Below are 57,671 nucleotides of genomic sequence, written 5' to 3'. Positions count from 1 at the left end.
TCGCCAGTGCCGCGGGCATCGTCCGCTATTTCGCCGCGGTTTGTGAAACCCTGACCGAAGATATTGCGCCGGCCCGCGGCTCCTATTTGACAGCCACGATGCATGAGCCGTACGGCGTTGTTGCGGCCATCACCCCGTGGAATTCGCCGCTGACCATGGCGGCGCAAAAAATCGCGCCGGCCCTTGCGGCCGGTAATGCGGTGATTTTGAAACCCTCGGAACTGACTTCCATTGTCTCTATTGAACTGGTCCGTTGTTTTATCGATGCAGGACTTCCAGAGGGATTATTGAGTGTGCTGCCCGGCGGCCCCGATGTGGGCAATGCCATCACCAACCATCCGGATATCCATATGATATCCTTCACCGGCGGCACGGAAACCGGTCGCCGCATTGCCGAAGCCGTGGCCCCGCGTTTCATCCCGACCATTTTCGAGCTGGGGGGCAAGTCCCCCAATATCGTATTTGCCGACGCCAATCTGGACGCCGCCGCCAAAGGCGTAACCTCGGCGATATTTGGCTCGGGCGGCCAGTCCTGCGTCGCCGGATCGCGGCTGTTTGTGGAAGCCCCTATCTACGACGATTTCATGGAACGGGTCAAAACGGAAACCGCAAAAATCAAGGTCGGCGACCCCATGGACGGCAGCAGCAATATCGGCCCCATGGCGTCTTTCTCCCAACGGGAGCGGGTTGAAAATTACGTCCAGATCGGCCGCGACGATGGCGGCAAAGTGACCATCGGCGGCACCCGACCCAGCGGTGCGGACTATGAGCAAGGGGCGTATTACCTGCCGACCATTATCGAAAACCTGTCCCATAGCTCCCGCGTTTGTCAGGAAGAAATATTCGGCAGCGTTCTCTGTGCCCTGCCGTTTGATAATCTGGATCATGTGGCCGAGATGGCCGATGACACAGCCTTTGGGCTGGCCTGCGGTATCTGGTCAAAGGATGTAACCCGGGCTTGGAATCTCGGCAGGCGGTTGCAAGCCGGCAGCGTCTGGATCAATACCTATAAACAACTCAGCATCGCGGCCCCGTTCGGCGGTTATAAAGACAGCGGCCTCGGCCGGGAAAAAGGTCTGCAGGGCCTGCGCGCCTACCAACAATCAAAAAGTATCTATCTCGGTGGGTTTACAAGCTAACGGGATCAAGGAGAAACGACCAAATGGCAACAATCACCATGGGCTTTATCGGCCTCGGCGTTATGGGAGAACCCATCTGCGCCAATATAACAAAAGCAGGCTTCGGCGACATGCAGGTTTTGGATCTTAATCTCGAACCGGTTGCCCGGCTAGTGGCGCTTGGCGCCCATGAAGCGCAAAGCCTTGCTGATCTGGCCAGCGCCTGCGATATCATTTTCCTGTCTTTACCCGGCGGGCCGGAAGTCGAAAAAATTGTCCTCGGCAACGGCGGGTTGCTGGAAGCCGGGCATGCCGGACAAATTATTGTCGATCTCAGCACCTGCCCCGTCACCTTGACCCGCGAGATCCATAAAGCCGCGCAGGAAAAGGGCGTTGAATTTGCCGATGCCCCCGTCGCCCGCACCCGGCAAGCCGCCATTGATGGCACTCTTAGCATTATGGTCGGCGGCACGCCTCAATTGTTCAAACGACTGCAACCCTATCTGGACGCCGCAGCTGAGGAAATCACCCATTGCGGCGATATCGGCACCGGTCAGGTGATGAAACTGATGAATAATATGGTGTTGATCCAGTCTGTTGTGGCCCTGTCGGAAGCCTTCGTCACGGCGGAACGCGCCGGAGTTGAACGCAGCGCCCTCGTCGATGTGCTGTCTTTGGGGTCTGCCGATAGTTTTGCCCTGCGCAACCACGGGAAAAAGGCAATGGTGCCCAATGTTTTCCCGGTCAGCGCATTTGCCACGGACTATGCCATCAAGGATATTACCTACGCCTTGGAGCTGGCGGCAGATATGGGCGTCGATGCTCGATCCGCGACTTTGGCCAAAGGCCGACTGGAACAATCAAGCCAGAACGGTTTTGGCCAGGAATATTTCCCGGCCGTTATCAATACCGTTTCGGGGACCAGCAAACAGGCCTATCAAGAACAGTTGGAAAAAGAAAATGACTGACACAGATTACGACATCATCGTCGTTGGCGCCGGCAATGCGGCCTTTTGCGCGGCCCTGAGCGCCGAAGAAAAAGGCTGCCGCGTGCTGGTGCTGGAATGCGCCCCCAAAGAGCTAAATGGCGGCAATTCACGCTTTACGGCGGGTGCTATCCGCTTTGCCTATAATGGCGTCGAGGATTTGCAAAAAGTCATGCCAGACCTGTCCCCGTCAGAAATCGAGAACACGGATTTCGGCACCTATACGGAAGATGAATTTTTCGACGACATGTTTCGGGTCACCCAGTATCGCAGCGATCCGGATTTGTGCGAAATTCTGGTCCGGCGCAGTTTCGAGACCATTAACTGGATGCGAGAAAAGGGTGTTCGTTTCGTGCCCATCTATGGCCGGCAAGCCTTCAAGGTTGATGGCAAGTTCAAGTTTTGGGGCGGCCTGACCGTTGAATCTGCGGGCGGCGGACCCGGTCTGGTGGATAGCCTGACGGAGATCGCTACAAGCAAAGGCATTGATGTCTGGTACAAGGCGCGGGCTTTGGAGCTGATGTTTGACGGCAACAAGATCACCGGTGTGAAAATTCGCAAAAATGGTGAGCTGATGGATATCACCGCAAAATCTGTCGTCCTTGCCAGTGGCGGCTTTCAATCGAGTCCGGAAAAACGCACCCGCTATCTGGGCCCCACATGGGATCTGGCGAAAGTCCGCGGCACCGCCTTCAACACTGGTGATGGCGCCGAAATGGCGATCAATATTGGCGCCAGCACGGCCGGAAACTGGTCGGGTTGCCATGCTGTTGGCTGGGATCGAAATGCCCCGGAATTTGGCGACCTCGATGTCGGCGACGGCTTCCAGAAACATTCCTATCCATTTGGAATTCTGGTCAATGCGGAAGGCAATCGTTTTGTCGATGAAGGCGCGGATTTCCGTAACTATACCTATGCCAAATATGGCCGGGAAATTCTTGCGCAAACCGGGAATTTCGCCTGGCAGATTTTCGATTCCAAAGTCACTCATCTGCTGCGCGACGAATATCGCATCAAGCAGGTCACCAAGGTGTCGGCGAATACGTTGGAAGAGCTCGCCCAGAAACTGGAAGGCGTTAATCCCGATCAATTCCTGAACACTGTGTCCGATTACAATAAATCGGTTCAATCCAATATGCCGTTCAATCCCAATATCAAGGATGGGCGCGGCACCACTGGCTTACCGGTGCCCAAATCCAACTGGGCTAATCTTCTCGATGAAGGGCCGTACGAAGCCTATGCGGTGACCTGCGGCATCACGTTTACCTTTGGCGGATTGCGCATCGATACGTCGGCCGCTGTTCAAGGCAAGGACTTGGCAGCCATCCCCGGATTGTTCGCAGCCGGAGAGATTGTCGGCGGCATTTTTTATCACAACTATCCGGGCGGAACTGGATTGATCAATGGCGCCGTCTTTGGCAAGGTTGCCGGGGCATCGGCGGCCGACTATTGCGCCTCATGACATAAAAATATCAAGGAAAAAAATCATGGCCTTTCGCTCCTTCACCGACCAGAGCAAATTCTATTTTGACCGGCCCCATACAGTTATTGCCGATCAAAAGATCGATAACGCCGCCAATTGGCGCGGCCCTGATTTACGGGGCAAGCCAGACAGCTGGACTGTCACCCTGACGCCGTCTGATATAGCGGAACTTGAACAGGCGATTGAACAGGTTACCGCATCAGGTCAGGATATGTCCGATGTCAGCCGCGACAGCTTTGTGCTCCCGGAATTGTCCGCAAAAATACGAAGTTGGAAAACCCAAATTGCCGTCGGCTTGGGGTTTATTCTGGTAAAAGGTCTGCCCGTAGAGGAATGGGGCCTTGAGAAAAGTACGCTCGCCTATTGGGGGCTAGGCCATCACCTTGGCCATCCGGGCGCCCAGAATCCCGACAATGAACTGCTTGGTCATGTCATTGATTATTCGGAAGAGAGGACCAACCCGCTTGTCCGGCGCTATCGGACCAGCGGCAATATCGATTTTCATTGTGATGCGGCCGATGTGGTTGGCCTGCTCTGTATCAATGCCGCCCGTGACGGCGGCCAGAGTCGTATTACCAGTTCCATCGCCATCTTCAACGCCCTGTTCGATCAGTCACCAGAGCTGATCCCGCGCTTGTTCGAGCCCTTCGCCGTCGATCGCCGGGGAGAAGAAAATCCGGGGCAAAAAGGATATTTCCAGCGCCCGGCTTGCTGCTTTGCCGATCACCAGCTCCGCACTTTTTATCACAGTGAATATATGCGTTCCGCCGCACGGTTTATGGACGGTGGGACGCTGGATACGGCGACGGAACAGGTTCTGGATTTCTATGATACTGCGGCGGCCTCGAAAGATTTTCATCTGGATATGTATCTGGAGCCGGGCGATATGCAGTTTATCTCCAACCACAGCATCATCCATGCCCGCACGGAATATCAAGACTTCGAGGAGGTGGATCGCAAGCGACATCTCTTGCGGCTGTGGCTCTCACTTCGATAAGCCGCCGCAGATCCGCTACTCAGCGTCCTGTTTTTCTTTGCGGAAAAACGCGGTGATGCGCTCCCGCGTGACGGGCCCGTCAACCAGGGCCAGGCAAATAACCACGCCGATGGCGCCCAAAACCGCATCCATGATAAAGGCCCGACTGATGCCTTCTATCAAGGTGGGGGCTGTGACAACGACGGCCGTATTCAGGCCCAAGCCTATGGCGCCGCCAGCATCCTGGAACATTAAAATAATCGCCCCGGCGAGGCTCGCCTTCGCAGGATCAATCAGAGTGATGCCAGCAGTCGTGGTTGCCGCATAGAAGAATCCCAGCCCGGCCCCGAGGATGATCATACCTGGAACCAAACCGCTATAGGGGGTCGTGGCCTCGAGAAAAGACAGGAGCAGCATACTCAAGGTTAAACAGAAGGCCCCGATGGTGACCATCAATTTAGGTCCAAGGCGAATATACAGTGGGCCCGCAATAAAGGAGGTCCCGGCGAACACTAATAATATCGGCAGCAAGCCGGCCCCTGCTTGTGCCGCCGAATACCCCAGTTCCTTGACCATAAATTGCGGCAAAAAGAAAAGCGCTGCAAAATAAACGGCATTGAGGGTCAGAATAACCAGAATCACGGTTGAAAACGCCTTATTCATCAAAATTTCCCGGGGCACCAGTACCCCCGGACCGCCCCGTCTTTCCATCATGGCGAACACACAAAATGCGGCGACGGACAGGCCCAACAGGCCGAGAATTACAGGGCTGAACCAACCCAGTTCCGTTCCGATATCAAGCACCAGCAGCAAGGCGAGCAGACCGAGGGACAGGCTTATAATTCCCAGATAATCAACGGTCTTTTCGATATCGTCCACTCGATCCTTCGGGACTACCCATAACGTCACTAATATGGCAATAGCCGCAACCGGCACATTGATATAGAAGATCCAGCGCCAGCTCAAATATTCAGTGAAGGCGCCGCCCAGCATCGGTCCCATGGCATTGCCGATACCCGTAAACCCCATGAACAAGCCACCTGCGAGCGCCACCTTTTCTACCGGCAACAGGTTATACGTGATGCCGAGCATGGCCGGCCAGACCATGGCACCACCAATGCCCATGATCACCCGCGCTATGAGCAACATCCAGATGTCCGTCGCCAGCGCACCGATCAGGGAGAACAGGGCGAATATTGTCATGCCGATAAAAAAAATCCGGCGTCGGCCGAACATATCCGCCAACCGACCCGCAGTGACAATGGACACACCAAATACCAGCGCATATCCGGTGATCACCCATTGCGCGGTGGTCACATCGGTATCAAAGGTTTTCTCGATTGCCGGCAGAGCGACATTCAGCGCGGTGAAATCATTGGCGATAACCAACGTGCCCAGCATCATGGCGGCAAGGCCACTTAACTGGGCTGGTGTCATCTTTTGCCGAACGCTTACCATGCAATCTCCTCTCTTAACTGGTTTGTGGCAGCCTTAGTTAAGCGCTGCCAGGTTGTGGATTATCTTTCCCTTTTTTACCAAAAAAATCCAGAACCAATTTCAATCAGATGCCGGGCGCTTTGTCGGGACCAGGGCGACCACGCCGACTTTTCCTGATGCTCTGAAACGCTAGGTCTCGCTGTCTTATTCTTTGCGGAAAAACGCGGCAATCCGTTCACGGGTAACCGGCCCGTCGACCAGGGTTACGCAGATGATAACCCCGACGGCGCCCAAAGCCGCATCCACGGCGAAGGCCCAGCGGATGCCCTCAAGCAAAGTCGGGGCGCTGACGACAATTGCGGTATTCAAGCCCAGACCGATGGCGCCACCGGCATTCTGGAACATATAGAGGATGGCACCGGCGAGGCTGGACTGCGAGGGATCTACGGCGGTGATGCCAACCGTTGTAATTGACGAAAAGAAAAAGCCCAAACCGATCCCGAGGATCATCATTCCCGGAACCAATCCGGCATAGGTGGTTGAGACATCGAGAAAGGACAGGATCAGGATACCGAGTGACAGGCAACCGGAACCGATCGTGACCATCAGTTTCGGGCCAAGTTGGTTAAATAACGAACCGGCGACGAACGAGGTTACAGCAAACATCGCCAGTATCGGGAGCAACCCGACCCCCGCCTGCGCTGCCGAAAACTTCAGTTCCTTGACCATGAATTGTGGCAGATAGAACAGCGACGCAAAGTAAATGACATTGATGGTCAGGATAACGGCAATGGCGGATTTGAACGCAGAATTATCCATGATTTCCTTGGGCACCAGCGCTTTCGGTCCCGCCCGCCTCTCGACCATGAAGAATAGGCAAAGGGCGGCGACTGCCAGCCCCAGAAGACCAAAGACAACCGGGCTCAACCAACCAAGATCTGCCCCAATATCCAGCAGCAGCAACAGCGCAAACAAGCCGAGTGACAGGGTCATAATCCCCGGATAGTCGACAGTTTTCTCGATATTTTCCATCCGGTCTTTCGGCACCACCGACAGCGTGACCATTATCGCGATTATCGCCACCGGTACATTGATGTAAAAAATCCAGCGCCAGCTTAAATATTCAGTGAAAGCGCCGCCCAGCATCGGTCCCATGGCATTGCCAATGCCGGCAAATCCCAAGATCAGGCCACCGGCCAGCGCCGCCTTGTCCTCCGGGACCAGTGAAAAGGTTATGCCCAGCATTGCCGGCCAGACCATGGAGCCGCCGATGCCCATGATCGCCCGGGATATAAGCAACATCCAGACATCCGTCGCCATCGCGCCAATCAGGGAGAACAGCGCGAATATGGTCATGCCAATAAAGAAAATCCGGCGCCGGCCGAACATGTCCGCCAACCGGCCTGCGGTGACAATGAACACACCGAATACCAGCACATATCCGGTAATCACCCATTGCGCCGTGGTCACATCGACTTGAAAGGCCTTCTCGATTGCTGGCAGGGCGACATTCAGCGCGGTGAAATCATTGGCAATGACCAACGTCCCCAGCATCATGGCGGCAACACCACTAATCTGGGCCGCCGTCATTTTCTGTGGAGCGCTGTCCATGTGATCCCCCTGCGGGCCCGTAACGGGCCACGTCATTTACCTGTCGCCTGGCTGCAGGGTATCATTCCCTTTTCTAGGAGATAAATCCAGTTTGAAATTCAAACTGGATTAGCTGTTTCAAGGGCTATCGCGGCAGGCCACCATGCGCAGCGGCGTATATTCAGCAACAACCTCGCCTTTCTGATTGGTGATTTTATTGCGCGTTCGGACCAGCCCGCGGGTCTTTTTTGACGTCAGGCGGGATTCAATCACTTCGCATTCCACATGAATGGTGTCGCCGGCAAAAACCGGGCCCTTGATATCCAATTCCATATTCAAAAAGGCAAGGCCTGTATGCTGCATGGTCGACTGGATCAACAGCCCTTCGGCAAAGGTATACGCAAGGGCGCCGGGCGCGACACGCCCCTTGATATCCGAATGATGCTTCACATATTCCTGATCCGTGAACATGACTTCTGTCATGCCCGTGCAATTGATGAAATTGACGATATCCGGTTCCGTCACTGTTCGGCCGATGGTCTGAAAAGTCCGCCCCAGCGGTAAATCCTCGTAATAGAACCCTAACCCGATCACTTCCATGCTGTATCCTTTTTATTGTTGTTTCCGTTCACCTTAACGCATGTGTAAAAGGTTGTACAACAGGATCAAATCGGCTTATCCTGTTGAAAAGTTTCGGAAGAAAACTGGAGGCAAAATATGCCCATAACAACCCGTCCGCTGCATCCCGTTTTTGCGGGAGAAGCCACCGGCATCGATCTCACCGCACCGATCCTTGATGAGGATATCGCAGCGATCGATGCCGAAATTAACAAGTTTGCCGTTTTAGTTCTCCCCGGCCAGAACATTAACGACGAGCAACAACTCGCTTTTAGCCGCCATTTTGGAGATCTCGAAATTCCGGGTGCCAACAGCAATATTGGGCAGCGCACGGGCCGAGAAATGGGACGCGGCGTCGCCGATTTGTCTAATCTCGATCGCGATAGTAATTTATATCAACGAGATGACCGCCAACGGATGTTTAATCTTGGTAACCAGCTTTGGCATTCCGATAGCTCTTTTAAAATTATACCGGCGAAATATTCCATGCTGTCCGGCCGGGTTGTCCCACCGCATGGCGGGGATACGGAGTTCGCCAATATGCGCGCCGCCTATGAAGCCCTTGATGAGCAAACGAAATCGGATATTGAGGATCTTGTTTGCGAGCATTCCTTGCTCCATTCCCGCGGTGTTCTGGGTTTCACCAACATCAGTGAAGACGAGACAAAGAACTTCAAGCCCGTCTTACAACGATTGGTGCGAACGCATCCCGATACCGGGCAAAAATCGCTATACCTCTCTGCGCATGCCGGTGGCATTGTCGGTATGCCGGTGCCGGAAGCCCGGGCGCTTCTGCGGGAACTTACCGAGCATGCGACGCAACGGGAATTTGTCTATCGCCATAAATGGCAGCCGCATGATCTGGTAATTTGGGACAACCGGCAAACGATGCATCGCGCCACGCGGTTTCGGGATACCGAAGTAGTGCGCGATATGCATCGGACAACGGTGGCCGGTACTGCGCCAACTGTTGACGGACAGATATCGACGTAGCTTATTTTCCTGAACTTTCCACTGCGGGTACTTTTGCCGCCAACAACATCACACCGCTCGCTGTCGCGATTAAGGCAAGGATGCCATACGCCAGCCAATAATGATCCAGATAGCCGACGAGCAGGCCAAAACTTGTTGGCAAGATGAGCACGCCAGAAAACATGGCGCTTGAGCCCAGCGCTGTTGCCTCGGTTCGATATTTTCCGCCATAGAACGCATACGCGCCGTAGGCAATTCCCGTAAACCCGCTTGCTGTCGCCCCGGCTATCATACTGACCAGCAAAAGTCCCCAAATCGGCCAGCTTTCGGAAAATTGTCCGGCGGCCAAGGCAGCCGCGGCCATGACTAACCCTAGAATACCCAAGAGCTTTATTGGTGATATATATTTGTCTGCAAGCCAGCCCCAGAGGGGTCGGCTGGTAACACCTGCGATCTGATACAGAGCGAGTACTTGTCCAGCAGCAACAAGATCAAGTCCGGTTTCGTCCGTTAAATGCAATGCCATAAAGCCGATAAAACATAACTGAATACCCGCATAGCAAAAGCTGGCGATGGCAAGCAACCTGATCACAGGATTATCCCGCAATAGATAAAGCGGCCTCAATCCTTCTGCCTTGAAAAGTTTATGTGTCGGCGTGCGGTCAGCATCCCAAGCTGTACGATAATATTGGAAGTACAGTATTAGGATAATTGATGGAATAATTTGTACATAAAACGCCATGCGCCAACCAAAGGACACGGCAAGCACAGGTAACAACAGCGCCCCCAGCACGCCGCCCAACGGGACGCCGATCTGCCGAATGGAAAACACCAGATTCAAGACGCGCGGATTGGTGCGGGGAATTAGCAGATGTGTTGAGACTGGCGCCGTTGCACCATAGCCGGACCCTAAGACAAACGCACATAGTGCCAACGCCGCCACACCGCCAGACCCGGCAATGAGAAGCATGGCAACCACACCCAACATCACGAACTGACCGACGCGCACCGCCCCAAATTTGACAATAAAATCAGGGGAAAGAACAGCTGAAAAAATACCGATGCCATAGACAGTGGAAACAAAAAATCCAATGAGATTTCCGTCAACTTGTAAATCTCGGGCAATTTCTGGCGCCAGTGTCGGAGCGGAAAAGGCCGCCATCGTCGCCAAAGTTTGCATCAGCAACGTAATGATCAACGGCCTGTATGGTATTTTTGCAGGCGGCGTAATTTCCTGCGAATTTTGAGGATCAGGTAAGGTCATATGAAGACTTACTTAAGTCGATTTCATCCAGGCCCCTTTTTCGTGAGCTAGAAAATCAACGGTTTCCGGTTGCGCCTCCAGTAACCGCCCCCATTTCGCGCAAACTTTCGCGAGTCGTTCCGGCTGGACGCCAAGCTGCGCCATGGCCACACCGCCATTGACGCTTTCGCGGTAATCTTTGATCAACCCATCTTCCAAAATGAACTTGCTCATCCCGTCAATAGTTACTCGTTGGCCGGTAAATTCGGGCACGATCGACGTAAAAGTAGAGAGAGACCAAGCATAAGCCAAGTTGCCTTCACACATGGGATCAAACATTTCCCAACGATAGTCTTTTCCGGCATCACGGTGAAACTGATGTGACATCATGTGTGCGATTTCGGCGCGGCCGTGATGATCACCATAGACATAATCGCGATAAATACCGTCTTCCGTAAAGCAGGCAGCAAACGCATCACCATCCCCCGCCTCAGCGGCACTGGAAAACTTTTTGAGAAATTCGGCAAAGTCACGAGTATTCATTTTTATATCCTTTTTTATTGTGCTCGGCTTGCGTCAAATAAACAGAGGTATCTGAGTCAACATGCGTTATGATTTCACAGCGAATGCACGCATATGTCAAAATAATAAAAGCGAACAAACGAATGACCACAGAAAATTTCTCTCTGCTTCAGTATCACGTCAAAGATGGTATCGCCGAAATCATCCTTGATAATCCGCCCGCAAATGTCATTAACCCGCAAATGACTGATGAATATTTTCAGGCACTTGATGCGGCGAATGGTGATCCGGACGTACGTATAATCCTGTTATCAGGCAAGGGTAAGGGACTCTCTGGTGGTGTTGATCTCAAACTCCTCGATACTTATGGCCCGTCGGAAATGAAAGCGTTTCTGGCGAGATTCTATGTAGAGATGATTGATAAAGTCCGCTCCTTGAATAAACCGATTATGGCCGCCGTGCATGGATATGCCATGGAAGGCGCCTGCACGCTTGCTTTCGCCTGCGATATGATCATCGCCTCCTCGGACGCAAAATTCGGATATCCCGGCGTTCCTAATCTTGCCGCGCCTCCCGGCATGCATGTTTGGCATCTACAACGCCTGATCGGGCGCATGAAGGCGGCGGAACTGATTTATACCGGGAAAACAATTTCGGCCATCGACGCTGATCGGCTCGGGATGATCACCCGTGTTGTACCACCGAAAGACTTGATGTCCGCGAGCCGGGAGTTGGCTCAAGAAGTGGCTGCCATGTCACCTGTCGGCTTGAAAGCCGCGCGCGAACTTATCTACCGAATGGAAAATATGGATTTTAAAACCGTGCCGGGAACCGCCCTTGACGCAGTTGCGCTGGCTTTCGCCTCCGATGACAGTAAGGAAGCGCGCCGCGCTTTTGTCGAGAAACGAAAACCGGTCTGGACAGGAAAATAGGCCGAAAACATAGTCTCCGGCCTATCATCAATTATCCTAGTTTCGCGAAAAACCTAAGAGGCGAGAAGCATCTTCAAACGACCTTTGATGATGTCTTCGGCTTCGTTCATGATCCGGTCAATGAGTTCCTGACAGGTCGGATTATCGTCGATAAGTCCCGCAACCATGCCGCAGCTCCAGACACCGGCTTCCATATCGCCATCCGTCATCACTTTCGGGTAAACGCCGCCAACAAGATCCATGATATCGTCGATCGTGGTATTTGCGCCTTTTTCTTTTTCGATCGCCAGTACTTTTTCCGTGGCACTGTTTTTCAGGACCCGTTCGGTGTTGCGCAGTGGACGCATGACCAAAGCTGTATCCAACTCTGTTGCGGCAATGATCGCATCTTTTACATTTTGATGCACCGGCGCTTCCTGCGTGGCGATAAACCGAGTTCCCATATTAATACCGTCCGCGCCAAGTGCCAGTGACGCGACCAGCTGCTGGGCATTTCCAATACCACCGGACGCGACAAAAGGCACCGTCAATTCCTGGGCGGCCCGTGGAAGCAGAATCATATTTGGAATATCATCTTCGCCCGGATGACCGCCGCATTCAAAACCGTCGACGCTTACGGCATCACAGCCAATTCTCTCAGCTTTTAAAGAATGCCGTACAGACGTGCATTTATGGATGATTTTGATACCAGCCTCTTTCATCTGCGGCAGGTATTTTTCCGGACTACGACCCGCTGTTTCGACAATTTTTACACCGCCTTGAATAATTGCATCGATATATTCAGGATACGGAGGTGAAGTAAAACTCGGTAGAAATGTCAGATTGACGCCAAAAGGCTTATCCGTCATGTCATTACATTTCGCAATTTCCTTGGCCAGGTCCTCCGGAGTTTTCTGTGTAAGACCTGTGATAATGCCAAGGCCGCCTGCATTGGAAACCGCCGCTGCCAGTTCCGCAAATCCCACATAGTGCATGCCGCCTTGAATGATGGGATGCTGGATACCAAATAATTTTGTTATTCTTGTTTGCATAGATGCCTCCAATTAGCTACAGTAACCGTAGTTATATGATGTGTTCCTTTGCCCCGCAACCAATATTTTGAGAAATGCATCCTAAACACTAATTTTATGGTTTGAAATGAGTAGAACTGATTTAACAAAATTTGATTGCAGTGTAGCCCAGACTCTTGATCAGATTGGGGAATGGTGGACCTTGCTCATTCTGCGGGATGCTTTTCATGGCATCAAGCGGTTTGACGATTTCCAGACACAGCTTGAAATATCGCCAACGGTTCTCAGCGCGCGCCTTCAATCCCTCACTAAAAACGGGATCTTGGAAAAGCGAAAAAGCCAAACGGATGGTCGAGCATTCGAATATGTCCTGACGGCAAAGGGGCTGGACCTCTATCCGGTACTACTTTCCCTGATGGCCTGGGGCGACAAATATGCACCCAATGATGAAGGCCCGCGCATGGAATTACTGGACAAAAAGAACCTGCGCCCCATCCAACCGGTTGGCGTCCACGCCGAAGATGGCCGCGCGCTTAGCGCCAAAGATGTCATTGTCAGACCCGCACAAGGATCGGATGAGCGCATGACCTCTTTGATCAATTACCGGAAAAAGGCCTGAATTCTAGGCGATACCCTGAGCCCTGTTGAGAATGGTTTCGAAATCGGTATTACTTGATAACGATCCATAGGCTCCGGACCAGTGATTTCCGAGCCGGGATTCACAAAAGGCATCAGATACCGCAGTTGGGCTAAACTGAACCAGCAAGGCGGCCTGCCAGGCGAGTGCCATCATTTCTGTCACGCGTCGGGCCCTAATTTCCATATATTCCAAATCCTCAAATTCGGATTTCAAATCGAGAATAAACGCATCCAGAAGGGAATTACGGCCTTTAGCCTGTTCAATTTCCCCTATAAATGCCGGCATCGCGTTGGGATCACGGTGCATGGCGCGCAGGACGTCCAAACAAATAACATTGCCCGAACCTTCCCAGATACTGTTGAGCGGCGCTTCACGATAGAGGCGTGGGAGAATGCTCTCCTCCACATAACCGGGCCCGCCCAAACATTCCAGTGCTTCACCAACTAATCCCGGCGCGCGTTTGCAAATCCAGTATTTCCCCACCGCCGTTCCAATACGGGCAAGCGCTGCTTCTGTCTCATCTTGCTCACCTTCCCCAATGGCGTACCCCAATCGCAAAAACATGGCTGTAGCCGCTTCGGATTCGATGGCCAGGTCTGATAAAACATTCCGCATTAATGGCTGTTGGATAAGTTTCTTCTGAAAAGCCGTCCGATGGTTGGCATGATGCAATGCCTGCACCAGCGCTTGTCGCATCAATCCTGCAGATCCAACAGCGCAGTAATACCGATTGCCATTGACCATTTCGATAATCGTGCGAACGCCGCGACCTTCTTCGCCGAGCATAACGCCATGAGCTTCCACCAGTTCCATTTCACAGGAGGCATTTGACTTGTTGCCCATTTTGTCTTTCAGTCGCTGGATAAAGAGCCCGTTCCTGGTACCGTCTGGACGCCACCTCGGCATAACAAAGCAGCTTAATCCATTGTCCGTATAAGCCAGGGTCAAAAATGCGTCTGACATCGGGGCAGAGCAGAAAAATTTATGTCCTGACAGTATATACGCTGCACCAGCACCTTCCGTTGCGCCTTCTGGGCGGGCCTGGGTAGAGTTTGCCCGAACATCGGACCCGCCTTGCTTTTCCGTCATGAACATTCCCATGGTCACACTGGTTTTTTCCTCTACCGGAATATCTCTTTTGTCATATTCTTTACCCAGAACCCGCGGAAGCCATTCAGCTTCAATAGATGGCGTAACTTTCAGGGCCGGGATAACAGAATAGGTCATTGCCATTGGGCAGAGGACCCCGCCCTCCACTTGATTTAACAAATAATTAAATGCGCCATGGGCCACATGGTTGCCTTCGCGGATATTATTCCAGGCAAATGTTGGCACATCATTGCGGATCGCAAGGTCCATGAGGTCATGATAAGCCGGGTGAAAGTCCACTTGATTTATGCGCATGCCATTGCGATCAAAAGCGCGCAGAACAGGCGGGTTTTGATTGGCCTGATTTGCCAGTTCGACTGTTGCCTCCAACCCGGCTTCCTTGCCAAATTCCGAAATTTTTTGCTCAGCCCAGCCAGCACCATTCCGGGCAATGCCTTCTTGCAACGCCAAATCAGTCGCATATAAATCCTGGTCGCCAATTGCAGGTGGCATATTGGTGACCTCATGGGTCGGTAGGCTGGAAATTGGGCTACGCGCACTCATGGCAAACTCCTTGATTATGAGTGTTTTCCTTGATTATATAGCTTCCGAACAGATGACGACAAGCAACTATTGTGGCACCGCGTCGGGTTTGCCTTTATGATGCGCCTCAATCCAAGAAACGTAAATACTGTAATTCAGAGTCAGGGAAATCGAACAAAATGAGCAATCCAGCAATTGAAGGCGTCATTGCCGCCGTGCCAACTCCCTTTCTAGATGATGGCACACCAGATCTTGAAAGATTTGTCGACCATTGTCGCTGGTCTCTCGCCAATGGCGCGGATGGCCTAAATGTCTTAGGCACGACTGGCGAAGCAAATTCACAAAATACGGACGCCCGCAAACAGATCATGAAGGCAGCGGCTGACAATCTGGATCCAGCGAAGCTTATGGTCGGCACGGCTACTCCGGACTTGGAAACCACCGCCGAACTCACGCAATATGCCAGTGAACTAGGATACCCGGTCGCACTCGTCCTTCCGCCTTATTACTACAAGCCGGTTACCAACAATGGCTTGTTCGGCTGGTTTGAAGATCTGGACCGCCGATTGGGATCATCACCCATTCAACTGTATCTCTATAATTTTCCGGCATTGACTGGCATCGGCTTCCCGGTCGATTTAATTGTCCGACTGGCTAAAGAATTAAACGGCCGCGTGACCGGAGTAAAGGATTCAAGCGCAGACCTACCTTATTGCCGCGGCATCGTTAAGAGTGTTCCAGGCTTCAAGGTATTCCCCAGTAGCGAAACCTGTTTAGGGGCGGCGCGAGGTGACGGGTTCGCCGGATGTATTTCGGCATCCGTCAATGTCACCGCCCCCCTCGCCCAAAAACTTTGGCAAGCAAGCGCAGGGGCGGCAGATACCGAAACGCTGGAGACAATAGTCAAGCTACGCACTCAAATCGCCAGCGTCCCGCTTATCGCCGCCGTGAAATACTTGATTTCACAACGCGAACAATCACCGCAATGGGAAGCCGTCCGACTGCCTCAGGAAACATTGAACGAAGACCAGAAAGAAGCGCTCTTTGAAGCCGCTTCTACTCTTGGATATGTTTGATCTAAGCGCTCCAGACAACGTCATGCTTGACCGTATAAGAGCCCAGTTTATCCTTGATTTCTGACCTAAGTGACACCTCATCGCCACCTTTGACGGAGATGGTGGCCAAAGTTCCGTGAAGGTTGCTGTTCGATACCGAAACGGAAATGTCCGCCTTGGATCGTAACGGCTCCATCTCCGCATTAAAGACGGCCTCGACGGCTTGCTGACGTAAAGCAGGTTTGAATATTTTACCAACGCCGGTCAAAGGCATAACATCGATGATGTGAAGATCAGCCGGGTTCGCCGCCCGTTCAGGAATACGCTCCCGCGCGAAATCCTGCAACTCCTCCGCTGTCGCGGTCATGTCGGGCTTAAGCTGCACGTAGGCAATGGGCATTTCACCCGTATAACTGTCCGGCCGGCCAATGGCCGCCGCTAGTTCTACAGCGGGATGTTCATGCAAAGCTTCCTCGATGATTGACGGATCAATATTATGGCCGCTTCGAATAATAAGATCTTTCGCCCGTCCCGTCAGCCAAATATAACCCTCAGCATCGATCCGACCTAAATCTCCTGAAATCAACCAGCCTTCATTGGTAAAGGCATTCGCATTATATTCATCCTGAACATATCCCGGCATAACGCAAACGCCCTTCATGACGATGATACCAATTTCGTCGACACCAACATCTCGTGTCACAGTGTTATTTTCATCCAGCATAACGGCTTTAATATTAACGAAAGGTAATCTCATACCAACCGATCCAAATCGAGGCTCGCTATGGGGCGGCTGCATGGTCGTAAAAGACGTCACTTCTGTCATGCCATAGCCTTCGAGCATGCTGACGCCGGATTGATCCGAAATCGCCTTAAGCACTTCGACCGGCGCAGCTGATCCACCTGTAAGTCCAACGCGGAGAGAACTAATATCCGCCTCGCCGACCGGAATATTGAGCAAAGCGGAAAGCATTGTTGGCACGCCTCCCAAAATGGTAATTCCGTATTTTTCTACTAACCGCCAATGATTTCCAATCACCAGCGGATCACGAAACCCCATGGGACTTGACAATATGAGCGTTCCGCCATTCAAAAGCGGCACCAAACCAACGACGATCGATCCGCTAATATGAAACATCGGCAGGCCTGCGAGTAGGGTATCATCTGTCGAATAAGTCATGCCGAAGCCCGTTGAGGCAATTTGGGAAAGTTGCATTCGATTGGTATGGGGGGCAAGTTTCGGAACTCCCGTAGTTCCGCCCGTATGATAATATCCGACCAAATCGTCGAGGCCGCGATCAAGCGCACTAGCAGGCGTCGTCGCTTCTTGCGCGGCCATGGACTGATCAAAGGGCTTGATCTTATCGCCATCGCATTCGTCGCCACCACCAAGAACAAACACTGCTTTCAAATTTGGCATGCGCTCAATTACATATTCGGCTTTTTCCCAAAGTTCAGGACTCAATGCGCGGCCAGTGGCAATTAATACGGTAGCATTTGCCGCCTTGGCAATTCCCAGTATATGCTCAGGTTCCAGCAGGGGATTTACTGAATTGACAATACCCACAGCCTCTGCGCCCAACATCGTAAAATAAGCCTGCGGACAAAGCGGCAACATATAAGTAACTGTTTCGTCTGGCTGAAGACCTACCGACAAAAACAAGTTTGCGGTCTGATTGACCCTGCTCAATAGTTGGCCATACGTAATTGTCACGCCATCTGCCATAGGATCCCCGGGAGGAAGCGCAATTATTGCTGGCTTATCAGAAACCGCAGCGACAGTGTCACAAAAGGCTTCATAAATATTCTGATAAGGCATCCAGTCTTCAATGGCCGTTGCTTCAAATTTTTCAACATCGGACAAGCTGGCAAAAGGCGCCGTAAATTTATTAAGCGTTGCAGTCATGAATTCCTCCCAAAGACGCATAATTCTTTTTGATTATGTCCGCCTATAATTTTTCCCTGTAAAACATGATGTCAGAATAACGTCGACGCACAACCAAAATTTTGAATAAAATTATTGTGTGAAAAGATCGCGATACCACTCTTCATGGCGTCCTTCGTGGTTATCCATACCCGGCTTTGTCAGACATCCGCGCGGTGCAATGTAACTATCTATTCGGCGTTGCGGTTTTTCGTGCCAGCCAATATTAAAAGCCGACATTTTCGGATGGAAATAAAGACTGCCATAAGGAAGATGATCATGTATCCACCAGGCAAGAGAGCGCCAATCTGCCCCTTCGGCGTAACGATCAGCAAACCCCGGAATGACGATACAGGCCATTGCGCCGATATTACCGTTTTTATCGGGACGGTCCCAGACATGACGTGATCCCGCCCGTCTGTTATGGGCGCAATTCAGGCCATTCTCATTTCCAAAAGCATTCAGTTTTGCGCAGCGATATGCACCCCGAATGCGGACGGGGCCAAATGTTTCCTGTAACGGCTCCAATAGCTGAGACGCCAGGTGCTCGCCGGCCCTTATGGCAACATCTGGATGGTCAGGGATATTCGGGATCCCATAAAAACTCCCGATTTCGGAATGCAGAAAATCACGCATATAAAAAGATTTAGAAAGACGTACTCTTCCTAAATTTTCAAGACCCACCATTGATTTAGGTGATTTCATCACTTTTCCCCTAATTGCTCATTTCGGAAAATTCGGCCGCCGCATCGGCAATCATCCCACAAGTCCGGGGATAGGTTTCAACGATGACGCCGGGGACGAACCAGGTGCTTGGAATATTATACTCTTTGAGCAACTCCAGAACCCGTTCCGTACCCACTTCACCAAATTCACCTCGAGACATTGATGTTGGTGTTGTTCGACCATTGACAATCCAGCTTGAGACGGCATCATAGTCGAAACTGAGACAATCAATATGGCGAGTCATAATCCTCTCCTAACCTGGGCACATTCTTTTCTATTTTCGATGCCCCAATAACAAGAACAGGCTACCCTTCATTGGGCAAGGCTGCAATAAGCGTGCATTGCCGAGAAATAACGAAAATTATGGAGTAAAAAATGTCCTTTTCAAAGATAGCTGTTCTGGGCATGGGGAACGTAGGCTCCCTTGCAGCCACTTTATTAAACGAAGCAGGGTTCTCTGTTGTCGGAATTGATAGCCGCAAATTACGGACAAAATTTCCCTTCGAAACCCAGACCCATGATATTGTGGACACTTCTTTGTTAGCGGAAGTTCTCAGGCCTTTTGAGGCGGTCCTATCTTGTTTACCATATTATCTAAATATCGATGTGGCGCGGACAGCCCACGAATTTGGAATTCACTATTTTGACCTGACCGAGGACGTCGCGACAACCCAAGCTGTCCTTGATCTTAGCAAAACGGCAACCGCTGTTATGGCGCCGCAGTGCGGCCTGGCCCCGGGGTTTGTTGGGATCGTCGGCGCGAACCTTGCCGAACAATTTGACACAGTACGAACCATTCGTCTGCGTATCGGGGCGCTTCCCCAAAATCCGACCGGATTGCTCGGTTATGCCTTCAACTGGTCTCCGGAAGGAGTGGTCAATGAGTATCTGAATGACTGTGAAGTCATTGAGGAAGGGCAAAGAAAATGGGTATCCCCCATGGAATGGGTAGAAACCATTCTCATCGACGGCAAAAAGCTTGAAGCATTTACCACCTCCGGCGGACTTGGCACTATGTGTGAAACTTACGACGGCAGAGTGGAAAATCTAGATTATAAAACCATGAGATATCCGGGTCATGTAAAGCTAATGAATTTCTTTTTCCACGAGTTACTCATGCGCGAAAACCGTGAACAAGCAGGTACTATCCTGACACATGCCAAGCCACGAGTAGACGATGACGTTGTCTATGCCCATATATCGGCGGAAGGCGAAATTCAAGGTCGTCTGCAGCGCAAAGAATTCGTCCGCAGTTACTATCCCATAAATATGTCGGGGCAGGATTGGACTGCCATCGCCTGGACAACAGCGGCGTCGGTCTGCGGCGTCATAGAAATGGTTCGTGCGGGTTCGTTACCTGCAAAAGGATTTATCAAACAGGAGAAGATTTCCCTTAACGCCTTTTTAGAAACGGCTACGGGCAGCTTATTTGAAACAGCCGCCAAGGAAAGCCGGCAAATACAGGTCGGGAGTGACCTCCAACCCAAGAAAGTCTAAGAATGAGTTTTACTGGATTAAATGCGCTGACTTTTGGTTCGGCGACCATCGATGTGATCGCGGTCGTCCCAAATGAAGACATCGAACGAGTTACCATGACTAATGCGACTTCCTCCTTCCTTTTACTTGAAGAAGGTCGAAAAATAGACGTTAGTTCAATCAGGTCCTCTGTCGGTGGTGGGGGCACTAACGCAGGTGTGGCTTTGGCACGTCTTGGTTTCTCTACCAGTACCTTCGTGCGGACCGGTAAGGATCTCGAAGGCAAGGAAATCGTCGAAAGACTAAGTGCTGAAGGGATTAACACAGACCTCATCATTCAAGATGCCAAAATGCCAACGGGCAAGGCGATCATGGTCACGTCCCATGTTTGCAATCCGACAATCTTCACCAACAGAGGCGCCAATACGACGTTGGTCGAAAGCGAAATAGACCCCGACATTTTTGTTGATCGTCACCTCGTATATATAGCTAGCTTATCTGGTAATTCAGCTGCCTGTCTTACCCATATCGTACAGGCTGCCAAAGAATCCGGTGCTTTCGTCGCCACAAATCCCGGCATTAGACAGCTCACTTATTGGGCAGGCGATATGGTTGAAGCATTGCCCTATGTGGATTTAATTTCGGTTAATGCTGTGGAAGCAGAACAACTAGCTCTAACCCTCCTTCCCAAAGGCAATCGTGTTCAAAATATCCCGGACAATGTGGAAGGTCCGGTTCTGCTGCATAAAGGACTGGCGGGTCGATCGCTTGAAGTTTTTGTTGCCGAAGTCTGCAAATTGGGACCAAAAATTGTTTTGATTACAAATGGCGCAGAAGGTGCTTATGCCGGGACAAAAGACGGTATTGAATTCTACCCTGCCGGCAAAGCGGAAGTCGGCAACACTGCTGGTGCGGGAGATTCATTTGCGACTACATTTTCCGCTTACGCGTCGGTCGGTTCAGATATTGTCACCTGTCTGAAAGCCGCATCAGCAAATGCACTGTCCGTCATCGCGGCACCGGATACTCACTCCGGGCTGTTAACAGGGAATGACGTAAAAGAAGCCATAAAATAAAAAGTTACACGAAATGCCGTTTAGGCCGTTTATATTGTATAAATTGTTGGACGACTAAAGGAGAATAGTATGGAGTTTGGAGGAATATTAGGGCTGATTGTTCTCGCCCTGGATATCTACGCCATCGTAAAAATATTCCAAAGCAGCGCTTCTACGGGAGCAAAAGTACTTTGGATATTGCTGGTTCTTATTTTACCGGTGCTTGGTCTTGTTATTTGGTTTTTTGCCGGACCAAAGGGCGGCTAGCACATCCCTTACTCTATTCCATAGTCCGTATTGCAGCTATTGGTATTGCTGACTGGACCGCCCTTTGCTATTGCAATAGACTTCTCCTTCGCTTGCAAAAAGGAGAATAATAATGAGCGGACAGCAGTCAGGCCGATATACATTGATTGGTTCAAACGGCTCCCCTTACTCATTGAAGATGAGAGCGTTGATGCGATATCGACGTCTGCCTTTCGATTGGGTGATACGCAATTCACGCAATCGAGCGGAATTTGACGCGGTCAAACCGGCCCTGGTACCCATTTTAAAACTCCCGGAAGACGGCAGCCTGCATATTGACAGTACACCTCTTGTCTATCGTCTGGAAGACCGTCACCCGGATAACCGGTCCGTTATCCCAGATAACAAAGCACATGCCTTCTTGTCTCATCTGATTGAAGATATGGCGGACGAATGGTGTACAAAAATGATGTTCCATTATCGTTGGGCATATGATGCAGACATTCATTACGCGAGCCACTGGATCGCCGATGATGGCTTTCCGGATGATAAAGGAGAGAAGCGCGAGGAGATGGCAAAGAGCTTTGCCGAACGTCAAATCAGTCGTATGCCCTTAGTTGGCTGCACACCTGAAAATGCTCCCGTTATCGAGACAGGCTATCAACGTATTCTCTCGCTTCTAGAAACCCATGTTAGCCAATATGAATTCTTATTTGGTACCCGTCCCTCTATCGGTGATTTTGGGCTTTACGGTCAGTTGAGAGTATTGGCCACAGATCCAACTCCGTTATCTATTATCAGGGCGATCGCCCAACGGACGGAAAGCTGGTTGCGACAAATGGATGATGCGTCAGGCATCGAAGGCGATTGGTACGGGGCAGACGCTCTACCTGCAGCGACACAAGGCTTATTAAGTTTTGCAGGATATGTTTATCTTCCTTTTTTGGCAGCAAATGCGCAAGCCATCTCGAAAGGGAAGGATAGTTTTAGCCTGACTTTATTAGACCACCCTTACAGCCAGAGTGCATTCCCTTATCAGGTGAAATGCTTGCAGGATCTTAAAAGACGCTATAATGAATTGACGGACGAGAATAAAATCACAGTCGATCATCATTTAGGCGGAACCGGCGCTCTCGCAATCCTAGCCTCGAATTAAGCCTCTAAAACCAGGAAGTCATTATGTTTCGAAAGATGCTGAAGTTTTTCATCGCAATTATATGCGTTACTTTAGTCGGCCTCGTCATCTTGAGGCTCACGCCTTTATGGGAGAGCATTTTACCGGCCGGTGAAGTTCAAAAAACTGATTTCGCAACACTTACTCCGGCAGATAATCCCAACTGGTTTTTGGTCTGCCCAACCGATTATTGCCTGAAATCAAAACCCAGCCTAATCGCTCCTGATTTTCCCTTCAGTCCTGAGAATCTACATACGGCCCTTCGAAACTTGATTGATGAACAACCCGACATCAAAATATTGTCGGAATCGAAAACATCATTTGAACTGGTTGTTCGGACAAAATGGATCGCGTGGCCAGACCATGTCTCCATCCAAATTCTACCCGTAAGCGTCAATGGTAGCACTCTCGCCATTTATAGCCGCTCAAATTACGGACGATCGGATTTTGATGTCAATCGTGAACGGATCGAAGGCTGGCTTTTACGTTTAACTGAGATGAATTAATGTTCTACGACTTGAAATATGATATCAATTACCGCTAGCATTTCCCTTGACGACGATGAAATTCAGGAGAGTTTCATTCGCTCTTCCGGACCCGGCGGTCAAAATGTCAACAAAGTAGAGACCGCCGTGCAAATCCGTTTCGATGTACGTCAAAGCCCCAACTTACCGGCCGCGGTCGTCCATCGATTGACGAAGATCGCCGGCCAAAAAATGACTAAGGAGGGTGTCCTAGTTTTGACAGCTAGCGAGCATCGTAGCCAGGATCGCAATCGAAAAGCAGCCGTTGATAGGTTGGCGGAAATGATCCGCGAAGCCTGTGTTGTGCCTAAATATCGACGACCAACAAAACCTACTTACTCCTCCAAACTCAAACGCCTTGAGAAAAAGCAACGCCGTGGAAATGTCAAAAAGACCCGGGGTAAAATACAGTTTGACTGACCCTAAGTACCGGATTTTGCCGGTCGAGATCGTCCGTTAGAAGGTCGGCCTTTACGCTGCGACCCACTTCCGGGCTTAGCACTACTGGATTTGGGTTGATTGATACGCCGGTTCGGTTTGTGCTTACCGGAATTCGATCGTCGGTTCCGATTGCCCGGCCGATCAGCAGTACCGCTATCATCTTTTTCCTTTTCAGCCAGCGGCGCCATACCTTCCTGGTGAAAAGGATGGTCTTCCATTAACGGCACCTGCTGCCGGATTGTTTTCTCTATGTCGCGCAAAAAATCTCGCTCATCGTGATCCACGAAAGAAAGAGAAACGCCCGTCGCACCTGCACGTGCCGTTCGACCGATACGATGTACATAGCTTTCAGGCTCATTCGGAATTTCATAATTGATCACGTGACTGACATCATTCACATCGATGCCCCGTGCGGCGACATCGGTAGCGACTAACGCACGGATATCGCCAGCGCGAAATTCATTTAGCGCCTTCTGCCGAGCATTCTGCGACTTGTTTCCGTGGATTGCACCAGAAGAAATGCCTAATTGTTCAAGCTGCTTGGAGACACGATTTGCACCATGTTTAGTTCGCGTAAAAATCAAGACACGTTTCAAGGCTTCATCTTTAAGCAAATGCGCCAACAATTGACGTTTGCGCCCTTTGGGAACCATCAAGACATGTTGATCAACTTTCTCCGCTGTTGTTGCCGTCGGTGCAACTTGTATCCGCACCGGGTCTTTCAAAATACTGGTAGCAAGACCCTCGACAGATTTCGGCATGGTGGCGGAGAAAAGAACAGTTTGGCGATCCTTTGGAAGACGATCGATGATCTTTCGAATATCGCGAATGAAACCCATATCAAGCATACGGTCTGCTTCATCCAGCACCAGGAATTCAACTCTTTGCAAGCTGATATGCTTCTGGTTCATCAAATCGAGCAACCGTCCCGGTGTAGCAATAAGAATATCTGCACCCGAAAGCATGGCTTTGACTTGCGATTTGGGAGATGCGCCACCGTAGACCAGTGCCATGCGCAAATGCAGATATTTGGTATAACCTTTGATATTGTCTGCGATCTGAACAGCCAGTTCCCTGGTTGGAGCAAGGATGAGAGAACGCGCTTCCCTAGGACTACGTTTGCCTTCGTCTTTCAAAAGCTTCTGAATTATTGGAAGCGAAAAAGCTGCAGTCTTACCGGTGCCCGTTTGTGCCAGCCCGATTAGGTCTTTTCCCTCCAGAATGGACGGGATTGCCTGGCTTTGGATCGGCGTCATCTCTTCGTATCCGCCTTCCTGCACAGCGCGCAGGACGGATTGGTTAAGTCCGGAATCCGCAAATTTAGTCATCATGTTTACTTTCTGGCTTTTCCTCGGCCGTTGCCGACGGAAATGGAACGGCTACAGGCGCTCTTGGCTGCCTGAAATCATAGCCTGTTTCTGTATAAGCTGGACTTGTATCGTAAACGAGCCGCATGTCAACATGCGAGGCATATTGTTGACATGCGGTGAGACCTTAATCACTTTGCATTAGGGCAATTCAGCCCGTACGCATTTTCTGTACGAAGCCGGATATTTCTGATTTGAGACTTTCCGTATCTGACGCCAACGCGTCGGATTGCCGAACAAAATCAGCCGCCGCACCATCGCTCCTGGTAGTTACATTCTTGATATCAGAAACGTCAGTTTGCACTTGCTGTGTACTTTCATATGCCTTTTTGATGCTTCCAGAAATATCTCCGGTCACCGCTGTCTGCTCTTCGATTGCCGATGCGATGGAGGTGGTTGCTTCGCTAATTTGATTGACCGTTTCATGAATAGTTTGAATCTCGGAGGCGGCTTGATTGCTGACTTGTTGGATACTGCCAACTTTACTCGTTATTTCCTCTGTCGCTTTGGCCGTCTGTGTGGCCAGATTTTTAACTTCGGACGCGACAACTGCAAAACCTTTGCCTGCTTCCCCTGCGCGTGCAGCCTCAATGGTTGCATTCAACGCCAGAAGGTTAGTCTGCTCAGCTATATCGTTAATCAAACTAACGACTTCCGAGATTTCCTCCGCGGCGACAGTAAGCTCACTCATAGTAGCCGTTGTGGATTTCGCTCTTTCCGCTGCATCTTTTGCCACAGTGCTGGATTGTCCTATCTGTTGAGAAATTTCGCGAATTGAATTCCCCATTTCTTCAGTCGCAGAATTTACGGATTGCACGCTTTCTGACATCTGCTCAGTTGCCTGTGTTGTCGTTTCAGTTTTATCTCCTACTTCATGGGACAATTCTTTCATCTGATTGGCAAGCAAAGCCAACGCACCGGATTTTTCAGATACCAGATCGACAATACCGGCAATCGAAGCTTCAAATTCCTGCGCCATATCGTCACGCTGTTGCTTGGCTTGTGTTTTATTCGCAACTTCCAATTCGGATTTCTCGGCGGCCATTTTATCTGCCTCAGACTTTGCGGCGATCGCTTCTTCTTTGGCAATAGCGGCGACCCGACTTGCTTCCAAAGCCTTCTCTTTTTCTTCCTCAGCATTTTGCACTGCTTTTTCAGCTGTTTCCACAGCCAGCTCCGAAGACGCAAAGGCTGCAGACAAGCGATAAGTAAGCCAAATCAAGGTGCCGGTTTCCAAAATTACAACGGCCGCATGAAGTACGACCCGCCAAAAGTCGGCGCCACTTGGAAAGACAGCTGCCGGATAGACGAAATTCAAAATTAGATGATGGGTGGCAACTGTCGCCGCTGCAATCAACACCGCCTTCCAATCGCAAAGCGCCGCAATGATAGCCAACGCAGCAAAGAAATACATATGAACGTCAATTTGCCAGGGATGCCCGGCAAAGGCGTAAACTAGCAAAGATACCTGAACCATATAGGAGACCGCTGCCAGGTAGCGATACAGAGCTTCTCTTTTCGCCATAAGCCACGCAGCCGTCGGAAACGCCGCAAATACTGCACTACCAGCTAAAAGGGTAATCCAATCTGCCCCCAATAAATAGGCGCTGACAGTTATCACCGCAACATGGATCCAAAGAAGAAACAAGATGATCTTAGAGATCGTTAATCTCAGGGTATCCAGGGTATTCATTACGTATTTCCAATCGTTGATTTATTATTCTTTTGTGTCGATGTCAGGCATCCGCCTGCAAATATGGCGTCCAGGACCAGCCAGGCACCGACACCATAAATTTTCTCAATTTGATTTGGTTGAGTGAGATTAAGGACGACAATGTTTTCAATCGCCCCAATTCGTTGAAACTGAATTTGCAAGGGTGCCAATTGCTGAATAATTTCACCGACAGATAACGCAGGGCTAAAAACAACGGCAACTTCGCGGCTGTCTTTACCCGGAGAAAAATGAAGAGAAAAAAGAAACACAAAACTACAAACCATCATCACAATGGCAAGGAGAACAGCTTTTCTTTCATCTTTTGTTTTGCTGTTGCGCACAAAGTCTCACTAATTGAAAATTCAAACTTTCTCAATTCTAGGCTTCATTTCATTTATATTACGTTAAACCTAAACGCGAATAATCGTTGTATATTTTATAACAAGATGAGAGCCATTACCTTGCCCTCACTGAAGGCGACGGTATAGTGATCTTTACCGATTGAAATAAAAATAAAAATCAGGATTTCATTATATGCGCGCGATCATCGTGAGAGAATATGGCCCCTATCAAGAAGAAGCCAAATTGGAGGAAATATCTAAGCCTGAAGCTCCAGGTGACGGTGAGGTTTTGATCCGCAACAAGGCCGCGGGTGTCAGTTTTGCGACCTCCTTGAACATCGCAGGTAAATATCAACGAAAACCCCCTTTACCTTTTGTTCCCGGAACGGAAGTCGGAGGGATAGTAGAAGCCGTTGGCCGAGGTGTGACCCGTGTCGCCATTGATGATCATGTGATGTGTAATGTCGATAGCGGTGGCATTTCAGGCTTTAACGTCACCTCAGAATACTCATGCCACAAGATCCCGAAAGATATGGATTTTGCATCCGGGGCGATGCTCATCACATCTTACACAACTTCTTATGGTGCACTGATCCGCCGTGCCCATTTGAAGGCAGGAGAAATTCTGCTAGTCCATGGCGCAGCCGGTGCTGTCGGGCTTGCTGCCGTGGAGATTGGAAAGGCATTGGGTGCAACGGTTATCGCAGTCGCCGGGGGCGAAAAACATTGCGAAGCCGCACGACGACATGGAGCCGATCATATCATCGATCATAGACAATCGAATTTTCGCGATGTTGTTATGGAAATCACGGATGGACGCGGTGTCGATGTTGTATATGACAGTATCGGCGGTGAGGTCACTCTTCAATCAATTCGAGCAATGGCCTGGGAAGGACGCTTATTAACTATTGGTTATGCCTGCGGTGAAATCCCCAAAATTCCCGCCAATATGCTGTTGTTAAAAAATATTTCTGCCATGGGTTTCAATCTTGGACATTTCTTTGGTTGGTCCCCCGGAGAAAACCGCGAACTACATATTAAAGCACTAGACGAAATGATTGCAGGGGTATTAAAGCTCCATGCGGACGGTAAAATAGCTCCTGAAATAGGAGCGCGATACCCACTTTCGCAATTCAGGCAAGCGATGGACGCTGTCATCGACCGTAAAGTTGATGGCAAATGTGTCATCATGGTTGAAGAAGAAGATTACTGACAGCAAGAACATATTGGCGGAGGAAGCATGCGTATAAAATTATCTCCTAAGAGAAAAGAAGAAATCGCAAATGCGCTTTCGGGATATTATCAGGAACAGTTCGACGAAGAACTCAGCGAATATCGAGCAATGACGCTTGTTGAATTTTTACTACAGAAAATTGGGCCTTCGCAATATAATCAGGCCGTCACCGATGTCCGCAAATTCCTGACAGAAAAAGTCGAGGAGCTGGACACAGAATTCTATGAGCCGGAGAATTTGTAATCATAGTGGCTCCAGAATTGAGAGAAGACGTTCTGTAGGTTTTCCTCTAGAGTTAAACCTCCCATAAAAACAATAAATGAGGGAAGTAAAATGGCATACGAACACATAATATTTGAAACACAAGAGGGTGTCGCGACAGTGACACTCAACCGACCGGATAAATTGAATGCGTGGACGCGACAAATGGAACGAGAAGTTCGCGACGCCATGGAGCAATCTGAGCAAGATGACGCGGTGCGGGTCATAATTTTGACAGGTGCTGGGCGAGGGTTTTGCGCGGGAGCAGATATGGACTTGCTCAGCGGTATAGAAGATGGTTCGGAAAAACGTGAGCCTGGCGCATCATATGGGACACGCGCTTACAATGTGGCTGTACCTGCGGACTATCAAACGCAATATTCATATTTTCCTTCTCTTAGCAAGCCGGTGATTGCCGCAATCAATGGTCCCGCCGCTGGCCTCGGCATGGTCGTTTCGCTGTATTGTGACATGCGATTTGCCAGTCAGGACGCCGTTTTCATGACAGCTTTTGCGAAGCGAGGGCTAATAGCGGAGCACGGAATTTCCTGGATGCTTCCCCGGTTAATCGGCCATTCGGCCGCTCTTGATCTTTTGCTTTCTTCTCGCAAAGTAACCGCTGAAGAGGCCTTGCAGCTTGGCCTCGTCAATCAGGTCCATGATGCCGACGCCTTGTTGCCAGCTGTAAAAGCTTATGCAAAAGATCTTGCGAATAATGTCTCTCCTCGCTCCATGGCCGTTATGAAGCGGCAGGTTTACACCGCGCAATTTCAATCTTTGAATGACGCTGTCGCGGTCGGAAATGAAGAAATGCTTAAAAGTTTTGCGAGTGAAGATTTCAAAGAAGGCGTCGCTCATTTTATTGAAAAACGGGCACCAAACTTTACAGGACGATAAATAGTCGGGTCGAAAGAGACCCGACAATCATTCTCGTCAACCTTGACGACGTTGTATGCCCGATAGAAAGCCTTTAATTTGCTTTTGCATTTCGTGAAAGTCAGAGTATCGGCCGCATTGTCCTTGAAGCTTTACACTGAAAATTCAGTAATTTCTGTAGATGGAATGTTCAACTCTTCAGGAAATCTATCTGCCAATTCTCCGCTCCAAGACATAATGAAGATTGGACTTCAGGCGTTTCAGCAATAACGACGCCGCGCCGAATTACTGCCAACCTTGCTGGTCGCAATCTTAAAGCCTCAATGTCCGAGTTTGCCTGCAACACCACCATATCCGCGTTGCAACCAATATTTAGTCCATAATTTTCTATCCCTAGAGCCTTTGCCCCGTTCTCAGTAACCGCCCGAAACATGGCTTTCATTTCTTCTTGCCCAGTCATTTGACCCACATGAAGACCCATTGCGGCAACCTCCAGCATGTCGTGACTTCCGAGGGAGTACCAGGGGTCCATGACACAGTCGTGACCGAAAGCAACATTGATTCCAGCGGCATTTAGCTCCTTGACGCGGGTCATTCCCCGGCGCTTTGGATACGTATCATGGCGGCCTTGAATAGTGATATTTATAAGGGGGTTTGCGATAGCATGGATCTCGGCTTCTTGCATAAGCGGGATTAGTTTCGATACATAATAATTGTCCATGGAATGCATGGATGTCAGATGTGATCCTGATACGCGTCCGGCCAGACCTAGTCTCGTCGTTTCGCGCGCCAATGTTTCGATATGACGTGAATTGGGGTCATCCGTTTCATCACAATGCATATCAACACGCAGCCCTCGATCGGCGGCTATTTCACATAGCCGGGTCACAGAGGCACTGCCATCGGCCATAGTTCGTTCAAAATGTGGAATTCCACCGACTACGTGAACGCCCTTATCAAGGGCTCTCAGCAAGAGGGATTCTGCTTGTGGATCTCTATAAAACCCGTCTTGCGGAAAAGCTACCAATTGTAAATCGAGATAAGGCTTGATCTCCTCTACTACTTCCAAAAGAGCATCAACAGCAATTAGTGAGGGATTACAAATATCCACATGTGACCGAATGGCGAGGTTGCCTTTGGCGATTGCCCAGCGACAGAGGGCATGAGCACGTGACTTTATATCTTCCGCTGCTAGAAGAGGTTTCACTTCGCTCCACAGTGCAATGCCTTCCAGCAATGTACCCGATTCATTTACTCGCGGTCGGCCGTAGGACAATGTCGCGTCCATATGAAAATGACTATCGACAAAAGGCGAAGATACTAAATACCCTTTTGCGTCATATTCTTTCAGGGCTTCAGCCGCAATCGATGGGCTAATGTCAACGATCAATCCGCCCTTGCAGGCAATATCAACAAGACTAGCTTCATCTGCCAAGGTACGCGCATTTCGAACAATAAAATCTAACAATTATCAGCTCCTTTAACAAACCATCTATCGTTGCCCGCGCCTAAACGGAATCAGTAAAGCTTTGGGATAGGCGGCTTTTCTCGACATGATTATTAACGCAATAATACTGAAGACATAGGGCATCATCAGATAAAACTGATACGGAATAAAAGAACTTGATGCCTGCTGCACTCGAATTTGCAGCGCATCAAACGCAGCAAATAACACAGCGCCAAGAAGAGCTTTTCCGGGTCGCCATGAAGCAAAAATTACCAGCGCGACACAAATCCAGCCACGTCCATTGACCATATCAAAATAGAAAGCGTCGAAGACGGATATAGTCAAAAACGCCCCACCCACAGCCATAAATGCACTGCCAACCATTACAGCCCCGGTTCGCACACGGTAAACATCAATGCCTTGAACTTCGACGGCCATAGGGTTTTCGCCAACCATGCGGACCGCCAATCCAACAGGCGTTTTGTACAACACGTATGCCACAACTCCGACCATTATAAACGCTACATATGTTAGCGGTGATTGAGTAAACAGCGCTTCCCCAATCACCGGAATATCGGCGAGTAAGGGAATAGGATATTCATCAAAAGGGACTATTTTGGGGGGTGTTGTGACATCCGGTAGAAGCATCCGGAATGAATAATAACTCAAACTGGTAGAAAGTAGTGTAATCCCGATTCCTGTGACATGCTGCGACAAACCCATATAAACCGAAAAAATACTGTGCAGATATCCAAATAACATACCAAAGAAAGCGGCGACAAAAACAGCGCTCCACAAATCGCCCCCCTGATAAACCCACATCCAGGCAACCATCGCCCCAGTTGTCATAATCCCCTCGATACCAAGGTTGAGAACACCCGCCCGTTCGCAAATAAGTTCTCCCAACGTGCCGAAGATGAGGGGAGTAGCCATACGCACTGTCGCAGCCCAAAAGCCAACAGTGAGGAACAAATCAAAAAATTCCATATGCGCGCCTACCTAACGCCAGCGAATGCGCATGCGTGTGAGCATCACAGCAAGCAGCACCAAAAGAAGTGAGGCGGCTGTAATCACATCCGCAATATAGTTGGAAACGTCCATGGCTCGGCTCATGGAATCCGCACCATTGTAAATCCCTGCAATGAACAAAGCCGCGATGATAACACCCAACGGATTCAAACCAGCTAACATTGCGACCGCAATACCCGTATAGCCAAAACCAGGAGAGATATCTAAGGTAAGGTACCCTTTCGTTCCTGCGACTTCAGTGACGCCCGCACAGGCTGCCAGACCGCCCGAAATTAGCGCCGTCCGGATCACAGTTTTATTAATGGGTATCCCGGCGAAGCGAGAGGCTTCCGGATTATTTCCGACGGCGCGTGTTTCCAACCCCCAGCTACTGTATTTCATAAAAGCCCACATTCCGATCGACGCTACAACCGCAAATATGAGTCCGCCATGTAGCCGTGTTTTAGCGACAAGGTTCGGCAGAATTCCTTCATCAATTATTGGGGCACCTTGCGGCCAACCCATTGCAAGTGGATCTTTCCATGGCCCAAACAGCAGGTAATTGACTAGGAGTAACGCTACGAAATTGAGGAGTAGCGTCGTCACAACCTCATCCACCTTTAATTGGGTTTTTAGTAAAGTTGGTAACAACAGCCAGAGACCGCCCGCTAAAACACCAACAACGAAAAGAAAAGGAATCATCAAAAATGGCGGTAGCTCAATAAAACCCGTTCCAAAGTAAGTTGCGGCCAAGGCTCCCATATAAAGCTGGCCTTCACCGCCAATATTCCAAAGTTTCGCGCGAAATGCTACAGCCGCTGCGAGGCCTGTAAATATGAGAGGTGTTGCACGAACCAGTGTTTCGCTTAAAGCAAACTTCGATCCAAACGCACCCTTGAACAACGCGATATATGCTTCAAACAAGGGTGCTCCGGCCCAAATGATTAGACCTCCGCACAATATCAAGACCGCGGCGACTGCAATTATCGGTGCTGAAATTGTCATCCATAGTGGCGTATGCACACGCGGTTCAAGCAACATCACGCGACTCCTCACTATCAGAAACAAATCCCTCTCCGCTCATTAACAACCCGAGTTCCTGCAAAGCGACATTATCAACAGAAATTGGCTGACTGACCTGTCCATGATACATGACAACGATGACATCCGAGACAGCAAGTAGTTCTTCCAAATCTTCTGAGATGACAATAATTCCCGCCCCTTTTTCTCTCGCATCGAAAAGCTGTTCATGGACAAACGTAGCGGCCCCCACATCCAACCCACGTGTGGGCTGGTTAGCAACAATGATTTCCGGTTGCCCTTCTAAAACACGCGATAAAATAACCTTCTGCATATTACCGCCAGACAATCCGCGGACGATGGTGTCCGGATCCGCCCCGCGAATATCAAATGTTTTAATCAGGGCTTCCGCATGTTTAAAAATGGTCTTCAGTTTCAACAGACCAAATTTGGAAAAACCGGGCGTTTGATAATTTTCGAGAACCATGTTTTCGGAGACAGTAAAATCTCCGACAACTCCTTGCTCATGCCGATCTTCTGGAACGCGCCCGACCCCTTTTTGAACCATAGCGCGTGGAGAAAATTGCGTAACAAGTTCTCCCTTCATCACAATCGATCCGCTAGTAGGGGAAGCCAACCCTGCGATGACATCGGAAAGCAACTTTTGACCGTTACCTGAAACGCCTGCAATACCAACAATTTCGTTTTGCCGGACCGTGAGGTTTACGACATCCAGTACGGCACGTTTTTCATGGTTCAAAATCTGTACAGACGTCATTTCCACGAGGGGAGCGCCGGGAGAAAACTTAGTTCGTTTCGGTTGAGGTATGGATTGGCCAACCATTTTTTCGGCGATCAGCTCCCGGGAAGCCGTCGCAGCCGGAAAAGAAGCAACTAACTTTCCGTGTCGCAGCACAACGATATCATCCGCAATTGCCAGCACTTCATTGAGTTTGTGGGAGATAAATATAATGGAAAGCCCCTTTGCCACCATATCCCTCAAAGTGGCAAAGAGCTGGTCTGTTTCTTGCGGAGTTAATACAGCAGTCGGCTCGTCCAATATCAATATTTGCGCATCCCGATACAACGCTTTTAATATTTCAACTCGCTGTCGTTCGCCGACGGACAGCGAGGAAACCATAGCATCCGGGTCAACTTTTAGTCCAAATTCCGATGAGAGTCTTGCCAGATGCTTTCGCGCATTAGTTTTCGACTGCGTCAAATGCCATAATTTTTCCGTCCCCAGAATTATATTGTCTAACACGGTTAGATTTTCGGCCAACGTGAAATGCTGATGCACCATTCCGATGCCTAATCCGATGGCTTCCGCCGGGCTTCTGGCATTCAACTCTTTGCCGAAAGCTTCAATTCGTCCTTCGTCGGCGGTATAATGGCCGAAGATAATATTCATTAATGTCGTTTTGCCGGCGCCATTTTCGCCGAGCAAAGACAAGACCTTGCCTCGTTCTAGCTCAAAAGTAATACCATCATTCGCTGCCAAATTGCCAAAACGTTTGGTGATTTGATCGACTTTTAAGACGATTTCAGATTGTTCCACTTGGCCCCCGCAGCAGATTTCAATAGGCAAGGCGCGGAGAATAATCCGCGCCTTGCTTCATGTTTTAGTAAGTGGATTTCGGTTGCTCGTCCACAATTTCAACCACGAAACTTCCATCCATGATTTGAGCCGTTAATTCTTCGACTTTGGATTTTGCTGCAGCCGGAACTTTTGCGTCAAACTCGTAGAAAGAAGACAAAGAGGCGCCACCTTTTTGCATCATTGTCCAATCTTTATAGTTTTCAGCCTCGAATTTTCCGGCCTTGACGTCTGCAATGGCGTTATCAATAGCAGCTTCCATGTGCCACAATGCTGAAGCGACAACAACATCCGTGCCATTTTCCTCTTTGTTCATGTCATTTACATTGCCAAACGCGATAATTCCTTTTTCCCGCGCCGCATCAACAACACCTGCACGTTCTGCATATAAAACATCAACGCCAGACTCCATCTGAGCAAAAGCAAATTCTTTGGCCTTGGGAGGATCGTACCACGAACCAATGAATGAGACTTTGAATTCCACGTCCGGATTAACTGAGCGGGCACCTGCCATAAAAGCATTAAAAAGGCGGTTTACCTCACCAATTGGATATCCCCCAATCATGCCAATTTTATTGGTTTTTGTCATTGAGCCGGCGATAACACCCATCAAGTAACAAGGCTCATGAATATAGTTATCAAAAACGGAGAAATTATCGCCATACTCTTCTCCAGGATCTCCCATCAAAAAGGCGACTTGAGGATAATCGTCAGCAACTTTTCGCGCTTCCCGACTAATACCAAACGCTTCACCGACAATGAGCTGTGCGCCGCCTTCGGCATATTCCCGCATCACCCGCACATAGTCTGTATTCGCTGTCTTTTCGGAAAAAACATAATCAATTTGACCTGCTTTCTCAGCTTCAACAAGTGCGCGGTGTAGGGTTCCGGCCCATTTCTGCTGGACTGGTACCGTATAAATACCAGCAACTTTAATTTTTTCTGCCTGCGCGGCAAACGCCATTGTCACCATCGTGAACGCCACGACAATAATTGACAATATCTTCCTTATTTGCATTTTATTTCTCCCCGTTCTCGCAAAATAATTACAGCTTCTCTTTGTCGACGCCTCAAGAATTATGCCAACGTTCGCCAGCTGAAAGCCAAACGATATTATGCACAAAAAGTCGTCGTTTTATTGATTATTTTTTGTTGCTCCTGCGCCAATCCCCCTCGCAGTTTGCCCAAGGCTTAGGCAACTGGATAGATGTTAGGCAAAAACTGACCATGTGGTCAAGTTTTTATCTCAGAGAAGGCCTTTCAATAAGCTCGGCTAAAGGAAAAAAAATTTAGAAAAATTTCAAAATGGTGTTTTTCGGATCACGTAATTCAACAATATTCAAGTAACAGTTTTCTTTAAGATCAACCAGCCCGACTTTCTCGAGATCTCGATTTACGGAGATAGCCGTGCTCTTCCATTGCGTTGGAATGCCTCTCGATGATGCAATCAATCTGTGCTTGAGATAGTATTCTTTTCCACTGTCCAGCTTTCCCGACGCGAAAAAATCGTTCAGCTTTATCTGATTGTTCAATAAACCCCCTTTTCTGCTTCCTGTTTACGTGAAACATCGAATGAGGAGAACTTTATCGCCTTTTTGAGCCGAGACTTTGAGGGGTTCAATCCAAGAAATTTTGCGACAGCACCAAAAGTCTTCTCAGGTTTATTCAGCATGTTTTCATAACGCATTAGATGACGAGCAGTTTATTCGATTTTTTTTCCAGGAAGTCACGTGACTGAACCACGAACCCAGATAATCTCCCGTCCGGATATCCATGGCGGCAATAGATGCACGTCGGTCATTCAACATTTCTATCGCCTCATCCAACTGGAGAGCGTAATGATCCGCGACGGAAATCACAGTATCGAGCGGATTGCGCAATACATAAATTGCACCAGCCGTATATTTTCCTGTGATCAAGGGAATGCCGTGACGTATGCCCATATTATTGTGGGTTTTTACGAATACTGAATCGGGCCGCGTCCTCGATTAAGCAAGATGAACTTGTGGAACGAGCGTCGAGATCTCCGATTCCGAAAGGTTTTCAAAAGGCTTTCCGGAAACTTTCTCGTACTAGATTTTATTGTTATCGCCGATCGTAAAGGTATTCAACTTATTGAGACTAACGGGCTGATCCTCGTTAAGAAACAGATTATGTAAAAATGTCCGAAGCCACGTATTCCCCGATTTTGGAAAAGAAGCTAACCAGATAATTCCACCCATAAACAAACATCCGATTTTGAGTTTCCAGAAAAGCACTAACTATTATACGTCAAAGCCTACCAGATACCTTCAAGTAGGGATGAATTCATAAAGCTACGACCTAGATTGGCACATAATTTATGGATGTACAAATTTTTTTGTATACACTTTTGGCTATAGTTTCTCTCTTTCTCTAACAATTTGCCAAAATTGCCAATTAAAGATATGGCAGTGCCCAGATGTTTTCGAAGAAATTAAATCACTCCGGAAGTATCTTCTTCGGCAATTAGTGGTGTCTCAAACGGTTTGCCTAGAAAGCTCCGGATCTCAACAAAAGCGGTATTTGCACTCGTTGCCGAAAAGGCATGATCTATTTTTTGTCAGAGCTATATCTTCTTGATTAGTAAAACTGTTGTAAACCTTTCCGGCGGCCGTCTCAAACCGATAATCCTTTTTCCGACGCCTCAAGAAAAATACCAACGATCGACGTCTGATAATTACTTAATATTATGTGCGAAAAGTCGCTATTTCTTCCTAAAGGTATCCATACGGAAGAGGACCGTTAGCTTCAATCCAATTTGCGCATTCGGATAAGCACTTTAGCTCTTTGAAAGTTGTTGATATTGCATTTTCGGTAAAATAGCTTCTGGTCGGCTTTCTACGAACTTGGGATATAATTAACGGGATTTACCCGGTTCATCGAATTATGGAGATAACCGTGTTCCGCCATAACTTCGAAATTGGCATCTATTACGCGGCCAATTTGGTCTTCGCTCAGTAATTTTCTCCATTGGCCAGCTTTGCCAACCCGAAAAAACCGATCCGATTTGTCCGATTGCTCAATAAAACCCTTTTCCTGTTCTTGTTTACGCGAGGTATCAAAAGACGAAAAATTTATTGCCTTTTTAAGCCGTGTTGTAGGTGGCGACAGCCCTAGAAATTTGGCGAGGCCCCCAAACGCTTTTTCGGGTTTATACAACATATCTTCGTATCGCAATATATGAAGTGCTGACTTATTAACTGCTTTCCATGACAAGACATGGCTTGACCAAGAACCAAGATGTTCACCCGTTTGAATATTATCCGAAGATATTGTGGTTTGCGTATCGTTCAACATATCTATGCTATCATTAACGGAAATTCCAAAATGATCGGCCAGCGAAATAACTGTATCAAGAGGGTTTCGAAGAACGTAAATTGCCCCAGCAGTATATTCCGGCGTGATTAACGGAATTCCATGTACTTTGCTCATGCTGTTATGTGTTTTAACAAAAACAGAATCTGACCGTATCCGCGTTAGGGCTTTATGTATTCTAGGGATAAGAGTGATAGCCTCTTTCTCCGTAAAACTATCAAAGGGCTTCCCCGTAACTTTTTCGAGCCAAAATTCGTTATTGCCACCAATTGTAAGATTACTAAGATTGTTGATATTTGCCGGCTTATCATTATTGAGAAGAAGATTATGCAAAAAGAGGCGAAGCCAAGTATTTCCTGATTTAGGATAAGATGCCAACCAGATTATTCCACCCATAGCCAAACCCTCGTTTCACTCCATTTATTTTATTGCGCCGCAACATATTTTATATTGCATTGCAGTATTATTAACGAAAGAAGACTAGATAAAGTTGCTCGGCAAATCAATTTGCATATGCCCGCTGATCCTCTCATTCACGTGATCTGTGACCGCTGTTACATCTCGTAATATTACATTCTTGAAGATAATCTTTAATCCGATTTCGTAAATTTGAAAAAATTGGGACTAACGATTGAAGTTGACGTAATATGTAAAAAAGCATGTGCAGGGAATGTCAGTAGCAATACTGGCAGCATAAAAAGGGGAAGCCGGTGCCTTTTTTGGCGGCAAAACAGGGAAACGCGGACGCGCAGTTTGAAATGGGCCTGAAATATCTTCTTGGCGGGGAGATACACCAAGACGATAAAATTGCTGCGAAATGGTTTACGTGTTCAGCGGAACAAGGGAATGCTGACGCGCAGTTTAATCTTGGCTTAATGTATGCTCGGGGTCAGGGTGTGCAAAAATGCCTAGAAACCGCTGTACAATGGTATTCAAAATCGGCGGAGCAACATAATGACCACGCCTGCTATAATCTGGCTGTTCTGTATGAAAAGGGACGTGGCGTTGATCAAAATTATGAGGCCGCAGCCGGTTGGTATGCTGTCGCTGCTGAACATGGTGACGCTGACGCACAAACAAATCTTGGTTTCATGTATGACAATGGCCTTGGCGTCTCGCAAGATCACAAAGAAGCCGTAAAATGGTATTCTCTTGCTGCCGAACAGGGAAAGGACCGGGCTCAATATAATTTAGGCATGATGTATCGGCTTGGTCTCGGTGTTACGCAGGACTATAAATCTGCAATGCATTGGTTCCAGATTTCCGCAGAACTTGGAAACTCAGATGCACAGTTCGCTTTGGGGTTCCATTATACCAGCGGATTCGGTGTGCATGAGGATGACGAACTTGCCCTCATGTGGTGGAAAATCGCTGCGATGTCGGGACATGAAGAAGCGAAAAAGCAGCAAACGATACTGGAACAGACATTGTCCAAAGAACAGGCCATTGCGGCTCAGAAATGTGCAGATGAATGGATGATGTCACAGTAATCTATGTTGTGGCCATAGCTGATCTCGCGGCCTAATGCCTAGAAATTGTTGAGCTCCAGACAATCTCCCAGAGCTCAACATTTGTTTTTTATCTAGATCAGTCTAGCACGAAGGCATTAAATGCCTGTCATTTCGAAAAGGCGACTAGTTACTCTGCCCAACCACTGACGGATTTGACTTCCAGAAAATCTTCCAGTCCCCAAACACCACCTTCACGGCCATTGCCGGACGCTTTCATACCGCCGAACGGGCTGCCTGCACCGCGAGACTGACCGTTCATTTCGACCATGCCAGAGCGAAGACGATTTGCGACACGGCTACGTTTTTCACCGTCCTGGCTTTGCACATAATTTGTGAGGCCATAGGGTGTATCATTGGCAATCTGAACAGCCTCTTCTTCCGTATCAAATGGGATAATGGAAAGGACAGGACCAAAAATTTCTTCGCGAGCAATGGTCATGTTGTTTGACACGTCCGCAAAAACTGTTGGGCGAACGAAGTAACCACGATTGAAGCCTTCAGGACGTCCCGGCCCGCCGGCAACAAGATTAGCCCCTTCTTCGATCCCTTTTTCAATGAGTCCCTGAATCTTGTTATACTGTAATTCAGAAACAACCGGACCAATATGCCGTCCTTCTTTTGACGCCACATCAACAGCGACACTATCCGCGGCAGCGGCAGCAGCCTTTACAGCATCATCATAAATTTCCCGCTGTACCAGCATACGTGTTGGCGCGTTACAAGATTGACCCGTGTTATTGAAGCAATGCATGGCGCCCCGTTTTGCAGCTTTGTCGTCCGCATCGGCGAAAATAATATTCGCGCCTTTACCACCCAACTCCAAATGAACACGTTTGAGAGTTTCTGCTGCATTTTTCGAAATCGCGATACCGGCGCGGGTCGAGCCGGTGAAGGAAATCATATCCACATCTGGATGTGAAGAAAGCTGTGAGCCAACCCCAACACCGTCGCCATTGACTAGGTTGAAAACACCGGCAGGAGCACCTGCTTTATCAATAATTTCCGCAAAAACGATGGCGGAAAGTGGTGAGATTTCTGATGGTTTCAATATCATCGTGCATCCGGCGAGCAAAGCGGGAATGACCTTCAAAGTCACCTGGTTCATGGGCCAATTCCAAGGCGTGATCAAACCACAAACGCCAGCCGCCTCATAGATTATCCGATCATTCGGCGCGTGATCCCCAAGTTTGCGTTCAAACTCGAAACCTTTAGCTGTGCGCAGGAAGTTTTTAATATGAGCGCCTCCGGCACCCACTTGTTGTGTGGAGGACATATCAATGGGCGCCCCCATTTCCATGCTAATGGCTGCAGCCATATCCGCAGAACGAGCGATATATTCTTCAAGAATTCGCTCGACCAGAGCAATACGCTCTTCTTTGGGTGTAACGGACCATGTTACGAAAGCTGCCTTCGCTGCAGCAGCAGCTGCATCTGTGTCTGCCTGATCACCTAAGGAGATTATGGCACATGGTTCTTCATTGGAGGGGTTAATAACATTAAAGTCGTTCGCCTTGGCTGGCGATACCCACTGTCCATTGATATAAAAGTCGCGTTTTTCAAGCATTCTTCTGACCTTGTATTATTTAAAGCTGTCCGGACATGTCCAGACAAAGGAATATTGTTTTTAGTCGTCGAAAAGACGCCTGCCCCGATATTACTGCTATTTGCAGCTTGCGTCCACATCGCCGACAGGCTGGAGACTACATTATAATATTTAGCGGAAATGTAAAATTTCAAGTCTAAAAATACGAAGCGAACGCAATGCTTGCAAAACCAGAAAGTCGTCGCGTACTATCCAAAATCAACACTAACAAAATCTTGTACAAACGATCTTCACTTTTTGCCGTGTCGCCATGTTAAGAAGTTGTCTGCATGGGCAAACTTACTATGTATGAGACGCCCTATTACGAGGAGAAATGAACTCTATGTCCGCAGTCAAATCACTCACCGAATTGCTAAACCAGGGCAAATTTGAGGCGCCTGCGATCAGTGCACCTAATCGAACGGACTTAACATATGGCCGTCTTCAAAAGCTGGCCCGCGACACAGTCACACGACTAAACGAGTTGGGCGTAGGCCGGCAAGATAGAGTGGCAATTGTTTTGCCAAACGGGCCGGAAATGGCTAGCGCATTTATCACCATTGGCTGCGGAGCGACAACCGCGCCGTTGAATCCGGATTATAAAGCCGACGAGTTCGAATTCTATTTGAAGGATTTATCCGCCAAGGCACTTGTTGTCCTGGAAGGCAGCGACAGTACTGCTGTCGCCGTTGCAAAGAAAATCGGTGTCGCAATCCTCGAACTTCACGTTCCAACTGACGCTGCCGCGGGTGAGTTTGAGCTCAAAGGCTCAAAGTCTGGCAATACAGCGAAACCAGGATTAGCCGAACCAGACGACATTGCCTTGATCCTTCACACATCCGGCACGACCTCCAGACCAAAAATAGTGCCTCTCAGCCATATCAATGTCTGTGCTTCCGCCAGTAACATCGGACGATCACTGGCATTAAAGGATACAGATAAGTGTCTAAATGTCATGCCACTGTTTCATATTCACGGTCTGATAGCGGCCGTTCTGTCATCGCTCCATGCCGGATCGAACGTTAGTTGCACACCGGGTTTCAACGCTCTGAAATTCTTCGCGTGGCTGGATGCAACCAACCCAAGCTGGTATACGGCCGTACCAACAATGCATCAGGCGATCATTGCGCGCGGACCGCGCAATGCAGAGTCTGTTAAAAATGCAAAACTTCGGTTTACAAGATCTTCTTCCGCGTCGCTTCCACCTCAGGTCATGAAATCCCTCGAAGAAATGTGGGGCTGCCCTGTGGTAGAAGCCTATGGCATGACAGAGGCTGCCCATCAAATGGCTGCTAATCCGCTGCCACCGGCGAAAAGGATGCCGGGAAGCGTTGGCATCGCCTCCGGCCCTGAAGTTGCCATCATGTCCGAGGACGGCGCCCTCCTCAACACTGGTGAAACTGGTGAAATTGTTATTCGCGGTGACAATGTCACCAAGGGGTATGAAAACAATCCGAAAGCAAATGCCGAAGCCTACACAAATGGCTGGTTCCGGACCGGGGATCAGGGGATCATTACGGACGACGGGTATATCTCCATAACCGGGCGCCTGAAGGAAATCATCAATCGGGGGGGAGAAAAGATTTCACCCCGAGAAGTGGATGAAATATTGATGAACCATCCAGCCGTTGAGCAAGTGGTCACGTTTGCCATACCACATGATAAACTTGGTGAAGAAGTCGGCGCAGCTGTTGTTCTTCGCGATGACCAGAACGCAACTGAAGCAGAATTGAGAGACTTCGCCGCAAAAAGTCTCGCCGCCTTTAAGGTTCCACGGAAAATCAAAATGCTGGACGAAATCCCCAAAGGTGCGACGGGTAAATTGCAACGTATCGGCATGGCCGAAAAACTGGGAATGATTTAATGAAAATATGTATTTTTGGTGCTGGTGCAATCGGTGGCCTTGTTGGTGGAATGCTGGCGCGCCAGGGCGACGCCGAGATTTCATTAATCGCTCGTGGACCCCATTTGGAAGCCATTAAGAAAGACGGTCTTACTATCGAAACCGATAGTGGGGTTTTCGTGCAGAAAAATGTCTTCGCAACGGACAATCCTGCCGACCTGGGTGTTCAGGATTATGTCATTATTGCCTTGAAAGCCCATTCGGTTCCGGCCGTCGTTCAATCCATGCAACCCTTATTAGGGCCTGATACTGCAATTGTGACAGCGCAGAACGGATTGCCCTGGTGGTATTTTTATGGTGTTTCCGGGGAACATGCAGACAAGCAAGTAAAGGCAACGGATCCAGACGGTAGCATCTGGAACGCCATAGGCCCGCAACGCGCAATTGGTTGCGTTGTTTATCCTGCGGCAGAAGTCATCAGGCCCGGTGTTATTTTGCATCGGGCTGGCGATAGATTTCCAGTTGGAGAACCGTCAGGTGAACGGACTGATCGCGTTAAAAAAATCTCTGAACTTTTAATTTCTGCCGGACTGAAAGCGCCAGTGCGCAAAGGGATCCGCAATGATATCTGGGTCAAACTTTGGGGCAATCTCAGCTTTAACCCGATTTCGGCTATTACGGGCGCCACTTTGGATGTCATATGCGGTGACAATGGAACGCGTTCATTAGTGCGAAGCATGATGCTCGAAGCTCAGGAAATTGGCGAAGCGCTAGATGTTAATTTCCCGATCAACGTCGATAAACGTATTGAAGGGGCCGCTGGCGTCGGAGCCCATAAAACGTCAATGCTTGTGGATCTGGAATCTGGCCGACCCATGGAAATCGACGCGCTCGTTACATCTGTTCAGGAGCTTGGCATAATCACCGGGCATGCAACACCAACGATCGATGCCGTGGCGGCACTGGTGAAACAAAAGGCAACATTAGCCGGATATTATGGATGATAGAGGAAATTTAGGGGCGCAGTGTTACGAATGATCATGTCCGTAGAATAATCCGACCACATGTTGCGCCTCGGCGAAAAACAACCATCTTTCGACAACAATACCAATCGATGCCGAAAGGGCCGCTATCCAGGACATTGCCAACACAGGTGCAACATCCATCAAAGCCCCCAGCAAACAGATAAACGGTATGAAGAAAGCCAGTAACCCGACGATCTTTCGAAGTTTCAAAGCGTGCTTTCTGGCAATTTGAAAGCCCATCTCCTTCATAACCCAATTATCTTCGGTATGCGGCGCTTCGAACTGTTTGACAGTCCCAATATGGCCAAGCCCTGTTGCCGTACCCGCATCACTTTGCGATACGGATTGATCGATAGAGGACCAATAGATGAACTTAATCACCGCACCGGCTAAAATAAAGATTAACGCGACGGCGACGACAAGATCATTTGTTATGCCAAAACTGGACGAAATGGCGGTGAGCCAAATTGCGCCACTTGCCAGTCCAAGCGTCAAATAAACCAAAGGCACAAGACGGTGATGCCACTGACGAATTGTCCGCAAGGAGGCATAAATCATCGCGGTCGAGTAAATGGTGACGAGCGCCATAATAGCCGCAACCGCGCCCCAAAGAGCCCATCCGCCAATTGAATTCCCGTAAACAATCCAGCCAAAGGCAAACAGAAGGGCCGGCCCATACGTAACGATAGCTGCGACACCTTCGCGGGACAGCCATGAGCTTCGCCATTGAGAGAGGGCGCGCCATGCCCTTTCTGGATGATGAAGATGAAAGGTCGATGACAACAGTCCAGCACTGACCAAGCCGAGAGCCAGCAGGAGCGTAACAGCGCCAAACCAAGGCTCCGTCGGCAAATAACCAAGCGGAACTAAAATACCCAACAGAACAAGAATGCCGTAGCCGGCACCAGACGCTGTTGTGAAAAAAATGACGGATGCTGCAGGATGCATAACGTTATCCTAGTTTTTCGAGGGCGGCATCAAGCCAGCCAAGTATGCCATCAGCTTTCGGGGCTTCTCTTGTCGAACAGGAAACATCCGGTTTCTGTTTCGGCCTCGGCGGAAGATATTTATTCACGGGTTTGGTGCCTTGTTCGGGCATCAAATCCATACCGCCGCGTGCCAGAACCAGCAAACTGACCTCCGATTCCGGATCGCTGAAATCGCCAAAATGTCGGGCTTTTGAGGGGCAACTGCGAACACACGCAGGTTCTCTGTCGATTTCAGGCAGGTTTTCATTATATATTCGGTCAACGCACAACGTGCATTTCTTCATCACACCGGCATCCGCGTCCATTTCACGCGCGCCATATGGGCAACTCCAGGCACAGAGGCCGCAGCCAATACACCAATCTTCATTGACCAGAACGATCCCGTCTTCCTGACGTTTGTAACTGGCGCCAGTCGGGCAAACCGTGACACAGGGCGCGTCTTCACAATGCAAACATGACCGCGGAAAATGAACGATTTGCGCCGGTGCATCAGGCGGGGTCACTTCATAAGAATGGACCCGATTGAGCCAACTCCCCGTTGGCGACGCACCATAGGGATCTTGATCAGACAGCGGATCTCCGTAGCCACCGGTATTCCATTCCTTACAATTTACAACGCAGGCCTGACATCCAACGCAAGTATCGAGATCAATCACCAGACCCAGTTTACGCTCTGTGTGTTGGGGTAAACTGGTCATTTTGTCCATTCCTTGCCATAAGCAATACTATCCGGCCCGACACCGACTGGGGATTCCTGCGGTTCTATGGTCGGTTCAGATTGTGTCGTCCCGTCGTCATCGGCCTTCTCGATCCGGACACGCAAATCGTACCAGGCACCTTGCCCTGTAATCGGATCAGAATTTGACCAGCGCATGCCGTCTCCTCTCGGTGGCAACAAATCGCTGATTAAATGGTTTAATAAAAAACCCTTCGTCGCCTCCGGTGCGTCCGGCTTGAGAGCCCAAGCCCCTTTTCGTTTGCCAATGGCATTCCACGTCCAGAGTGTTTTCGAATTCACCGCATTCATTCTTTGGACAGGGACTTTTATCCGAGCGTGGTGAGAAATAACCCATGCCCAGTCACCGTCTTTGAGCCCGGCGTCATCGCAGACGTTTCCGGGAACGTATAGTGGATTGCGCCCATGGATCTGACGAAGCCAGGCGTTCTGTGATCCCCAAGAATGATACATTGCGGCCGGGCGCTGTGTTATCGCGTGCAGCGGAAAATCGGCCAACTCTCCAGATTGCTCTAGTTGGCTCCCCTCGCCAGGTGCATACCAAATTGGCAACGGATCAAAAGCCTCCGAGATTTGCTGCTTTAAATAGTCCGGCGGCTGGCGATCGCCATGACCTTCCGCGGCGCGTTGAAACTTGGACAAAGTCTCTAGATATAGCTGAAACGTCACCGGTTGCGGCGTGTCATAAAACCCCATAGACACGGCCCAGTCCTGATATCCCGCATTCGCATGTTTAAAGAACTGTGCTTCGTCAGGGATATGCTCGAGAAAAAAACCGCCATTTTCAATGTAATCGTCAAGCTGTTCGGGGTTGACGGCCCCGCGCCCGCGTTCCTTTTTATCTGCGCCCCGAAAGCCTGCCAATGGGCCAATGCCGGGTTTGCGCTGATGATTTACGATATAATCAGCGTAGTCCGTATATTTTGCACTGCCGTCTTTATTTATCATGCCTTCAAGACCCAAACGCGCGCCTATATCCAGAATAACACTTTGAAATCCTCGTACGTCGCGATCCGGTTCAATGACCGGCCAGCGAATAGAGTCTGCCGCAGCTGTCGGCTCGCTGATGGGGCGATCCAGCATGGAGATGCAATCATGCCGTTCCAAGTAAGTCGTGTCCGGTAGGATCAAATCGGCAAAGGCGACCATTTCCGAAGAATAGGCATCGGAATAAATGATCTTGGGAATAACATAAGATCCATCTTCCTTCTTTTCGGACAACATATCCATCATGCCCTTGGTGTTCATGGACGAATTCCAAGCCATATTCGCCATATACATAAACAACACTTCGATTGGGTATGGATCACCATGATACGCGTTGGCGATCACCGTATGCATCAAGCCATGCACCGACATGGGGTTTTCCCATGAAAATGCTTTATCGATCCGTTGTGGTGAGCCGTCTTCGTCTATCAGAAGATCTTCCGGCCCGCGCGGATAGCCCAGATGGGGACCGGCAAGCGGTTGATTGGGTTCACATTCAGCATTTGGCACCGGATGTGCTTCCATCGGTTTCGGATAAGGCGGCTTAAACCTGAATCCGCCAGGACATTCAATTGATCCAAGAAGGATTTGCAGCAGATGTAGCGCGCGGCATGTCTGGAAGCCATTTGAATGTGCAGATATACCGCGCATGGCGTGGAAACTTACCGGCCGGCCAATCATTTTTTCGTGGCGCTCGCCCGTCATGTCCGTCCAAGGCTGATCAATGGTAATTTCTTCTTCGAAGGCAACGCGAGCAAGTTCTGCGGCCAACCGCTCTGTTTGTTCTGCAGGAATTCCAGTTTCGGCTGCGGTAGCCATCGGCGCGTAGGCCGCATCGGCATATTTTGTCGCCAAAAGTGCAAAAACCGGCCGCGCTTTTCGGCCATCATCAAGCGTAACGTCCCCTTGCAATGCCGCATCGCGCCGGATCATCTCGGCCGGACCAATTTTTTTGGTCTTGCGATCTAACGACAATGGCTTTCCATCCGCATCGCGTGCAAACAGGCCGTGATCCGCCGCCCCTTCATCGTCAATGACCAGCCATCCGGCATTTGTGTACCGCAACAGGTAGTCCAAATCCACATGACCTGCTTTCAACAGCTCATGGATTATCGACAGGATAAACAGCCCGTCTGTTCCCGGCGTAACGGGAACCCACTCGTCAGCAATGGCATTATATCCCGTGCGAACCGGGTTGACGCCGACAATTTTAGCGCCGCGTTCCTTCAGTTTCGCCAGTCCCAGCTTGATGGGGTTGGAATCATGATCTTCCGCAACACCGAAAATCATGAACATCTTGGTTCGTTCCCAGTCCGGCTGGCCAAATTCCCAAAAAGCGCCGCCCATTGTATAAATTCCAGCCGCCGCCATATTAACCGAACAAAATCCGCCATGCGCTGCATAGTTCGGCGTCCCAAATTGCTGAGCCCACCAGCTGGTCAATGACTGACTTTGGTCACGACCTGTAAAAAAGGCGAGTTTTTTTGGATCATCTGCCCGTATCGGCGCCAACCATGACACTGCTTTTTCAAGGGCTTCTTCCCAGGAAATCTCTTTAAACTTTCCCTCGCCTCGCTCGCCGACACGCAACAAAGGCGCTTTGAGGCGAGACGGCGCATAATGCTGCATGATTCCCGCGGAACCTTTTGCACAAAGCACACCCTTGTTTACCGGATGATCGCGATTTCCCTCAATATAGCGGACCTTCCCATCACGAAGATGGACATTTATCCCACAGCGACAGGCGCACATATAGCAAGTGGTCTTGCGAATTTCATCCGATACTTTAGGCGATGTATCGACTGTCGGTTGAGACGTTCCTGTGCTCATCGAGCAATCCTTTTTATTGAGGGCATATAGTATTCATGCCGCATTTTGAGCCTGCACAACTGTTACAACTATCATGCCGTAAACAGCTTCCGCGTCACAGCCGCGCGACAAATCATTTGCCGGTTTGGCGAGACCTTGCAAAATCGGACCGATTGCCTTCGCACGGCCTATTCTCTCTGCAATCTTATAGCCGATATTCCCTGAATTTAGGTCGGGAAAGACAAATATATTTGCCTGTCCCGCGACATCTGAACCCGGCGCCTTTAGATCTGCGATCTCGGGGACAAATGCGGCGTCGAACTGAATGGCAGTTTCTATAGCCAAATCGGGGCGAAGCTCCTGTAAACGGGTGGCGGCATTCTCGACTTTTGTCACATCTGGGTGCTTTGCGCTTCCTCGGGTCGAGAAGGAAAGCATCGCTATTTTTGGAGGGACATTAAGAAGTAATCGAGTGCTGTCGGCGGCTGCAGAGGCAATTTGCGCCAATTCGTCTGCGTCAGGAGAGACAACGAGGCCGCAATCTGTGAAAACGACGCCACCTTTTACGGAATGAAAATCTTCGTACATCATCATAAGAAAAAAACTTGATACCATCGAATAACGCTTATCAACACCAATTACCTGTAAGGCGGAGCGGACAACATTTCCAGTCGTGTTGCGGGCCCCCGCCACCGACCCATCTGCATCGCCAGTCCGAACCATTAGGTTAGCATAGTTCAGGGGGTTTTTTACCGCTTTTCGGGCGGCGTCCAAATTAAGTGCTTTGTGTTTACGTAATTCATAAAATTCTGTGGCATAGGACTCGTGTTTTGCAGCCTGCGCAGGGTCAATTATGAGAATTTGGTCTTCTGCATCCCCGGCCGCACGTGCGAGCGTGCGCACTTCTTCGATTGGGCCGAGCAATGTGATAGTGGCGATTTTTTCCTGCAGCGCCCGGACAGCGCCGTCGACAACACGCGGATCTTGGCCTTCCGCCAGAACAATATGCTTCGGTGCCGATTTTGCACGGGCAATCAAATCGTCAAATTGTTTCACGGTTGAAGATGCCCCCCTTTCTGCCACCGAACCTTAGACCCGTTGCCAATGGACTGGCAAACGATAGATACAAAATAAAGGGGCAGTCTTTGCTGCCCCTTTATCCCGGTTGGTTACGCGCCTTTTTGTGGACGCATGTCCTTGGCATCAACACCCGCCACAGATACGGGGGCCTTCATTGCGTCGCGGCGGAACGGTTCGCCGAGTTCCTGATTGAGGATGACTTCAATAAATGTAGTGACACCGTCATCTTGAGCCTTGCAAGCAGCTTGCAGCGTGGAGGTTAGCTCATCCTGTGTATGAACTGTTACCCCTTTGAGGCCACAACCTTCTGCAACTTTGGCATAGCTTAAATGTGGATCCAGCTCTGTACCGACAAAATTATCGGAATACCAAAGAATGGAATTCCGCTTTTCAGCGCCCCATTGGTAATTCCGAAAAATAACCATTGTAATGGCTGGCCATTCTTCGCGGCCGATAGAGCTCATTTCGTTCATGGAAATTCCAAATGCACCATCGCCTGCAAAGCCCACAACCGGTGTATCCGGACAGCCGATTTTCGCGCCGATGATTGACGGAAATCCATAGCCACACGGCCCGAACAAACCGGGCGCCAGATATTTACGACCCTCTTCGAACGTTGGATAAGCGTTTCCGATCGCGCAATTATTTCCGATATCGCTGGAGATTATGGCGTCTTTCGGCAGACCAGCCTGAATGGCACGCCATGCTTGCCTTGGGGCCATTCTGTCGGCATCACGGGCCCGGGAATCTGCATTCCAGGTTGTCCCCGGATCATCATCTTCATGATCCATGCTCGACAATGTCTGTAGCCATGCAGATTTTGTTTGGTGAATGATTGATTTGCGCTGTTCCCGGTCTACGTCACCGGCGGTATCGGAAAGGCTGGCCAGCAACTGCTCGGCAACCATTTTTGCATCGCCGCAAATACCAACCGTGACTTTTTTCGTCAGGCCAATGCGATCTGAATTCATATCAACCTGGATAATATCGGCATTTTCCGGCCAGTAATCAATGCCATAACCGGGCAAGGTCGAAAATGGATTGAGCCGGGTTCCAAGAGCCAGAACCACGTCGGCCTGCTTGATTAATTCCATACCGGCTTTCGATCCGTTATAGCCCAACGGACCCGCTGCCAAAGGATGAGAACCGGGGAAGCTGTCATTATGTTGATAGCCACTGCAAACCGGCGCATCGAGCCGTTCCGCCAGCGCCTGACATTCCGGAATGGCGCCGCCAATCACAACACCCGCGCCAGAAAGGATAACCGGGAATTTTGCATTGGAGAGCAGATCTGCCGCTTTCGCGATTGCTTCGGCACCGCCCGCCGGCCGTTCCAGGCGAACGATTTGGGGTAAATCAATGTCAATTACCTGTGTCCAGAAATCACGGGGCACGTTGATCTGTGCAGGGGCTGAACCCCGAATAGCTTTTTCGATCACACGATTAAGGACTTCCGCCATCCGCGACGGATCCCGGACTTCTTCCTGATAGCAGACCATGTCTTTGAACAAAGCCATTTGCTCGACTTCCTGGAAGCCGCCCTGACCGATTGTTTTGTTCGCCGCCTGCGGTGTCACCAACAGCATCGGTGTGTGGTTCCAATAAGCCGTTTTGACCGGCGTCACAAAACCGGTGATGCCGGGGCCGTTTTGCGCGATGGCCATGGCCATCTTACCGGTTGTCCGGGTGTAGCCGTCGCAGATCATGCCGGCATTGGTTTCATGAGCGCAATCCCAGAAGGTGATGCCGGCCTGACCGAACAAGTCTGAGATTGGCATCATGGCAGATCCGATAATACCGAAACCATGCTCAATTCCATGAATTTGCAACACCTTGATAAAGGCTTCTTCCGTTGTCATTTTCGTCATCTTAAATCCCTATCTCTATTCATTTGAAACGCCGAATTATCCGCGTCAAAATTCTAACTCAAGGCCTGCAACAGGCGTAATTTCTGATCGGGTGCATTTTCCTAAAAAATGGCATTTAGCGATAGGTCCAAAACCTAAGAAAGGCTAATACCACATCGTAACATGCGGAAACAGGAATTACGGCGGACCTCCAATAGTTGCATTGTCGTAGGTTATGGTTTTTAATAACCACAATATGAGGTTCAGCCTCAGATTTTCTGCGAATAGAAGTCACTTAAGGAGCAATCCATGACCATCGCGACCGAAACACATTTCGAGGTCATCGTTATTGGCGCTGGCGTTGCCGGCATTTACCAGATGAAACGGCTAAAGGATATGGGCGTGAACGCCACTGTTCTGGAAGCCTGTGACGATCTCGGTGGCACCTGGTACAACAACCGCTATCCCGGCGCCCGGTTCGATTCTGAAAGCTATACCTATGGCTATTCCTTTTCCCAGGAAGTTCTGGATGAGTGGCACTGGAAAGAAAAATTTTCGCCCCAGTCGGAAAATTTGAACTATCTGAATTTTGTCGCCGGCAAGTTTGATCTTCGACAATATATGCAGTTCAATTGCCGGGTGACGGCCGCCCATTTTGACGAAGGTGAGGATCGGTGGGTTTTGGCAATCGATGATGGCCGGACGCTCACTTGCCGCTTTGTCATCATGGCGGTTGGTTTGCTGTCGACACCGACATTGCCGCGCATCGAAGGAACGGAAGATTTCAAGGGCCCCTCTTTTCATACCTTTTACTGGCCGCACGAAGAGGTCGACTTGAAAGGCAAGAAAGTCGCCGTTATCGGGACCGGCGCCACGGCCATTCAATTGATTGCGGAGATTGCGGATAAAGTCGGCGAGCTCAATGTTTTCCAGCGCCGTCCGAACTGGAGCGCACCGCTCAATAACTGCCCCATCTCGCCAGCGGAAATGGCGGATATTCGGGCCCGGTATGACGATATTTTCGCCACTTGCGCCCGGACACCGGGCAGTTTCGAGCATGAGCCTGACCGGCGCGGATTTTATGAGGTGTCACGGGAAGAGCGGCTGAAATTATGGGACCGCTTGTATGACGAGCCGGGCTTTGGTATCTGGCTGGCAAATTTCCGCGAAATCTTTACCGACGAAAAGGCCAACGAAGAATTTTCCGAGTATATTGCCGATCGCATTCGCCAACGCGTGAAAGATCCGGTGACCGCAGAAAAACTCATTCCACGCGATCATGGATTTGGCATTCAGCGTGTTCCTATGGAATCTCATTATTTTGAAGCGTATAACCGCGATAATGTGCATTTGATTGATATCAGTGAAGCCCCCATCGAGCGCGTGACCGAAACCGGTATCCGGACAAGCGACCAAGACTATGACGCCGATATTATTGTCTATGCCACCGGTTTCGATGCCATCACCGGCGCCTTTGACCATATAGATATCCGGGGCCTTGATGGACAGACCTTGCGGGGTAAATGGCGGGAGGGGCCGTCGACATTTCTGGGTATTCTGATCAATGGCTTTCCCAACTTGTTGATGCCGACGGGCCCGCAAAGTGGCTCCGCGTCGACCAACTATCCGCGCGGTATCGAAAATGGCGTCAATTGGAGTACGGATCTGCTCGACTATTCCGAACAAAAAGGATTTACCCGACTGGAAGCCACAAAAGAAGCTGAAGCTTCCTGGACCGCCACGGTCACCAAAATGTATGCCATTATGCTGATGCGAAAAGCAAAATCCTGGTTTACCGGATATAACTCCAATGTCGAAGGTCATGAGGAAGGCAGCATCCGCTATTTCGTTTACAACGGCGGAACCCCCCGATATGTCGCCTCGATCAATGCCGTGGCCGGCAATGATTATGAGGGCATCGCGTTTTCGAGAAAAGATCCCCCGACCTCAAGCGCCTCGGCACCGGAACGGCAAATTGCAAACACATGAAAAATTTGAATGGGTTTGCCTGAAAGTATAAAAATAATTCATGCTTTTAAACACAACCCAATGTCCCTATAACCGGCGGCAATGAACAGGATCAGAAAGGTCGTGGAAATTGGCGTCGCGCACAAAAATTATTGCCATTATCGGTGCCGGCCCTGCCGGTCTCATCGCCGCGCAAAAATTGAGCAAGATTGAAAATCTCCAAATCCATGTTTTTGACCAGAAACCGTCCGTGGCGCGAAAATTTCTGATCGCCGGTCGTGGCGGCCTCAACTTGACCCATTCCGAACCATTACCGAAATTCACCGAAAAATATGAGGAGAATGCCGCCCGGTTCGCACAGTTCCTCGCCCGGTTTTCGCCCGATGACATGATCAATTGGGCAACGTCCCTTGGCGTCTCCCTGTTTAAAGGATCCAGTGGTCGGATGTTTCCGGACGGCCTGAAAGCGACACCGCTACTACGCGCCTGGCTGAAAGAACTGGAGGGCGCGCAGGTGCAGTTTCATCTCAAACATCGCTGGCTTAAAACCGAGGCAGACCAGAAGCTACTTTTCAGCACCCCGGACACGCCATCGTTCGAATTTGAGGCCGATGCCATTTTATACGCCATGGGCGGTGCCAGTTACCCGCATTTGGGCGCAACCGGCAGCTGGATCGATCCGTTAAAATCTGAGGGCTTGGACATTGATCCGCTTGTCGCCAGCAATTGCGGATTTCAAGTCAATTGGAGCGATCACTTTATTGGCCGCTTCGAAGGCACTCCCCTCAAAAATATTCGCCTGACCCACAATAACCGCAGCAGTGCCGGGGATCTGGTCGTCACGAAAAATGGCCTTGAAGGTGGCGCCCTATACGCCCTGAGCAAGGGCCTTCGCGAAGAACTGCAGCAGGGATCGACAAGAGACATCAGCCTCGACCTGAAACCGGGAAGTGAAGAACAGGCACTGGTTAGCTCATTGTCAACTCCCCGCGGAAAAATGTCCTTGTCCAACTTTTTACGCAAAAAACTGAATTTGGCACCGATACAAATTGCCCTGTTGCACGAATTCAAAAACAACACCGACATCCAGAATACGGACAAGCTTGCTGCACTGATTAAAAATCTACCAGTCGAATTGATCGGTATTAATGGTATCGAACGCGCCATTTCTTCCGCCGGCGGCGTCAAGTTCAGTAACCTCGACGACCAGCTGATGATCCGGAAGCAACCGGGCCAATTTGTCGCCGGGGAAATGCTCGATTGGGAAGCCCCAACCGGCGGCTATCTGTTGCAAGGTTGCTTCGCAACCGGGGTCGTCGCCGCCGACGGAATTGCGACTTATCTAAACGCAGCCTAGCAGTCAGGAAACCGTAAAAAGCGTCAACCGGGGGCGCTATCAGGCGTTGCGGGATTCTATTTCTTTCATAAACCTGGCGCGAATAACAACTGGATCCATCGTAATAACCGGCACTTTGATATTGCCGGACTCACATTTGCAAACAATGATTGTCATCTTATCGCTTTCGATTGCCTGACGCAGTGTCTCCGCCGTGTCCTCGGCCGCACACTCAATGACATTCTCGCACCCACACGCTTTTGCGACCGCTGTTAAGGAGGTTTTTTTACCGGCATAGGTTGGCTGGTCACCGGTTGAGCCATAACTTCCGTTGTCGATAATGAGCAGGATAAAATTATCTGCAACATTGTTGGCAATCGTCGGCAATGTACCAAAGTTGGTGAGAACAGAGCCGTCACCATCGATGGAAATAACTTTCTTATTCTGCGCCAGCGCCACGCCAAGACCAATGGAGGATGACAATCCCATGGTGCCCAGCATGTAAAAAGTGCTCGGTTGATCATCGATCATATGTAATTCCTGGCTTGGCAGGCCAATATTACAGACAACCAGTTGATCGGAAATGATGGGGGCGATATCTCGTAGAACTTCTGAACGTATCATTCTCAATACCCCTTCCAAAAGGTTGCATCTGTCAGGATGGCAACCGGCTTGTTGCTCATATATGTATGTTTCAAGATTGCATCCAGTTCCTGCACATCGTCTTCGTGATGAAAATGATAAGTCGGGATATGAAGCTGTGCGAGAAGGGCTTTCGTATGAACAGCCATCTCAACCTGGCAAGCCACCGGCTCACCCAGTTCTCCGCGGTAACTGATGATCATCGGCAATGGCAAACGGTAGAATTGGGTCAATGTCACCAACGTATTTATGGTGACGCCGATCGCCGTGTTCTGCATGATAATGGCGGATCGTTTGCCGCCCATAAAGGCGCCGGCACACAGGCCAATGCCTTCATCTTCCTTATTCGACGGCACGTGATGGATATCGGGGCTATTTTCAATTTTATCGATCACGCCAGCCAATTGCTTGCAGGGAACTGTCGTTACGAATTCCACATTGTTCGCCACAAGATCGCTGAGTATTTTGTCGTCTACAGACACAGGAGGTCCTCCTTCATCGAGTTTGGCCGGTTGATCCAATGCCAACTTAGTATAATCGGCTGGCGGAATAAATGCCTTCAATTTGATGATCAAAAATCCCGTGTATGACAATAGCGTTAATTCATTCAAACAGCTATGTTTCAGGAATGTATATTATTCGCACGCAAGACTGCCCAAAAAGGGATTTGGAGAAACGATGGAGCTTGCCCGATCGTGTGTTTTTCGCCTGCGGCGCCTGCCAGGTTCTCGCGCATGTATTTCTGGAAAACATCACTCCTGTGGATGCCCAAGCCGTTTGGATCAAGCCGAGTGAGGGCCAAACGGGTAATCACATCTTCGTCTCATTCGGGGATATGGTCTTCGATTACCACGGCTATACGGAGAAAAAACGGTTTCTCGCGCATTACTGGAAAAAGGCGAGACAAGTTTATCCGGCATGGGATGCCGACCTAGTTGAAATAACACCAGATACGCTTACAACTGCGGGACCGTCGGTTGTTTACGACGGCCTCTGGTTGAGAGCCCCGCACCAGTTCTTCAAAACCCCCGTTCCCCGCGCCAACGCGTATCTTGAGAAGTTCCCGCAGCATGGGGTGACTGTTTAGCTATCGAGCCTTATTTGCTCAAGGAGACCGGACGGAACTCAACAACGACAGAGCAATCTGTTGGTTCCCCCGGTCTGTCACTTGATCCTACTGCTGCGGTCTCGCCTTGATGTGAGCCTCAATCTCGACTTCCAGATCTTTTTGACCCTTGAGCTCTGGAAGGCCTTTCACGTCGTAAACCATTCCGCCAGGAGATATGGCTTTTAACGCCAGGACAGTTCCATCGGTACCCAGGCATTTGATATCGAACTCGCCGGTTGCGTCGTTGGGCATCGCCTTTACATGGAAAGTGATCCCTTTCGCAGAAACCCCTTTGACGTGAATGAGCTTGTTATCATCAGTGATCGCCTTGACGTCCGAATAGTCTTTGTCATCTTGAGAGGGGACAACTTTCACGTGATGTAAGCTGTTATCGGACTCGCTAATTGCTTTGATATCCAAGTGATCGGTACCGTCAACGGGCATGGCTTTGATGTCGAGATTCACTCCATGACTGGTAAAAGCTTTGACTGCCATCGTATGACCCGATTGGTCAAAGCACTTGATGTTCCACATCTCGGACGCCATCGCTGGCGCCGCGGCACCGACACTTACACCTATTGAAACAGCAATAAGTGCGGCGAATTTGTTCTTTTTCATAACTAAATATATCCCTCTAGTTTACAAGCAATTTTCGTTTGCTATCCCTAAACGAAATAGAGGCGAAAGCTTAATTTTTTACTAATTAGTAAATACAGTTTTAGTCAATTTCTAATCTATTTTTTCATTTTCCTTAGTATAACTAGGAAAGAGTTGAAAGGTTCTTTGGTTTCTAGTCTCCGAGCATCCCGTCCAGACGTTCTTTTGCTTCCAACAACTCATTGATGAAATCATACACAACTTCCTTGACGCTGGTTTCCTCTTTCATATCGCCGACAATTTGGCCGACAGGATAGGTCAGAAAGTCTTTTGCCCGAACGCGTTCCACTCTCGTCCGACCTTCTTGCCACCAAAGATAGTTCTGAAGCGGTGCCGGAAGCATTGCCGGTGCATCCTCGGCATTCCAGGCTTGAGAAAACTTGTTATTGAGTGTCCTGCAGGGCTTGCCCGTGACACTTTTGGTTAAAATGGCATCCTCCGCCGCAGCTTCAAACATCTTTGCCTTGATCTCTGGCGGGACCTCACTTTGAATCGTTTTTAACCAGATGGATCCGCACCAAACGCCCTCACAGCCAAGGGCTAGCGCCGCGGCAAATTGTCTGCCACGGC

The 57,671-nt window shown here is 49.6% G+C and carries 55 protein-coding genes (1 of these 55 running past the window's edge); 23 read left to right on the top strand and 32 right to left on the bottom strand.

The features are described from left to right. The 4 genes in view from V7723_RS13470 to V7723_RS13455 are tightly spaced (at most 25 nt apart) and all read left to right on the top strand, a layout consistent with a single transcriptional unit that may run on beyond the window. Nucleotides 1-1,139, top strand: partial view of an aldehyde dehydrogenase gene (locus V7723_RS13470; RefSeq protein WP_335685003.1) — the 3' portion only. The gene continues 322 nt to the left of window position 1, outside the view; 1,139 of the gene's 1,461 nt are visible here — the last part of the coding sequence; its start codon lies off the left edge, out of view; it ends in the stop codon at nt 1,137-1,139. Further along, nucleotides 1,103-2,086: an NAD(P)-dependent oxidoreductase gene (locus V7723_RS13465; protein ID WP_335685015.1), complete on the top strand. Its 984-nt coding sequence runs from the start codon at nt 1,103-1,105 to the stop codon at nt 2,084-2,086. Before V7723_RS13470 ends, V7723_RS13465 begins: the two co-directional genes overlap by 37 nt. Further along, the gene (gene tcuA / locus V7723_RS13460) at nt 2,079-3,566 is read left to right on the top strand and encodes an FAD-dependent tricarballylate dehydrogenase TcuA (RefSeq protein ID WP_335685002.1); all 1,488 of its coding nucleotides are present in this window, start codon (nt 2,079-2,081) and stop codon (nt 3,564-3,566) included. Before V7723_RS13465 ends, tcuA begins: the two co-directional genes overlap by 8 nt. 25 nt (nt 3,567-3,591) lie before the next feature. Then, nucleotides 3,592-4,584, top strand: a complete 993-nt coding sequence (locus V7723_RS13455; RefSeq protein ID WP_335685001.1) for a TauD/TfdA family dioxygenase — start codon at nt 3,592-3,594, stop codon at nt 4,582-4,584. 15 nt (nt 4,585-4,599) lie between these two features. On the opposite strand, the gene V7723_RS13450 is transcribed toward V7723_RS13455, so the two are convergent. From V7723_RS13450 to V7723_RS13440, 3 genes are all read right to left on the bottom strand, one after another. After that, nucleotides 4,600-6,021, bottom strand: coding sequence for an MFS transporter (locus V7723_RS13450; protein WP_335685000.1), 1,422 nt, complete (start codon nt 6,019-6,021; stop codon nt 4,600-4,602). A 183-nt stretch (nt 6,022-6,204) separates the two neighbouring features. Next, nucleotides 6,205-7,647: an MFS transporter gene (locus tag V7723_RS13445; RefSeq protein WP_335684999.1), complete on the bottom strand. Its 1,443-nt coding sequence runs from the start codon at nt 7,645-7,647 to the stop codon at nt 6,205-6,207. 81 nt (nt 7,648-7,728) lie between these two features. Further along, complete coding sequence (locus V7723_RS13440) at nt 7,729-8,190, bottom strand: MaoC family dehydratase (protein ID WP_335684998.1); 462 nt, start codon at nt 8,188-8,190, stop codon at nt 7,729-7,731. A gap of 117 nt (nt 8,191-8,307) precedes the next feature. Here V7723_RS13440 and V7723_RS13435 point away from each other — a divergent pair, with 117 nt between their 5' ends. After that, a complete protein-coding gene (locus V7723_RS13435) occupies nt 8,308-9,201 on the top strand; it encodes a TauD/TfdA dioxygenase family protein (RefSeq protein WP_335684997.1) in 894 nt (297 codons plus the stop codon). A gap of 1 nt (nt 9,202) precedes the next feature. Here V7723_RS13435 and V7723_RS13430 read toward each other — a convergent pair whose 3' ends face one another. Further along, nucleotides 9,203-10,444 (bottom strand): MFS transporter, encoded by a 1,242-nt coding sequence (locus tag V7723_RS13430; RefSeq protein WP_335684996.1) that lies wholly within the window; start codon nt 10,442-10,444, stop codon nt 9,203-9,205. 12 nt (nt 10,445-10,456) lie between these two features. After that, nucleotides 10,457-10,966, bottom strand: coding sequence for a nuclear transport factor 2 family protein (locus V7723_RS13425; RefSeq protein ID WP_335684995.1), 510 nt, complete (start codon nt 10,964-10,966; stop codon nt 10,457-10,459). Between the two features lie 122 nt (nt 10,967-11,088). On the opposite strand from V7723_RS13425, the gene V7723_RS13420 reads away from it, so the two are divergent. Continuing rightward, entirely contained in the window at nt 11,089-11,877 is a 789-nt protein-coding gene (locus tag V7723_RS13420; protein WP_335684994.1) for an enoyl-CoA hydratase/isomerase family protein, read from the top strand. A gap of 53 nt (nt 11,878-11,930) precedes the next feature. Here the strand turns inward: V7723_RS13420 and V7723_RS13415 are convergent, their stop codons facing one another. Then, complete coding sequence (locus tag V7723_RS13415) at nt 11,931-12,908, bottom strand: NAD(P)H-dependent flavin oxidoreductase (RefSeq protein ID WP_335684993.1); 978 nt, start codon at nt 12,906-12,908, stop codon at nt 11,931-11,933. Between the two features lie 106 nt (nt 12,909-13,014). Between V7723_RS13415 and V7723_RS13410 the strand changes: the two genes are divergently transcribed. Beyond that, entirely contained in the window at nt 13,015-13,506 is a 492-nt protein-coding gene (locus V7723_RS13410; protein ID WP_335684992.1) for a winged helix-turn-helix transcriptional regulator, read from the top strand. A 3-nt stretch (nt 13,507-13,509) separates the two neighbouring features. On the opposite strand, the gene V7723_RS13405 is transcribed toward V7723_RS13410, so the two are convergent. Next, entirely contained in the window at nt 13,510-15,180 is a 1,671-nt protein-coding gene (locus V7723_RS13405) for an acyl-CoA dehydrogenase family protein (RefSeq protein ID WP_335684991.1), read from the bottom strand. 158 nt (nt 15,181-15,338) lie between these two features. Between V7723_RS13405 and V7723_RS13400 the strand changes: the two genes are divergently transcribed. After that, on the top strand, nt 15,339-16,235 hold the full coding sequence (locus V7723_RS13400) for a dihydrodipicolinate synthase family protein (RefSeq protein WP_335684990.1): 897 nt from the start codon (nt 15,339-15,341) through the stop codon (nt 16,233-16,235). A gap of 1 nt (nt 16,236) precedes the next feature. Here V7723_RS13400 and V7723_RS13395 read toward each other — a convergent pair whose 3' ends face one another. The 3 genes from V7723_RS13395 to V7723_RS13385 form a co-directional block, all read right to left on the bottom strand. Beyond that, nucleotides 16,237-18,120, bottom strand: a complete 1,884-nt coding sequence (locus V7723_RS13395) for an acyl-CoA synthetase (RefSeq protein ID WP_335684989.1) — start codon at nt 18,118-18,120, stop codon at nt 16,237-16,239. A 111-nt stretch (nt 18,121-18,231) separates the two neighbouring features. Then, nucleotides 18,232-18,843, bottom strand: a complete 612-nt coding sequence (locus V7723_RS13390; RefSeq protein WP_335684988.1) for a hypothetical protein — start codon at nt 18,841-18,843, stop codon at nt 18,232-18,234. 10 nt (nt 18,844-18,853) lie between these two features. After that, entirely contained in the window at nt 18,854-19,108 is a 255-nt protein-coding gene (locus V7723_RS13385; protein WP_335684987.1) for a polysaccharide deacetylase family protein, read from the bottom strand. Between the two features lie 131 nt (nt 19,109-19,239). On the opposite strand from V7723_RS13385, the gene V7723_RS13380 reads away from it, so the two are divergent. The 6 genes from V7723_RS13380 to arfB all read left to right on the top strand — a co-directional run bounded on the left by V7723_RS13380 (nt 19,240) and on the right by arfB (nt 23,759). Further along, on the top strand, nt 19,240-20,361 hold the full coding sequence (locus tag V7723_RS13380) for a saccharopine dehydrogenase family protein (protein ID WP_335684986.1): 1,122 nt from the start codon (nt 19,240-19,242) through the stop codon (nt 20,359-20,361). Nucleotides 20,362-20,363: 2 nt separating this feature from the next. Further along, entirely contained in the window at nt 20,364-21,416 is a 1,053-nt protein-coding gene (locus tag V7723_RS13375; protein WP_335684985.1) for a carbohydrate kinase family protein, read from the top strand. A gap of 69 nt (nt 21,417-21,485) precedes the next feature. Continuing rightward, complete coding sequence (locus tag V7723_RS13370; protein ID WP_335684984.1) at nt 21,486-21,662, top strand: PLDc N-terminal domain-containing protein; 177 nt, start codon at nt 21,486-21,488, stop codon at nt 21,660-21,662. 112 nt (nt 21,663-21,774) lie between these two features. Continuing rightward, a complete protein-coding gene (locus V7723_RS13365; RefSeq protein ID WP_335684983.1) occupies nt 21,775-22,797 on the top strand; it encodes a glutathione S-transferase family protein in 1,023 nt (340 codons plus the stop codon). A gap of 23 nt (nt 22,798-22,820) precedes the next feature. Further along, on the top strand, nt 22,821-23,321 hold the full coding sequence (locus tag V7723_RS13360; protein ID WP_335684982.1) for a DUF1499 domain-containing protein: 501 nt from the start codon (nt 22,821-22,823) through the stop codon (nt 23,319-23,321). Nucleotides 23,322-23,339: 18 nt separating this feature from the next. Then, entirely contained in the window at nt 23,340-23,759 is a 420-nt protein-coding gene (gene arfB, locus V7723_RS13355; RefSeq protein ID WP_443024228.1) for an alternative ribosome rescue aminoacyl-tRNA hydrolase ArfB, read from the top strand. A 2-nt stretch (nt 23,760-23,761) separates the two neighbouring features. Here the strand turns inward: arfB and V7723_RS13350 are convergent, their stop codons facing one another. The 3 genes from V7723_RS13350 to V7723_RS13340 all read right to left on the bottom strand — a co-directional run bounded on the left by V7723_RS13350 (nt 23,762) and on the right by V7723_RS13340 (nt 27,202). Next, on the bottom strand, nt 23,762-25,111 hold the full coding sequence (locus V7723_RS13350) for a DEAD/DEAH box helicase (RefSeq protein WP_335684981.1): 1,350 nt from the start codon (nt 25,109-25,111) through the stop codon (nt 23,762-23,764). A 187-nt stretch (nt 25,112-25,298) separates the two neighbouring features. Then, nucleotides 25,299-26,840 (bottom strand): methyl-accepting chemotaxis protein, encoded by a 1,542-nt coding sequence (locus V7723_RS13345; protein ID WP_335684980.1) that lies wholly within the window; start codon nt 26,838-26,840, stop codon nt 25,299-25,301. Then, nucleotides 26,840-27,202 (bottom strand): hypothetical protein, encoded by a 363-nt coding sequence (locus tag V7723_RS13340; RefSeq protein WP_335684979.1) that lies wholly within the window; start codon nt 27,200-27,202, stop codon nt 26,840-26,842. The genes V7723_RS13345 and V7723_RS13340 overlap by 1 nt, the downstream gene beginning before the upstream one ends. Before the next feature lie 193 nt (nt 27,203-27,395). On the opposite strand from V7723_RS13340, the gene V7723_RS13335 reads away from it, so the two are divergent. From V7723_RS13335 to V7723_RS13325, 3 genes are all read left to right on the top strand, one after another. Beyond that, a complete protein-coding gene (locus tag V7723_RS13335; RefSeq protein WP_335684978.1) occupies nt 27,396-28,415 on the top strand; it encodes an NADPH:quinone oxidoreductase family protein in 1,020 nt (339 codons plus the stop codon). Between the two features lie 27 nt (nt 28,416-28,442). Then, nucleotides 28,443-28,679, top strand: a complete 237-nt coding sequence (locus V7723_RS13330) for a DUF2164 domain-containing protein (protein ID WP_335684977.1) — start codon at nt 28,443-28,445, stop codon at nt 28,677-28,679. A gap of 90 nt (nt 28,680-28,769) precedes the next feature. Continuing rightward, a complete protein-coding gene (locus V7723_RS13325; protein ID WP_335684976.1) occupies nt 28,770-29,594 on the top strand; it encodes an enoyl-CoA hydratase in 825 nt (274 codons plus the stop codon). 169 nt (nt 29,595-29,763) lie between these two features. Here the strand turns inward: V7723_RS13325 and V7723_RS13320 are convergent, their stop codons facing one another. From V7723_RS13320 to V7723_RS13285, 9 genes are all read right to left on the bottom strand, one after another. After that, complete coding sequence (locus V7723_RS13320; RefSeq protein ID WP_335684975.1) at nt 29,764-31,041, bottom strand: amidohydrolase family protein; 1,278 nt, start codon at nt 31,039-31,041, stop codon at nt 29,764-29,766. A gap of 24 nt (nt 31,042-31,065) precedes the next feature. Beyond that, entirely contained in the window at nt 31,066-32,007 is a 942-nt protein-coding gene (locus tag V7723_RS13315) for an ABC transporter permease (protein WP_335684974.1), read from the bottom strand. Nucleotides 32,008-32,019: 12 nt separating this feature from the next. Beyond that, nucleotides 32,020-33,069, bottom strand: coding sequence for an ABC transporter permease (locus tag V7723_RS13310; RefSeq protein ID WP_335684973.1), 1,050 nt, complete (start codon nt 33,067-33,069; stop codon nt 32,020-32,022). Beyond that, nucleotides 33,059-34,606: an ABC transporter ATP-binding protein gene (locus tag V7723_RS13305; protein ID WP_335684972.1), complete on the bottom strand. Its 1,548-nt coding sequence runs from the start codon at nt 34,604-34,606 to the stop codon at nt 33,059-33,061. Before V7723_RS13305 ends, V7723_RS13310 begins: the two co-directional genes overlap by 11 nt. Nucleotides 34,607-34,670: 64 nt before the next feature. Then, nucleotides 34,671-35,618, bottom strand: coding sequence for a BMP family protein (locus tag V7723_RS13300; protein WP_443024229.1), 948 nt, complete (start codon nt 35,616-35,618; stop codon nt 34,671-34,673). A 316-nt stretch (nt 35,619-35,934) separates the two neighbouring features. Continuing rightward, a complete protein-coding gene (locus tag V7723_RS13295) occupies nt 35,935-36,177 on the bottom strand; it encodes a hypothetical protein (RefSeq protein ID WP_335684970.1) in 243 nt (80 codons plus the stop codon). Further along, nucleotides 36,174-36,317 carry a hypothetical protein gene (locus V7723_RS19820; RefSeq protein WP_443024227.1) on the bottom strand — a complete coding sequence of 48 codons (144 nt, stop codon included), beginning with the start codon at nt 36,315-36,317 and terminating at the stop codon, nt 36,174-36,176. Before V7723_RS19820 ends, V7723_RS13295 begins: the two co-directional genes overlap by 4 nt. 4 nt (nt 36,318-36,321) lie before the next feature. After that, nucleotides 36,322-36,564 (bottom strand): hypothetical protein, encoded by a 243-nt coding sequence (locus V7723_RS13290; RefSeq protein ID WP_335684969.1) that lies wholly within the window; start codon nt 36,562-36,564, stop codon nt 36,322-36,324. A 940-nt stretch (nt 36,565-37,504) separates the two neighbouring features. Further along, nucleotides 37,505-38,377 (bottom strand): sulfotransferase domain-containing protein, encoded by an 873-nt coding sequence (locus tag V7723_RS13285; protein ID WP_335684968.1) that lies wholly within the window; start codon nt 38,375-38,377, stop codon nt 37,505-37,507. Between the two features lie 314 nt (nt 38,378-38,691). Between V7723_RS13285 and V7723_RS13280 the strand changes: the two genes are divergently transcribed. Continuing rightward, nucleotides 38,692-39,471, top strand: coding sequence for a tetratricopeptide repeat protein (locus V7723_RS13280; RefSeq protein WP_335684967.1), 780 nt, complete (start codon nt 38,692-38,694; stop codon nt 39,469-39,471). A 148-nt stretch (nt 39,472-39,619) separates the two neighbouring features. On the opposite strand, the gene V7723_RS13275 is transcribed toward V7723_RS13280, so the two are convergent. Next, a complete protein-coding gene (locus V7723_RS13275) occupies nt 39,620-41,056 on the bottom strand; it encodes an aldehyde dehydrogenase family protein (RefSeq protein ID WP_335684966.1) in 1,437 nt (478 codons plus the stop codon). A 361-nt stretch (nt 41,057-41,417) separates the two neighbouring features. Here V7723_RS13275 and V7723_RS13270 point away from each other — a divergent pair, with 361 nt between their 5' ends. Both V7723_RS13270 and V7723_RS13265 read left to right on the top strand, forming a co-directional pair. After that, the gene (locus V7723_RS13270) at nt 41,418-42,938 is read left to right on the top strand and encodes an acyl--CoA ligase (RefSeq protein WP_335684965.1); all 1,521 of its coding nucleotides are present in this window, start codon (nt 41,418-41,420) and stop codon (nt 42,936-42,938) included. After that, nucleotides 42,938-43,921, top strand: a complete 984-nt coding sequence (locus tag V7723_RS13265; protein WP_335684964.1) for a 2-dehydropantoate 2-reductase — start codon at nt 42,938-42,940, stop codon at nt 43,919-43,921. Before V7723_RS13270 ends, V7723_RS13265 begins: the two co-directional genes overlap by 1 nt. A gap of 24 nt (nt 43,922-43,945) precedes the next feature. On the opposite strand, the gene V7723_RS13260 is transcribed toward V7723_RS13265, so the two are convergent. The 5 genes from V7723_RS13260 to xsc all read right to left on the bottom strand — a co-directional run bounded on the left by V7723_RS13260 (nt 43,946) and on the right by xsc (nt 51,411). Continuing rightward, a complete protein-coding gene (locus V7723_RS13260; protein WP_335684963.1) occupies nt 43,946-44,890 on the bottom strand; it encodes a dimethyl sulfoxide reductase anchor subunit family protein in 945 nt (314 codons plus the stop codon). Nucleotides 44,891-44,894: 4 nt separating this feature from the next. Further along, the gene (locus tag V7723_RS13255) at nt 44,895-45,629 is read right to left on the bottom strand and encodes a 4Fe-4S dicluster domain-containing protein (RefSeq protein ID WP_335684962.1); all 735 of its coding nucleotides are present in this window, start codon (nt 45,627-45,629) and stop codon (nt 44,895-44,897) included. Next, entirely contained in the window at nt 45,626-48,484 is a 2,859-nt protein-coding gene (locus V7723_RS13250; protein ID WP_335684961.1) for a molybdopterin oxidoreductase family protein, read from the bottom strand. Before V7723_RS13250 ends, V7723_RS13255 begins: the two co-directional genes overlap by 4 nt. A gap of 33 nt (nt 48,485-48,517) precedes the next feature. After that, on the bottom strand, nt 48,518-49,519 hold the full coding sequence (gene pta, locus V7723_RS13245) for a phosphate acetyltransferase (RefSeq protein WP_335684960.1): 1,002 nt from the start codon (nt 49,517-49,519) through the stop codon (nt 48,518-48,520). A 113-nt stretch (nt 49,520-49,632) separates the two neighbouring features. After that, entirely contained in the window at nt 49,633-51,411 is a 1,779-nt protein-coding gene (gene xsc / locus V7723_RS13240) for a sulfoacetaldehyde acetyltransferase (RefSeq protein WP_335684959.1), read from the bottom strand. 288 nt (nt 51,412-51,699) lie between these two features. Between xsc and V7723_RS13235 the strand changes: the two genes are divergently transcribed. Continuing rightward, a complete protein-coding gene (locus tag V7723_RS13235) occupies nt 51,700-53,379 on the top strand; it encodes a flavin-containing monooxygenase (protein ID WP_335684958.1) in 1,680 nt (559 codons plus the stop codon). A gap of 109 nt (nt 53,380-53,488) precedes the next feature. Then, a complete protein-coding gene (locus V7723_RS13230; protein ID WP_335684957.1) occupies nt 53,489-54,715 on the top strand; it encodes a TIGR03862 family flavoprotein in 1,227 nt (408 codons plus the stop codon). 39 nt (nt 54,716-54,754) lie between these two features. On the opposite strand, the gene comE is transcribed toward V7723_RS13230, so the two are convergent. Beyond that, the gene (gene comE / locus V7723_RS13225) at nt 54,755-55,318 is read right to left on the bottom strand and encodes a sulfopyruvate decarboxylase subunit beta (protein ID WP_335684956.1); all 564 of its coding nucleotides are present in this window, start codon (nt 55,316-55,318) and stop codon (nt 54,755-54,757) included. Nucleotides 55,319-55,320: 2 nt separating this feature from the next. Then, nucleotides 55,321-55,818, bottom strand: a complete 498-nt coding sequence (gene comD / locus V7723_RS13220; protein ID WP_335684955.1) for a sulfopyruvate decarboxylase subunit alpha — start codon at nt 55,816-55,818, stop codon at nt 55,321-55,323. Between the two features lie 104 nt (nt 55,819-55,922). Between comD and V7723_RS13215 the strand changes: the two genes are divergently transcribed. After that, nucleotides 55,923-56,423, top strand: coding sequence for a hypothetical protein (locus tag V7723_RS13215; RefSeq protein ID WP_335684954.1), 501 nt, complete (start codon nt 55,923-55,925; stop codon nt 56,421-56,423). Between the two features lie 87 nt (nt 56,424-56,510). On the opposite strand, the gene V7723_RS13210 is transcribed toward V7723_RS13215, so the two are convergent. Both V7723_RS13210 and V7723_RS13205 read right to left on the bottom strand, forming a co-directional pair. After that, on the bottom strand, nt 56,511-57,062 hold the full coding sequence (locus V7723_RS13210; RefSeq protein ID WP_335684953.1) for a DUF7486 family protein: 552 nt from the start codon (nt 57,060-57,062) through the stop codon (nt 56,511-56,513). Between the two features lie 172 nt (nt 57,063-57,234). Next, nucleotides 57,235-57,671: nitronate monooxygenase (locus tag V7723_RS13205; RefSeq protein ID WP_335684952.1), on the bottom strand; the 437-nt coding region annotated here is incomplete at its 5' end.

The organism is Sneathiella sp. (assembly GCF_036960985.1).
In the GTDB taxonomy this organism is placed as follows: Bacteria; Pseudomonadota; Alphaproteobacteria; order Sneathiellales; family Sneathiellaceae; genus Sneathiella.
This window is presented reverse-complemented; position numbering and strand designations above follow the sequence as displayed.

Bases quoted from the DNA above. Each gene is read 5' to 3' on its own strand.
- V7723_RS13435 (WP_335684997.1), top strand. From the start codon at position 8,308: ATGCCCATAACAACCCGTCCGCTGCATCCCGTTTTTGCGGGAGAAGCC.
- V7723_RS13400 (WP_335684990.1), top strand. From the start codon at position 15,339: ATGAGCAATCCAGCAATTGAAGGCGTCATTGCCGCCGTGCCAACTCCC.
- V7723_RS13315 (WP_335684974.1), bottom strand. From the start codon at position 32,007: ATGGAATTTTTTGATTTGTTCCTCACTGTTGGCTTTTGGGCTGCGACA.
- V7723_RS13380 (WP_335684986.1), top strand. From the start codon at position 19,240: ATGTCCTTTTCAAAGATAGCTGTTCTGGGCATGGGGAACGTAGGCTCC.
- V7723_RS13270 (WP_335684965.1), top strand. From the start codon at position 41,418: ATGTCCGCAGTCAAATCACTCACCGAATTGCTAAACCAGGGCAAATTT.
- V7723_RS13325 (WP_335684976.1), top strand. From the start codon at position 28,770: ATGGCATACGAACACATAATATTTGAAACACAAGAGGGTGTCGCGACA.
- V7723_RS13375 (WP_335684985.1), top strand. From the start codon at position 20,364: ATGAGTTTTACTGGATTAAATGCGCTGACTTTTGGTTCGGCGACCATC.
- V7723_RS13350 (WP_335684981.1), bottom strand. From the start codon at position 25,111: ATGATGACTAAATTTGCGGATTCCGGACTTAACCAATCCGTCCTGCGC.
- V7723_RS13455 (WP_335685001.1), top strand. From the start codon at position 3,592: ATGGCCTTTCGCTCCTTCACCGACCAGAGCAAATTCTATTTTGACCGG.
- comE (WP_335684956.1), bottom strand. From the start codon at position 55,318: ATGATACGTTCAGAAGTTCTACGAGATATCGCCCCCATCATTTCCGAT.
- V7723_RS13420 (WP_335684994.1), top strand. From the start codon at position 11,089: ATGACCACAGAAAATTTCTCTCTGCTTCAGTATCACGTCAAAGATGGT.
- V7723_RS13395 (WP_335684989.1), bottom strand. From the start codon at position 18,120: ATGACTGCAACGCTTAATAAATTTACGGCGCCTTTTGCCAGCTTGTCC.
- V7723_RS13405 (WP_335684991.1), bottom strand. From the start codon at position 15,180: ATGAGTGCGCGTAGCCCAATTTCCAGCCTACCGACCCATGAGGTCACC.
- V7723_RS13415 (WP_335684993.1), bottom strand. From the start codon at position 12,908: ATGCAAACAAGAATAACAAAATTATTTGGTATCCAGCATCCCATCATT.
- V7723_RS13285 (WP_335684968.1), bottom strand. From the start codon at position 38,377: ATGGGTGGAATAATCTGGTTGGCATCTTATCCTAAATCAGGAAATACT.
- V7723_RS13215 (WP_335684954.1), top strand. From the start codon at position 55,923: ATGACAATAGCGTTAATTCATTCAAACAGCTATGTTTCAGGAATGTAT.
- V7723_RS13370 (WP_335684984.1), top strand. From the start codon at position 21,486: ATGGAGTTTGGAGGAATATTAGGGCTGATTGTTCTCGCCCTGGATATC.
- V7723_RS13430 (WP_335684996.1), bottom strand. From the start codon at position 10,444: ATGACCTTACCTGATCCTCAAAATTCGCAGGAAATTACGCCGCCTGCA.
- V7723_RS13275 (WP_335684966.1), bottom strand. From the start codon at position 41,056: ATGCTTGAAAAACGCGACTTTTATATCAATGGACAGTGGGTATCGCCA.
- xsc (WP_335684959.1), bottom strand. From the start codon at position 51,411: ATGACGAAAATGACAACGGAAGAAGCCTTTATCAAGGTGTTGCAAATT.
- V7723_RS13265 (WP_335684964.1), top strand. From the start codon at position 42,938: ATGAAAATATGTATTTTTGGTGCTGGTGCAATCGGTGGCCTTGTTGGT.
- V7723_RS13360 (WP_335684982.1), top strand. From the start codon at position 22,821: ATGTTTCGAAAGATGCTGAAGTTTTTCATCGCAATTATATGCGTTACT.
- V7723_RS13210 (WP_335684953.1), bottom strand. From the start codon at position 57,062: ATGAAAAAGAACAAATTCGCCGCACTTATTGCTGTTTCAATAGGTGTA.
- V7723_RS13345 (WP_335684980.1), bottom strand. From the start codon at position 26,840: ATGAATACCCTGGATACCCTGAGATTAACGATCTCTAAGATCATCTTG.
- V7723_RS13255 (WP_335684962.1), bottom strand. From the start codon at position 45,629: ATGACCAGTTTACCCCAACACACAGAGCGTAAACTGGGTCTGGTGATT.
- tcuA (WP_335685002.1), top strand. From the start codon at position 2,079: ATGACTGACACAGATTACGACATCATCGTCGTTGGCGCCGGCAATGCG.
- V7723_RS13235 (WP_335684958.1), top strand. From the start codon at position 51,700: ATGACCATCGCGACCGAAACACATTTCGAGGTCATCGTTATTGGCGCT.
- V7723_RS13440 (WP_335684998.1), bottom strand. From the start codon at position 8,190: ATGGAAGTGATCGGGTTAGGGTTCTATTACGAGGATTTACCGCTGGGG.
- V7723_RS13260 (WP_335684963.1), bottom strand. From the start codon at position 44,890: ATGCATCCTGCAGCATCCGTCATTTTTTTCACAACAGCGTCTGGTGCC.
- V7723_RS13425 (WP_335684995.1), bottom strand. From the start codon at position 10,966: ATGAATACTCGTGACTTTGCCGAATTTCTCAAAAAGTTTTCCAGTGCC.
- V7723_RS13300 (WP_443024229.1), bottom strand. From the start codon at position 35,618: ATGGTGACAATGGCGTTTGCCGCGCAGGCAGAAAAAATTAAAGTTGCT.
- V7723_RS19820 (WP_443024227.1), bottom strand. From the start codon at position 36,317: ATGCTGAATAAACCTGAGAAGACTTTTGGTGCTGTCGCAAAATTTCTT.
- V7723_RS13450 (WP_335685000.1), bottom strand. From the start codon at position 6,021: ATGGTAAGCGTTCGGCAAAAGATGACACCAGCCCAGTTAAGTGGCCTT.
- V7723_RS13250 (WP_335684961.1), bottom strand. From the start codon at position 48,484: ATGAGCACAGGAACGTCTCAACCGACAGTCGATACATCGCCTAAAGTA.
- V7723_RS13445 (WP_335684999.1), bottom strand. From the start codon at position 7,647: ATGACGTGGCCCGTTACGGGCCCGCAGGGGGATCACATGGACAGCGCT.
- arfB (WP_443024228.1), top strand. From the start codon at position 23,340: ATGATATCAATTACCGCTAGCATTTCCCTTGACGACGATGAAATTCAG.
- V7723_RS13330 (WP_335684977.1), top strand. From the start codon at position 28,443: ATGCGTATAAAATTATCTCCTAAGAGAAAAGAAGAAATCGCAAATGCG.
- V7723_RS13310 (WP_335684973.1), bottom strand. From the start codon at position 33,069: ATGTTGCTTGAACCGCGTGTGCATACGCCACTATGGATGACAATTTCA.
- V7723_RS13385 (WP_335684987.1), bottom strand. From the start codon at position 19,108: ATGACTCGCCATATTGATTGTCTCAGTTTCGACTATGATGCCGTCTCA.
- V7723_RS13335 (WP_335684978.1), top strand. From the start codon at position 27,396: ATGCGCGCGATCATCGTGAGAGAATATGGCCCCTATCAAGAAGAAGCC.
- V7723_RS13365 (WP_335684983.1), top strand. From the start codon at position 21,775: ATGAGCGGACAGCAGTCAGGCCGATATACATTGATTGGTTCAAACGGC.
- V7723_RS13390 (WP_335684988.1), bottom strand. From the start codon at position 18,843: ATGAAATCACCTAAATCAATGGTGGGTCTTGAAAATTTAGGAAGAGTA.
- V7723_RS13410 (WP_335684992.1), top strand. From the start codon at position 13,015: ATGAGTAGAACTGATTTAACAAAATTTGATTGCAGTGTAGCCCAGACT.